Annotated in this window: 42 protein-coding genes and 2 tRNA genes (1 of these 44 cut by a window edge); 20 read left to right on the top strand and 24 right to left on the bottom strand. The window is 34.4% G+C overall.

Annotation, left to right across the window (positions count from 1 at the left end; translation table 11 throughout):
- Window positions 1–495 precede the first annotated feature (495 nt).
- From thrS to rplT, 4 genes are all read left to right on the top strand, one after another.
- Window positions 496–2,436 (top strand): threonine--tRNA ligase, encoded by a 1,941-nt coding sequence (gene thrS / locus HM983_RS14320; RefSeq protein WP_179346412.1) that lies wholly within the window; start codon window positions 496–498, stop codon window positions 2,434–2,436.
- Between the two features lie 33 nt (window positions 2,437–2,469).
- On the top strand, window positions 2,470–3,021 hold the full coding sequence (infC, locus tag HM983_RS14315) for a translation initiation factor IF-3 (RefSeq protein ID WP_179346428.1): 552 nt from the start codon (window positions 2,470–2,472) through the stop codon (window positions 3,019–3,021).
- An 88-nt stretch (window positions 3,022–3,109) separates the two neighbouring features.
- Window positions 3,110–3,307: a 50S ribosomal protein L35 gene (gene rpmI, locus HM983_RS14310; protein ID WP_179346411.1), complete on the top strand. Its 198-nt coding sequence runs from the start codon at window positions 3,110–3,112 to the stop codon at window positions 3,305–3,307.
- A 105-nt stretch (window positions 3,308–3,412) separates the two neighbouring features.
- On the top strand, window positions 3,413–3,757 hold the full coding sequence (gene rplT, locus HM983_RS14305; RefSeq protein WP_179346410.1) for a 50S ribosomal protein L20: 345 nt from the start codon (window positions 3,413–3,415) through the stop codon (window positions 3,755–3,757).
- An 87-nt stretch (window positions 3,758–3,844) separates the two neighbouring features.
- On the opposite strand, the gene HM983_RS14300 is transcribed toward rplT, so the two are convergent.
- From HM983_RS14300 to tgt, 11 genes are all read right to left on the bottom strand, one after another.
- Entirely contained in the window at window positions 3,845–4,267 is a 423-nt protein-coding gene (locus HM983_RS14300; RefSeq protein WP_179346409.1) for a secondary thiamine-phosphate synthase enzyme YjbQ, read from the bottom strand.
- A gap of 98 nt (window positions 4,268–4,365) precedes the next feature.
- A complete protein-coding gene (locus HM983_RS14295) occupies window positions 4,366–5,439 on the bottom strand; it encodes an adenylate/guanylate cyclase domain-containing protein (RefSeq protein WP_179346408.1) in 1,074 nt (357 codons plus the stop codon).
- A gap of 13 nt (window positions 5,440–5,452) precedes the next feature.
- Window positions 5,453–6,637: an asparagine synthetase B gene (locus tag HM983_RS14290; RefSeq protein WP_179346427.1), complete on the bottom strand. Its 1,185-nt coding sequence runs from the start codon at window positions 6,635–6,637 to the stop codon at window positions 5,453–5,455.
- A 146-nt stretch (window positions 6,638–6,783) separates the two neighbouring features.
- Window positions 6,784–7,509, bottom strand: a complete 726-nt coding sequence (locus HM983_RS14285; protein ID WP_179346407.1) for a sulfotransferase-like domain-containing protein — start codon at window positions 7,507–7,509, stop codon at window positions 6,784–6,786.
- Window positions 7,502–8,419 carry an aminotransferase class IV gene (locus tag HM983_RS14280; RefSeq protein ID WP_179346406.1) on the bottom strand — a complete coding sequence of 306 codons (918 nt, stop codon included), beginning with the start codon at window positions 8,417–8,419 and terminating at the stop codon, window positions 7,502–7,504. Before HM983_RS14280 ends, HM983_RS14285 begins: the two co-directional genes overlap by 8 nt.
- A gap of 56 nt (window positions 8,420–8,475) precedes the next feature.
- Window positions 8,476–9,516: an AI-2E family transporter gene (locus HM983_RS14275; RefSeq protein ID WP_179346405.1), complete on the bottom strand. Its 1,041-nt coding sequence runs from the start codon at window positions 9,514–9,516 to the stop codon at window positions 8,476–8,478.
- 74 nt (window positions 9,517–9,590) lie between these two features.
- A complete protein-coding gene (dnaB, locus tag HM983_RS14270; protein WP_179346404.1) occupies window positions 9,591–11,126 on the bottom strand; it encodes a replicative DNA helicase in 1,536 nt (511 codons plus the stop codon).
- Window positions 11,127–11,295: 169 nt separating this feature from the next.
- On the bottom strand, window positions 11,296–12,249 hold the full coding sequence (locus HM983_RS14265; protein ID WP_179346403.1) for an acetyl-CoA carboxylase carboxyltransferase subunit alpha: 954 nt from the start codon (window positions 12,247–12,249) through the stop codon (window positions 11,296–11,298).
- Window positions 12,250–12,389: 140 nt separating this feature from the next.
- Entirely contained in the window at window positions 12,390–13,298 is a 909-nt protein-coding gene (locus tag HM983_RS14260; protein ID WP_179346402.1) for a DMT family transporter, read from the bottom strand.
- On the bottom strand, window positions 13,285–14,361 hold the full coding sequence (locus tag HM983_RS14255) for an LptF/LptG family permease (RefSeq protein WP_179346401.1): 1,077 nt from the start codon (window positions 14,359–14,361) through the stop codon (window positions 13,285–13,287). Before HM983_RS14255 ends, HM983_RS14260 begins: the two co-directional genes overlap by 14 nt.
- Window positions 14,362–14,454: 93 nt before the next feature.
- Window positions 14,455–15,585 (bottom strand): tRNA guanosine(34) transglycosylase Tgt, encoded by a 1,131-nt coding sequence (tgt, locus tag HM983_RS14250; protein ID WP_179346400.1) that lies wholly within the window; start codon window positions 15,583–15,585, stop codon window positions 14,455–14,457.
- Window positions 15,586–15,750: 165 nt separating this feature from the next.
- On the opposite strand from tgt, the gene HM983_RS14245 reads away from it, so the two are divergent.
- The 3 genes from HM983_RS14245 to HM983_RS14235 all read left to right on the top strand — a co-directional run bounded on the left by HM983_RS14245 (window position 15,751) and on the right by HM983_RS14235 (window position 18,246).
- Window positions 15,751–16,596 (top strand): transketolase, encoded by an 846-nt coding sequence (locus tag HM983_RS14245; RefSeq protein WP_179346399.1) that lies wholly within the window; start codon window positions 15,751–15,753, stop codon window positions 16,594–16,596.
- A gap of 42 nt (window positions 16,597–16,638) precedes the next feature.
- Window positions 16,639–17,592 carry a transketolase family protein gene (locus tag HM983_RS14240; protein ID WP_179346398.1) on the top strand — a complete coding sequence of 318 codons (954 nt, stop codon included), beginning with the start codon at window positions 16,639–16,641 and terminating at the stop codon, window positions 17,590–17,592.
- Window positions 17,593–17,664: 72 nt separating this feature from the next.
- Window positions 17,665–18,246, top strand: coding sequence for a porin family protein (locus tag HM983_RS14235; RefSeq protein WP_449658183.1), 582 nt, complete (start codon window positions 17,665–17,667; stop codon window positions 18,244–18,246).
- A gap of 68 nt (window positions 18,247–18,314) precedes the next feature.
- On the opposite strand, the gene HM983_RS14230 is transcribed toward HM983_RS14235, so the two are convergent.
- Entirely contained in the window at window positions 18,315–19,280 is a 966-nt protein-coding gene (locus HM983_RS14230) for an FKBP-type peptidyl-prolyl cis-trans isomerase (RefSeq protein ID WP_179346396.1), read from the bottom strand.
- A gap of 135 nt (window positions 19,281–19,415) precedes the next feature.
- Between HM983_RS14230 and HM983_RS14225 the strand changes: the two genes are divergently transcribed.
- The 3 genes from HM983_RS14225 to HM983_RS14215 are packed head-to-tail and all read left to right on the top strand — an operon-like array spanning window position 19,416 to window position 20,867.
- Window positions 19,416–19,784: an RNA-binding S4 domain-containing protein gene (locus tag HM983_RS14225; protein WP_179346395.1), complete on the top strand. Its 369-nt coding sequence runs from the start codon at window positions 19,416–19,418 to the stop codon at window positions 19,782–19,784.
- The gene (locus tag HM983_RS14220; RefSeq protein WP_179346394.1) at window positions 19,777–20,364 is read left to right on the top strand and encodes a methyltransferase domain-containing protein; all 588 of its coding nucleotides are present in this window, start codon (window positions 19,777–19,779) and stop codon (window positions 20,362–20,364) included. Before HM983_RS14225 ends, HM983_RS14220 begins: the two co-directional genes overlap by 8 nt.
- A complete protein-coding gene (locus tag HM983_RS14215; RefSeq protein ID WP_179346393.1) occupies window positions 20,364–20,867 on the top strand; it encodes a phosphoribosyltransferase family protein in 504 nt (167 codons plus the stop codon). Before HM983_RS14220 ends, HM983_RS14215 begins: the two co-directional genes overlap by 1 nt.
- On the opposite strand, the gene HM983_RS14210 is transcribed toward HM983_RS14215, so the two are convergent.
- Entirely contained in the window at window positions 20,859–21,380 is a 522-nt protein-coding gene (locus HM983_RS14210; RefSeq protein WP_179346392.1) for a shikimate kinase, read from the bottom strand. The two genes, HM983_RS14215 and HM983_RS14210, sit on opposite strands and share 9 nt — an antisense overlap.
- 129 nt (window positions 21,381–21,509) lie before the next feature.
- Between HM983_RS14210 and HM983_RS14205 the strand changes: the two genes are divergently transcribed.
- The 6 genes from HM983_RS14205 to HM983_RS14180 all read left to right on the top strand — a co-directional run bounded on the left by HM983_RS14205 (window position 21,510) and on the right by HM983_RS14180 (window position 25,566).
- Window positions 21,510–21,582: transfer RNA gene (locus HM983_RS14205), tRNA-Lys, on the top strand.
- A gap of 56 nt (window positions 21,583–21,638) precedes the next feature.
- Window positions 21,639–21,722 (top strand) — tRNA-Leu (locus tag HM983_RS14200).
- Between the two features lie 131 nt (window positions 21,723–21,853).
- A complete protein-coding gene (locus HM983_RS14195; protein WP_179346391.1) occupies window positions 21,854–22,753 on the top strand; it encodes a MerR family transcriptional regulator in 900 nt (299 codons plus the stop codon).
- 6 nt (window positions 22,754–22,759) lie between these two features.
- The gene (locus HM983_RS14190) at window positions 22,760–24,214 is read left to right on the top strand and encodes a phytoene desaturase family protein (RefSeq protein WP_179346390.1); all 1,455 of its coding nucleotides are present in this window, start codon (window positions 22,760–22,762) and stop codon (window positions 24,212–24,214) included.
- Between the two features lie 47 nt (window positions 24,215–24,261).
- Window positions 24,262–25,101 (top strand): phytoene/squalene synthase family protein, encoded by an 840-nt coding sequence (locus tag HM983_RS14185; protein ID WP_179346389.1) that lies wholly within the window; start codon window positions 24,262–24,264, stop codon window positions 25,099–25,101.
- A gap of 18 nt (window positions 25,102–25,119) precedes the next feature.
- Complete coding sequence (locus HM983_RS14180; RefSeq protein ID WP_179346388.1) at window positions 25,120–25,566, top strand: sterol desaturase family protein; 447 nt, start codon at window positions 25,120–25,122, stop codon at window positions 25,564–25,566.
- Between the two features lie 2 nt (window positions 25,567–25,568).
- Here the strand turns inward: HM983_RS14180 and HM983_RS14175 are convergent, their stop codons facing one another.
- Complete coding sequence (locus tag HM983_RS14175) at window positions 25,569–26,111, bottom strand: TlpA family protein disulfide reductase (RefSeq protein WP_179346387.1); 543 nt, start codon at window positions 26,109–26,111, stop codon at window positions 25,569–25,571.
- 145 nt (window positions 26,112–26,256) lie between these two features.
- Window positions 26,257–28,524: an aconitate hydratase gene (locus HM983_RS14170; protein WP_179346386.1), complete on the bottom strand. Its 2,268-nt coding sequence runs from the start codon at window positions 28,522–28,524 to the stop codon at window positions 26,257–26,259.
- 332 nt (window positions 28,525–28,856) lie between these two features.
- On the opposite strand from HM983_RS14170, the gene HM983_RS14165 reads away from it, so the two are divergent.
- Window positions 28,857–30,548, top strand: coding sequence for an LIC_10190 family membrane protein (locus HM983_RS14165; protein WP_179346385.1), 1,692 nt, complete (start codon window positions 28,857–28,859; stop codon window positions 30,546–30,548).
- Here HM983_RS14165 and HM983_RS14160 read toward each other — a convergent pair.
- From HM983_RS14160 to HM983_RS14140, 5 genes are read right to left on the bottom strand one after another with little or no spacing between them, the layout of a single operon-like run.
- Window positions 30,545–30,745 carry a GldL-related protein gene (locus tag HM983_RS14160; RefSeq protein ID WP_179346384.1) on the bottom strand — a complete coding sequence of 67 codons (201 nt, stop codon included), beginning with the start codon at window positions 30,743–30,745 and terminating at the stop codon, window positions 30,545–30,547. The two genes, HM983_RS14165 and HM983_RS14160, sit on opposite strands and share 4 nt — an antisense overlap.
- A 5-nt stretch (window positions 30,746–30,750) precedes the next feature.
- Window positions 30,751–31,704, bottom strand: a complete 954-nt coding sequence (locus HM983_RS14155; protein ID WP_179346383.1) for an AAA family ATPase — start codon at window positions 31,702–31,704, stop codon at window positions 30,751–30,753.
- Between the two features lie 3 nt (window positions 31,705–31,707).
- Window positions 31,708–33,177 carry a peptidylprolyl isomerase gene (locus HM983_RS14150; RefSeq protein WP_179346382.1) on the bottom strand — a complete coding sequence of 490 codons (1,470 nt, stop codon included), beginning with the start codon at window positions 33,175–33,177 and terminating at the stop codon, window positions 31,708–31,710.
- The gene (locus tag HM983_RS14145; protein WP_246277524.1) at window positions 33,125–33,976 is read right to left on the bottom strand and encodes a peptidyl-prolyl cis-trans isomerase; all 852 of its coding nucleotides are present in this window, start codon (window positions 33,974–33,976) and stop codon (window positions 33,125–33,127) included. Before HM983_RS14145 ends, HM983_RS14150 begins: the two co-directional genes overlap by 53 nt.
- A complete protein-coding gene (locus tag HM983_RS14140) occupies window positions 33,977–35,920 on the bottom strand; it encodes a peptidylprolyl isomerase (RefSeq protein ID WP_179346381.1) in 1,944 nt (647 codons plus the stop codon).
- A 234-nt stretch (window positions 35,921–36,154) separates the two neighbouring features.
- Here HM983_RS14140 and HM983_RS14135 point away from each other — a divergent pair, with 234 nt between their 5' ends.
- The 3 genes from HM983_RS14135 (at window position 36,155) to HM983_RS14125 (ending at window position 37,653) form a co-directional block, all read left to right on the top strand.
- The gene (locus HM983_RS14135) at window positions 36,155–36,889 is read left to right on the top strand and encodes a T9SS type A sorting domain-containing protein (protein ID WP_179346380.1); all 735 of its coding nucleotides are present in this window, start codon (window positions 36,155–36,157) and stop codon (window positions 36,887–36,889) included.
- Window positions 36,890–36,971: 82 nt separating this feature from the next.
- Window positions 36,972–37,427: an SRPBCC family protein gene (locus tag HM983_RS14130; protein WP_179346379.1), complete on the top strand. Its 456-nt coding sequence runs from the start codon at window positions 36,972–36,974 to the stop codon at window positions 37,425–37,427.
- A complete protein-coding gene (locus HM983_RS14125; RefSeq protein WP_179346378.1) occupies window positions 37,420–37,653 on the top strand; it encodes a hypothetical protein in 234 nt (77 codons plus the stop codon). Before HM983_RS14130 ends, HM983_RS14125 begins: the two co-directional genes overlap by 8 nt.
- 32 nt (window positions 37,654–37,685) lie before the next feature.
- On the opposite strand, the gene HM983_RS14120 is transcribed toward HM983_RS14125, so the two are convergent.
- The 4 genes from HM983_RS14120 to HM983_RS14105 all read right to left on the bottom strand — a co-directional run.
- Window positions 37,686–38,825, bottom strand: a complete 1,140-nt coding sequence (locus tag HM983_RS14120) for a lycopene cyclase family protein (RefSeq protein WP_179346377.1) — start codon at window positions 38,823–38,825, stop codon at window positions 37,686–37,688.
- 214 nt (window positions 38,826–39,039) lie between these two features.
- Window positions 39,040–40,509, bottom strand: a complete 1,470-nt coding sequence (guaB, locus tag HM983_RS14115; protein ID WP_179346425.1) for an IMP dehydrogenase — start codon at window positions 40,507–40,509, stop codon at window positions 39,040–39,042.
- A gap of 314 nt (window positions 40,510–40,823) precedes the next feature.
- Window positions 40,824–41,072, bottom strand: a complete 249-nt coding sequence (locus HM983_RS14110; RefSeq protein WP_179346376.1) for a hypothetical protein — start codon at window positions 41,070–41,072, stop codon at window positions 40,824–40,826.
- A gap of 217 nt (window positions 41,073–41,289) precedes the next feature.
- On the bottom strand, window positions 41,290–42,724 hold the 3' portion of the coding sequence (locus HM983_RS14105) for a TonB-dependent receptor domain-containing protein (protein ID WP_179346375.1). Its footprint extends 992 nt past the window's final position; only the last 1,435 of its 2,427 coding nucleotides appear in the window; its start codon lies off the right edge, out of view; the stop codon is at window positions 41,290–41,292.

The following is a 42,724-nucleotide window of genomic DNA, read 5'->3' as shown; positions in this document are numbered from 1 at the left end:
TTCCCGCAACACCTATCTGAAAAAAATTTGAAATTCTTTTTTCGGTGACGCTTCGTATGGCAATGAACTCCTGAAACTTGACATGCTGCCTTTGTTTCGGGGTGCAAATATAGAACCCTTTTTCATTCCCGCAACACCTTTTTTGAAAATATTTTGAGATATTTAAAAACACTCTTTCAACATCCTGTCTAACAAAGACTTGCTACTGAAAAAAATATATTTTCTCCCGACAATAAAGCATAATGGCAAGCGTACTAAAGCCATGGCGGTATCACGCTTTCCTTTACGCGCCCTTGAAATAGCCTCTAAACTGAGCCAAGGCTAAGTCAAAGAATCCTCGAACTTGGCCTGAAAACAAAGACACATTGGATAGCGCCACGCTTCCGCCTTCAAAAAGGCTAAAGCAAAGCACTACTAAAATTTATAGGAAACTTCACTTTGTCCATTATATATATAGGTATATCTTTGTAGGCTAAAATTTATACCATATATATAATGATTAAAATTACTCTACCTGACGGTTCGGTTAGATCTTTTGAGAAAGGTGTGACACCTTATGAAGTGGCTGTAGATATTAGCGAGGGATTTGCTCGTAATGTCATTTCAGCAAAATTCAACGATAATGTTGTTGAAACCACCACTCCTTTAACCACTAATGGTAGTCTAACTTTATATACATTTAGAGACGAAGCTGGTAAAAAAGCATTTTGGCATTCGTCTGCACATGTTTTGGCTCAAGCTTTAGAGGAATTATATCCTGGCGTGAAGCTTTGGGTTGGTCCTGCGATTGAAAATGGGTTTTACTATGATGTTGATTTAGGCGAGGGTACAATTTCTGAGAAAGACTTTAAGGCAATTGAAAATAAGATGATAGAAATTGCTCGTGGTAAGCACGACTTTAAAATGCGAGAAGTTTCAAAAGCCGAAGCGTTATCTTATTATAAAGACAATAATAATTATAAGGTTGATCTTATCGAAGGTTTAGAAGATGGCACAATAAGTTTTTGCGATCATTCCACATTTACTGACTTATGTCGCGGTGGGCATATTCCGAATACCGGAATTATAAAAGCTGTTAAAATTTTGAGTGTTGCCGGAGCATATTATAAAGGAGATGAAAATGAGAAGCAATTAACTAGAGTTTATGGCATTTCGTTCCCAAAGCAGAAAGAACTCACCGAATATTTACACTTATTAGAGGAGGCTAAAAAACGTGATCACAGAAAATTGGGCAAAGAACTTGAACTGTTTACTTTCTCTCAGAAAGTAGGTCAAGGATTGCCATTGTGGCTGCCAAAAGGTGCCGCACTAAGGGAGCGTTTAGAAAACTTCCTAAAAGCTGCACAGAAAAAAGCCGGTTATGAAATGGTGGTTACACCTCATATCGGGCAAAAAGAACTTTACGTCACTTCTGGGCATTATGCTAAGTACGGCGAAGATAGTTTTCAACCTATTACTACACCAGCTGAAGGAGAAGAGTTTCTTTTAAAACCTATGAATTGTCCGCACCATTGCGAAATATATAATTCCAGACCATTTTCTTATAAAGAATTACCAAAACGATTTGCCGAATTCGGTACAGTGTATAGATATGAGCAAAGTGGTGAGTTGCATGGCTTAACGCGTGTAAGAGGATTCACTCAAGATGATGCACATATTTTTTGTACACCAGACCAATTAGATGCTGAATTTAAGGAAGTCATCGACTTAGTGCTATATGTTTTTGGTTCTTTAGGTTTTGAGAACTTCACTGCACAAGTATCTCTGCGTGATCCTGAAAATCCGGATAAATATATTGGTAGTAGCGAAAATTGGGATAAAGCAGAGACTGCTATTTTGAATGCAGCAAAAGACAAAGGTTTAAATTTTGTCGTAGAAACTGGAGAGGCCGCCTTTTACGGACCAAAATTAGACTTTATGGTAAAAGACGCTCTTGGTCGTCAATGGCAACTAGGCACCATACAGGTTGACTATAACCTACCAGAACGTTTTGAATTAACCTACAAAGGTAGTGACAACGAAATGCATAGACCTGTAATGATTCATCGTGCTCCTTTTGGAAGTATGGAACGTTTTGTAGCTATTTTATTGGAACATACAGGCGGTAATTTCCCACTTTGGCTGATGCCAGAGCAGGTAATTATTATCTCTATTAGTGAGAAATATGAAAAATACGCCGAAAAAGTTTTAAATTTGCTAGAAAATGCCGAAATTCGCGCCCTTACGGATAACAGAAACGAAACTGTTGGTAAGAAAATTCGTGAAGCTGAAATGCAAAAGTTCCCGTACATGATTATTGTAGGCGAACAAGAAGAGGAGGATAATACAATAACTGTTCGAGAGCACGGAGGTGAAGATCTTGGCACAATAAGTGCTAAAGATTTCATAGAAATTATAAATAGAAAAGTAAATAAAAGTTTAAAAACTTTTAAATAAATAACGTTTAATTAAAATATATAAGTCATAGCAATACGTAGAAACAGAAGGAGTTACAACAGACGTGCATCTCAAGAAGATAAGCACAGAATTAATTCTAAAATTAGATCTGAAGAAGTAAGACTTGTCGGAGATAATGTCGAAATAGGAATATACCCTATCAAAAAAGCTTTATCCATTGCCGATGAACAAGGTTTAGATCTTGTAGAGATTTCGCCAAATGCGAAACCTCCTGTTTGTAAGGTAATGGATTATAAGAAGTTTCTTTACGAACAAAAGAAGCGAGAAAAAGCGTTAAAGGCAAAAGCCACCAAAGTCACGGTTAAGGAAATTAGGTTTGGGCCTAACACAGATGACCACGACTATGAGTTTAAAAAGAAACATGCCGAAAAATTCTTGAAGGACGGGGCAAAGCTTAAAGCTTTTGTTTTCTTTAAAGGACGATCGATTGTTTTTAAGGAACAAGGACAGATATTATTATTGAGATTAGCTCAAGACCTTGAAGAGTATGGTAAAGTAGAACAAATGCCAAAGCTTGAAGGTAAACGAATGATAATGTTCATCGCTCCTAAGAAAAATAAATAGCTTTTAATAAAGTTAATTACTAAAAATTAAAATACTGAATCAAGTTCAGCATAAAATAAGCGAAACGTAAAATTAAAAAAAGGACAAAATGCCTAAAATGAAAACAAAATCGAGTGCTAAGAAACGTTTCAAACTAACTGGCACCGGTAAGATTAAGAGAAAGCACGCTTTTAAGAGTCATATTTTGACAAAAAAATCTAAAAAGCGTAAGCTTAAGTTAACCCACGATGCTTTGGTACATAAGCACGATGAGGACAATGTTAAAACAATGTTACGTTTAAAGTAAGATTATTTTAACCGGTTAAAACAATTTATAAACCCTGGAGTTAGGCAAAAATATTTAGCAAGTGTCAATTTAAAGACCGCCTACTACAAAAAACAATTAAAAGAAATGCCAAGATCAGTAAATTCAGTTGCAAAAAGAGCTAGAAGAAAAAAGGTTCTTAAGCAAGCAAAAGGCTACTTTGGAAGACGTAAAAACGTTTGGACAGTAGCAAAAAATGCTGTGGACAAAGCGATGCAATATTCGTATAGAGACCGCAGAAACAAAAAGAGAACATTCCGTGCTTTATGGATTATGCGTATTAACGCAGGTGCTAGACAACATGGAATGAGCTATTCAAAATTAATGGGAGGTTTAAAAGCTAATAATATCAACTTAAACCGTAAGGTTTTGGCGGATTTAGCAATGAATCATCCAGAAGCTTTTGAAGCTATAGTAAACAAAGTTAAGTAAGGCTTTTTAGCCATATTAATAATAACATTTCGCTTTAATAATAATCCGATTCTTTAGAATCGGATTTTTTGTTTTCTATTAATTCTTTTAGCTTCCAAAAGCTGTAATTACAAGGTGCCTTCCAGAAGCATTATTTCTATGTTCACAAAAGTAAATACCTTGCCAAATACCAATATTTAATTTACCGTTTGTAATAGGAATTTGAACAGAACTTCCCATTAAAGCAGCCTTAATATGTGCCGGCATATCATCTGATCCTTCAAATGTATGTTTGTAATAGGCCTGATTTTCTGGTACCATTTTATTGATGTGGCTTTCAAAATCCAACCTTACCGTAGGATCTGCATTTTCATTAATGGTTAAACTAGCCGAAGTATGCTTTATAAACACATGCAATTGTCCAACTGAAAGCTGACTAATTTCAGGAATGGCATTTAACACATCTGAAGTAATTAAGTGAAACCCTCTTGGATAAGTTTGAAGCCTAATTTCTTTTTGAAAGAATCTCATTATAACCCACTTTTTATTAATTCGATTTAAATAAGATTTATATTTTGTTCACAGTATGTTTTCATTCTTTTTAAAATTATTTACTTAATTTCAATATTCTATATTTTATTTATTGCAAACAATTTAAGAGATTCAGTTTTCCCTTCCAATAATTCATTTCCTAGTGATTCTGCTTTATACTTCGAAGATAAATTTAAATGGTTCAGCAATTCCTCTGAAACCAATAAAGATTCATTATAATCATTACAAAGTTCTTGTATGCGAGATGTTGTATTTATCACATCTCCGTGATATGCAAGTTCTTTTTTAATTGTACCCACTTCGGTTATTATAATTTTTCCACAATGTACACCCGCTTTGAATTCAGGTACAACACCGTATTTTTTTATATAGTATTTAGAATGTTTTTTTAGTTTCCTATCATATTCAAAAAAAATCCTTAAACAATTCAACCTTTTGAAACCTTGTGGAACACGCCATGTTAAAACGGCCTCATCACCAACATACTGATATATCTCTGCATTGTATTTGTCTACCGTTCGATTTAAATAATAAAAACAATCTTGAATAAACTTACTGTATTCTAAATGACCTAGTTTCTCGGCTATAGTTGTTGAAGATTTCAAATCTATAAACATTAAAATACGTTCTACCTCTCTAGGTTTCCTGTATCTACCTAAAAGCATATTTAGAATAACACCTCTTCCAAATTTATTATTAGAAATTCTTATGAATGAAAAAAATAAGGAGCATAAAATAAAATAAGCCGTTACCAACCAAAATATCTTGCTTGATATCCACCAACCTCTTTCATTAGGAAAATCTACTTGGATATAAGCTTCCGCTAAATGAGCAATGAACGTTAAAGAAAAGATTAAAAAGCCTAAATAAATAAAGGACTTAACTAAAAGTATTAGACCGAGATGTAATATCCTAGAAAGAAACTTATCGAAAATAAATTCTACAATGGAATAGACAATAGCTACCATTACGCCTAGTAGAACTCCAAAAATTAAATATTCAGAAGCAGTCACCATTTCTGCTAATTTTTCAGTTTCTACACGTTCTTGGTGTCTTGCAAAATATCTTATTAGAATGAAAAAGCAAAAAGCAAACGACCAAAAAATGATAGAATAAAAAAACAATCTAAAAAATTGCTTAAGTGCAAACATTACAATCAGTTATTTAAGTTTTTTGCTTCTTTTTTTTTGCCGCAGGAAATAATACGTTATTTAAAATTAACCTATAGCCTGGAGATGTTGGGTGTAAATCTAGTTCTGTTTTAGGGTCACCGACTTTATGGGTATAATCCTCAGGATCATGACCGCCATAAAATGTAAAAAAGCCTTTTCCCTTAATGCCATGTATATATTTGGCTTCGCCATTTGTTTTATTCTCACCCATTACTAAAACATTAGACTTTATTTGATCTCTGGTAAAAGATGTTGTTTGTCCCATAAACCCTTTCACCAAAGCAGTATGATTTTGTGTTAACATTGTAGGTATTGGATCCCATTTTGCCGAATACTCCATTAAAGAAAAATAATCAGTTTGAAACGGGATTTGACGTTTTCGAGTCATATCAATAGATGAAAACTCGTAAACGTTGGGGTTTCGTTCTAATATATAATCCTTGAATGCAAAGGTTTTGGAGAAATCTATTTTGTTCTGGTAACCAGCATCGCTACCGTCACCATCAAACATAGGTTCACAGATATCGACATTTTCTGCTGATAACGCAATATCAAAACTATCTGTTGCAGAACACATAGCGAACATAAAGCCACCACCTGCAACATAATTTCTAATCTTTAGTGCGACTGCCAATTTTGCATCTGAAACTTTACTATATCCTAATTTTTCTGCTAATGCCTCAGCCGATTTTTTTTCTTCAATATACCAAGCTGCCGTGCGGTACGAACTATAAAATTTTCCAAACTGTCCGGTAAAGTCCTCATGGTGAAGATGTAACCAATCGTATAACAACAATTCATCTTCTAGAACTTCTTCGTCGTAAATAGTTTCATATGGAATTTCGGCATAAGTCAAAACCATAGTTACTGCATCATCCCAAGGTTGCTTTCCATATGGTGTATAGACCGCTATTTTTGGAGCTTTTTCTAAAACCACAGCCTCTTGATTCACAGCAGGACTACTAATGTCAGCTAAGATTTGAGCAGCTTGTGAGTCGGAAATTACTTCAAAAGAAACACCTCTGATTTGGCATTCACGCTGTATTATTTCCGCATCTGGCAATAAGAAAGAGCCTCCTCTATAATTCAATAACCACTTTACTTTTAGCTCACGCTCCAAAGTCCAATAAGTCACACCGTATGCTTTTAAATGATTATCCTGAGTTTCTGCATCCATGGGAATTAGGATGTAGGATGCATGAACGTTCAGACCTAAAAAAAGCGAAATAATTAGAAAGTGCAGGTTTTTCAATGTCATGGGTTTAAAACGAAATATAATCATTTTTTAGTGTCCATTAATGGATTTACCATTCTTTTAAGAATCTAAATTGTATGTTGCAGCAGCTCTTTATAATGAGGCAAGCATTCATTTAAAAGTGGTTTAAGATGATTGGGAAATTGTTCTTGTTTGGTTTTATACTTTAAAAAACCTGAAGATTTATGCACATTGTCATACCAGTATTTGGCCCAAATACCATCTTCTTTTCTTTTTTGAGGGATCCAACTCAACATGTTGGTTTCAAAAGGAATATTAGCGAATTCACATAATTTTTTCAGCGTTTTTTCAGGATTTAAAAGCACTTTTTTAGAATCTAAAACTGAGAATGGAATTTCATTATCCTGAAAATAATTTAATAATTCCGTATGAAGGCTGTAACCCACATCATTAATAGTGGGATTTTCAATAACCTTATCAAAAGAGGGAAGCATGTCTTTTGGATCTCTAGTTAAGATCACATTTATGGTATTCTTCATAAAATCTCGATTTAAACTCAGTAGATGATGTGTCATATGCTTAAAAAATAATACAGGTTTTTCGTTATTTCTCAACATCATATTCACAACTTCTGCCCCATTATTTTCCATGGTGCTTAAGATGTCTTCTGCTCCAGGATGGTATTGGTGCGCTTCGGGATGGTTAGAGAGATAATAAGCGTATAGCGGTTCATCAAAAACTTTTGTATCGCTTCTTTGGGCAAAAGAATACATTAATGCTGTAGAGATATTACGAGGTCCAGACCAAAGACAAATACGTTTTATATTATCCATGATTTACCATTTTTTCGATGAGATCATTGTAAAGCCCACTCAATTTTTTGGTGTTTTTACCATAATTACCTGATCCAATTGTTCGGCCATCAATTTTGATAACAGGTGTTAAACCACCAAAAGTTCCTGTTACAAAGGCTTCATCTGCGCCATAAACATCAAAAAGCGAAAAATCTTTTTCAAAACACGGAATGTCATTCGCTTTACAAACCTCAATCACTTTGCCCCTAGTAATTCCATTCATACAATATTTACTTGTTGAAGTCCAAACTTCGTCATTTTTAATAATGAAAAAATTAGTAGCATTACAAGTAGCAACAAATCCGTTAATATCTAACATAAGAGCTTCGTCTGCACCAGCCTGGATGGCTTGGATTAGTGCTTGCACTTCGTGAAGTTTACTATGACAGTTTAACCGTGGATCTAAATAATCTGGAGACCCTCGTCTAATGGTACTTGTAAAGAGAGTAATTCCTTCTTCTTTTGATTCTTTTGATGCTTTTTTATATTCAGGAATTACAACCAGATTTGGTCCGGAAATCGTTAGTCTAGGATCTTGGGATGGTGTTTTCTTAATACCACGAGTCACCATTATTCTAACATGAACACCATCTGTCATGTTATTGGCATCTAGAGCATTCCAAACTTTTTTAGCGAGTTCTGCTTTAGTAAAAGGTAAATTCATTCCAACGGCTGCCGCCGACTGCCATAGGCGATTAAAATGATCATCTTGAAAAACCAAAACACCCTGGTGCAATCTTAAAGCTTCCCAAACACCATCACCTACTAGATAACCACTATCGAATACCGAAATTTTAGCATCGTTACGAGGAAATAATTCATCATTAATTGAAATTAAAATATCGTTATTTCTTGAGTCTTCTAACGCATTGTGGGTACCGTGAACCATACTTATAATTTTGAAGTAGAAAGATACTTAAAATTACAGTTTTTTTCTCGTCACTTTTACAAATCGCTTGGATTTGTTTGGTTTCCTGAGAGTAAACTGGCAATAACTTTTGTACTCGGAAATTGTTCCAAAATTATCTTTATGAAAACCGTTATTGGTATGGCCATAATTAAACCAGGGATTCCCCATAAAAAACCCCAAAACATGAGCATTACCAAAACAGCAATAACATTTATGGAAAACGATTTTCCCATAAAAATTGGCTCTAAAATAGCACCAAAAAGAACTTGTACGCCTGTAATTGAGAGAATAAAGAAAAACAAATTACTTGTTGGGTCTAGTTCTACAAAAGCAAAAATGGAGAGTAAAATTACCGAAATAAAAGAGCCTACCATTTGTACAAAATTAATAACAAACGCAAATAGTCCCCAAAAAATAGGAAAGCTCACATCAAAAAACACGCACATCAAACCAGTAAACAATCCTGTAAGTGCACTAACCAAAAACTTAACCTTAATGAATTTAATAAGGTCTTTTTCAATTTTCATAAAGGTTTTTATAGAGGTATGCCTTCTTTTTAAAAGTGTACTGTTTAAAAGTTTATGGACGTTTATAGATTCTGCCAACCACAGTACTACAAAGAAAACCGTCATTAGCAAAGTTGTAAAGAATGTCCTTAAAAATCCGAATGTTGTGCCTAAGTTTTCTTTTGCGAAAAGTTGTCCCAGCATGGTTTGGTCTTCCTCAAATTCAGCGCCAAAATTTTCAGACAGATAGTCCTTTAAGTTGGCTACTTTTACCTCTGCCTTTGCCATGAACTCAGTATTATTGGCCATAATTTGTTTACTTGATAATTTTACCAATTCAATTCCGGCCATGACCACTGCAGATACCAATAACAACACAATGATAATACTAATGAATTTAGGTACATTTCTGCGTGAAAGATTTCGCATAATCGGCAAAAACAATAATGCGATAAACATTGAAAATATCAACGGAATGAATATGAAGGATAAAATCTTAAGTAGATAAAATATCAGTGGCACAACAATTACCAACAATAGCATATTTGTTGTACGTCTTTGTTCTAGCATGAGGCGAATAAATTATTTAAAAATAGAGATGTAAAGGTAAGCCAAAAAACAGTTTTTATAGACTTAAATTGCTGTTAAAAAGGCACTCCATCATCCTCAGGCGGATCAAAGGCATCACTCGGAGAGGATGTGAATGAATCTGGTCTAAAGGTATCATCGTTTGCAGCAGCATTCATTTTAGAATGAAATTCACCAAATGGTGTATCAAAATCATCAAGATTATCAAATTTACCGAGGTGTCCAATGAACTTTAACCTAATATTTTCCAAACCACCATTTCTATGTTTTGCAACTATAAATTCACCTTGACCTTCCGTAGGTGAGCGTTCTTCATCATCCCACTCATCAATTTTATAATATTCCGGTCTGTATATAAATGATACGATATCGGCATCTTGCTCAATAGCTCCAGATTCACGTAAATCAGACAATAACGGTCTTTTACTACCACCACGAGTTTCAACAGCTCGCGATAACTGAGACAGAGCAATTACCGGTATCGATAATTCCTTTGCCAAAGCTTTTAGGTTACGTGAAATGGTAGATATTTCCTGTTCACGATTTCCACCTTTTTGACTTCCACCAGCTGTCATCAATTGCAAATAATCCACTATGATCATTTTAATGCCATATTGTGAGGCTAATCGTCGTGCTTTTGCTCTTAAATCAAAAATTGATAGCGATGGAGTATCATCAATAAACAAAGGAGCTTTTTCTAACGTTTTTACCTTTACATTAAGCTGCTCCCATTCGTGCTTTTCTAATTTACCAGTTCTTAATTTCTCTGAAGAAAGTCCGGTTTCACTGGAGATTAGACGTGTTATCAATTGAACTGACGACATTTCCAAAGAAAAGAATGCCACAGGAATATTACTATTAACAGCAATATTTCTTGCCATGGTCAAAGTTAAAGCAGTTTTACCCATACCAGGACGTGCTGCTACAATTACTAAATCACTTGGTTGCCAACCAGATGTTAATTTATCTAACTTATCAAAGCCAGAAGGTATACCACTCATACCCTCTTTATTTGAAATTTCCTCAATTTTCTTTTTAGCCTGAATTACAAGACTTTGCGCTGTTTCTGTAGATTTTTTTACGTTGCCCTGAGTGACTTCATATAGCTTGGCTTCCGCATTATCTAATAAATCGAAAACATCTTTGGTTTCATCATAGGCTTCCTCAATAATTTCACTTGAAATTTTTATTAAACTACGTTGAATGTATTTTTGAAGAATAATACGCGCATGGAACTCAATATGTGCTGAAGACGATACACGTTGAGTCAGTGAAATGAGATAAAAATCCCCTCCGACAACATCTAACTTTTCGTCTTTCTTCAGCTGGCTTGAAACGGTTAATAAGTCAATTGGTTCACTATTTTCAAATAATTTAAAAACTGCTTCAAAAATGTGTTTATGAGCATCTTTGTAGAAAGCCTCAGCGCTTAAAATATCAATAACCTCATCCACACCCTTTTTATCAATCATCATGGCACCAAGCACAACTTCCTCTAAATCAACAGCTTGTGGTGGTATTTTTCCTTTTTCCAAACTAATGATTGTGCTTTTATCGACTTTGTAGCCTTGTATTGGGTTCGGTTGTTTCATAAGATGCGAAAGTAGCTAAATACTATCGATAAACTGTTTTTAGAAGCGTTTACAATTCAACACTTCATTAACAATTTAACTGTTAATAACTTAAATATATTGTTGATAGCGTCAAAAAAAACCGAAACATGAATGCTTCAGTTTTTTCGGTCACCTATGTATGTTGAATTTAATCTTTATAAACACCCATATTATCATATTTTTCCATGCGCTGTTTAACAAGATCTTTTGGTGATAAGTTTTTAAGTTCATTATATGCCTTTTCAATAGCAGAACTGACAGCAGAAAAAGTTGCTTCTCTATTTGTGTGCGCACCTCCAAGAGGCTCTTTAATAATTAGATCTACAAGCTTCATACGTTTCATGTCTTTTGCGGTAAGCTTTAATGCTTCAGCTGCTTGCTCTTTATACTCCCAGCTTCTCCACAAAATTGATGAACATGATTCAGGCGAAATAACAGAATACCATGTGTTTTCAAGCATCATTACCCGGTCTCCTACTCCTATTCCCAAAGCTCCACCTGAGGCACCTTCACCGATAATTATGGTAATAATAGGCACTTTAAGACGTGCCATTTCCAAAATATTTCTCGCAATGGCCTCACCTTGACCTCTTTCTTCTGCTTCTAATCCTGGATAGGCACCAGGTGTATCGATTAATGTCACCACGGGAATTCCAAATTTTTCGGCAGATTTCATTAAGCGAAGTGCTTTTCGATAACCTTCTGGATTGGACATTCCAAAGTTACGGTACTGCCTGGTTTTGGTATTATACCCTTTTTGCTGACCAATGAACATATAAGATTGGTCTCCAATTTTTCCCAAACCACCAATCATAGCTTTGTCGTCCTTAACGTTTCTGTCTCCATGCAACTCTAACCACGAATCGCCACAGAGAGCTTTAATATGGTCTAAGGTATAAGGTCTGTTAGGATGTCTAGATAATTGCACGCGTTGCCACGCCGTTAGATTCTTGTAGATGTCCTTCTTAGTTTCAGCAAGCTTTTTTTCAATCTGTTTGCAGGTTTCAGTCACATCGACATCACTCTCTTTTCCTATAATCTGGCATTTGTCGAGTTGTTCTTCGAGTTCCTTTATTGGTAATTCAAACTCTAAATATTCCATACAATTTGAAGTTAATTTTAATTGTTAGTTAGGTTACAAACCTACGTATTCTAATTTAATATTTTAGTAATAATATATTAAAGTGTCGTCGGTTGAATTTAAATACAAAAATAGATATTATGTAAGAAAATCGAAAACCTTTAATTAGAATTGGTAGTTTTCTTAAGCTTTCTCAATCTATAATTTTTAAATATTGCGTCTAAAAGCACAATTGTAATCACCATAATCGCACCCATATAAAATTGAGAAGACATTTTCTCCTTTTCAGGGAAAAGAATTAACGCCATGCATATACCGTAAACCGGTTCTAAATTGTAACTTAAAATTACGGTAAACGGACTTATAAAACGCATAATTTCAACCGCTGCTATAAAAGCATAGGCCGTACAAACTGATGCCAAAATGAAAATGTATAACCAATCTGAATTTGAGAGTGTAAAAAATTGAGCATCGAAACTCCCACCAGATAACAAAATAAAAACAGTAAGAAACACAACTCCACTTATAAACTCATAGAATGAAATGACCGTAGCATCATAACGCTCAATAAATCTTCCATTAATTACGGCAAACAAAGTTGAGAACAAGGCAGAAAGCAATCCTAAAATAATTCCGTTTATATAGCCCAGTTCACTACTTGTAATAAGAAACACTCCCAGAATAACAATAACTCCAAAAATAATTTCATAAGCGAGAATCCGTCTTTTAAAAAAAATTGGTTCAATAAATGAAGCGAAAAAAGCACCAGACGAAAACATGGCAAGAGCAATAGATACATTTGCTTGGTTAATGGCCTCAAAAAAAGTAATCCAATGCAATGCTATTATGATACCTGCTGCAGAAAATTGCCAAAACGTTCGTCTTTTAATTTTGATATTCAGCCTTACAAATTTGATATAAATGAACATCAGGATGCCAGCAATTAGCATTCTGTACCAGACCAAAGCTAACGCACCAATAGTAATTAACTCACCAAGGATTGCAGTAAAACCAGCAATAAATACCAGTATATGTAAATGAAGATAATTCCTGAGTTTAGCGTTTGGCATTTTGTAGCAGGTAAATAGCTAAAATACCAAATATTACATTAGGAAACCAAACTGCGATAATTGCTGGAAAATTGGATTGTTCTGCCATAACACCGAATACCTTATCAAAAAACACGTAAATCATAGCAATGGCAATACCTAAAGCTAAATTGACTCCCATACCTCCGCGACGTTTTACAGAAGAAACAGCAACCGCAATGATGGTTAATATAAAAATTGAAACGGGTATACTCCATTTCTTAAGTTTTACGACTTCGTAACGACCAATATTGGATGATCCTCGACGTTTTTCGGCTTCAATAAAATCGAGCAACTCTCCATAAGGTTTTGTTTCGGCTACGTATTCTACTGGTGTTAAGTCTTCAAGCTCAAAAGGTAAATCCATATCCTTACTTCGCGCTTTTTCGATTGTTTCTACACCGTTATCAAAACTTCGTTTCACAAATGTGGTTAATCTGTAAATCGAATCTTCCTCAATATATCTTATGTTATCAGCAAAGATTTTATATTTCAGCTCATTGCCTTCAAAATGCTCGTAGGTAAAATTTGTACCTAGTTTATTGTTTGGTACAAATCTGCTTACATAGATGTAATCATTATCATTTATCTGTGTGTAAACATCATTTGTTTGCTGAATTTGCTTATGCTTTTTAAGATATTTATATTTAAACTCGTTAAATCCTTGACTAGCAATTGGAGCCAAATACATTCCTAAAAACAATGAGAAGATGGCTACGATGGTGCCACCAATAATATATGGCCTCAAAAATCTAGAAAAAGAAACACCTGAACTTAAAAAAGCAACAATCTCTGTGTTATTAGCTAATTTTGAAGTAAACCAAATTACTGAAAGAAATAAAAACAGCGGAAAAAGTAGATTTGCGAAATAAACAGTAAAATCAAGATAATAGCTAGCTACTTCACCAAATGGCGCTTTATTTTCTAAAATCTTGCCTACTTTTTCGGCTAAATCTACCGTAATTCCAATAGGAATAAAAAGCAAAAGCATCATTAAAAATGTTAACAAATAGCGCTTTAGTATGTACCAATCTAGGATTTTCAATTTTATCTCTTATTCGTTTTGTTGAAAATTGATTTCAGAATAAAACGATTTTTGAATTTACGATATTCTCAAATCATCATTATCCAATTCCAATTATAATCTTTTATCCATTTGCTTCACCATCTTTTCTTTCCAGCTTCTAAAATCTCCCGCAATGATGTGCTTTCTTGCTTCTCTCACCAACCACAGATAAAAACCAAGATTGTGTATGGTTGCAATCTGTTTCCCTAAAAGTTCGTTTACAGTGAACAAATGTCTCAAATAGGCTTTACTATACTCGGTATCTACAAATGTGATTCCCATTTCGTCTACAGGTGAGAAATCATCCGCCCATTTTAAATTTTTAATGTTTATAGTTCCATGAGCCGTAAACAACATACCGTTTCTGGCATTTCGTGTGGGCATGACACAATCAAACATATCTACACCTAACGCAATATTCTCTAATATATTGATTGGTGTACCCACTCCCATAAGGTATCTCGGCTTGTCTTCGGGCAAAATATCGCAAACCACCTCAGTCATTGCGTACATTTCGTCTGCTGGCTCACCAACTGATAGTCCGCCAATTGCATTACCTTTTGCTCCTGCGTTAGCAATATATTCGGCAGATTGTTGTCTTAAATCTTTATAAGTACTCCCTTGTACTATTGGAAAGAATGTTTGCTCATAATCATATTTAAAAGGTGTCTTTTTTAAATGAGTTAGGCAACGCTCCAACCAACGGTGCGTCATATGCATGGAACGTTTGGCATAATTATAATCACATGGGTAAGGTGTGCATTCGTCAAAGGCCATGATTATATCAGCGCCAATACTTCTTTGCACTTCCATAACATTTTCAGGTGTAAAGACGTGATAGCTCCCATCTATGTGAGATTTAAATTTTACTCCTTCTTCCTTTATTTTTCTATTTGCCGAAAGAGAATAGACTTGATAACCTCCAGAATCGGTTAAGATGTTTCTATCCCAATTCATAAATTTATGTAAACCACCAGCCTGCTCTAAGATAGGTGTCTGTGGCCTTAAATATAAATGATAGGTATTACCTAGAATAATATCTGGATTAATATCCTCTTTTAACTCTCTCTGATGCACTCCTTTTACGGAAGCAACTGTACCCACAGGCATAAATATTGGTGTCTCAATAATACCATGGTCCGTGGTTATAGTTCCTGCCCTAGCTTTGCTTTGCGTATCGTTTGCTACTTGTTTAAAATCCATTAAAAGTCTGTCTGTCGGCAAATATAATTAACTCATTGTCATTCGTTCTTAATTAAAATAAAAATTGTTAGCAAATCCTCGAAATCGTTAATAAGTGATGCATTGCTACCTTTGTATCCGCTATTTAAAAAGTTATTTTTGCCCCATAAACCTAAGTAATAAATCATGCCAAACATTAAAGAATTAAAAGATTTAACCACCCAAGTTCGTAGGGATATTTTACGAATGGTGCATAAGGTAAACTCGGGACATCCTGGAGGTTCTCTTGGTTGTGCCGAATTTTTCGTTGCATTGTATCAAGACATAATGGAAAGAAAGGATGACTTCCAAATGGACGGTCATGATGAAGATTTATTCTTCCTTTCTAACGGTCATATATCTCCTGTATTCTATAGCGTTTTAGCTCGATCGGGATATTTTCCTGTTGATGAATTAAATACGTTTCGTCTTATAGATTCTCGTTTACAGGGTCATCCAACAACACATGAAGGATTGCCTGGTATTCGTGTAGCTTCTGGCTCACTTGGACAAGGAATGTCTGTAGCAATAGGTGCTGCAGAAACAAAAAAACTGAATAAAGACAAGCATTTTATCTATAGCTTACATGGTGATGGCGAATTACAAGAAGGACAAAACTGGGAAGCCATTATGTATGCTGCAGGTAACAAGATTGACAATCTTATTTCTACCATAGATGTTAACGGTCAACAAATCGATGGCGCAACACATAACGTATTACCTCTGGGTGATCTCAGAGCTAAATTTGAAGCTTTTGGCTGGGCAGTGGTAGAGATTGAAAATGGCAATGATCTCGAAGCTATATTCAATGGTATGGCAGAAGCAAAATCCTTAGCAGGAAAGGGCAAGCCCGTTTGTGTGTTATTACAAACAATTATGGGTAACGGTGTGGACTTTATGATGCACACTCATGCTTGGCACGGTAAAGCACCAAATGATGAGCAACTTGAAGTTGGTTTATCTCAAAACCCTGAAACTTTAGGAGATTACTAAGAAAGTCTAATTAAACAGATACCCACTAACATGGGCACTACTATGAAAACATACACAAACACAGGAAATAAAGATACAAGATCAGGTTTTGGAGCCGGCTTAACAGAACTTGGCAAAACCAATGAAAATGTCGTGGCACTTTGTGCGGATTTAACTGGCTCATTAAAAATGGACGAATTTAAAGCCAATCATCCAGAACGATTTTTCCAAGTTGGAATTGCCGAAGCAAATATGATTGGTATGGCAGCAGGAATGACAATTGGCGGCAAAATTCCATTTACAGGAACTTTCGCTAATTTCTCAACTGGTCGTGTTTATGATCAAATTCGTCAAAGTGTTGCTTATTCTGGTAAAAATGTAAAAATTTGTGCTTCGCATGCTGGTGTTACCTTAGGAGAAGATGGTGCTACTCACCAAATTTTAGAGGATATCGGCTTAATGAAAATGTTACCTGGCATGACAGTAATTAATACTTGCGATTACAACCAAACCAAAGCAGCTACCTTAGCAATTGCAGAGCACGACGGTCCTGTTTATTTAAGATTTGGACGACCAAAAGTAGCTAATTTCACACCTGAAAACGGTGAATTCAAAATTGGAAAAGCGGTTAAACTTACAGAAGGAAACGATGTCACTATCGTTGCCACAGGTCATTTAGTCTGGGAAGCATTGGAGGCAGCAAAGGATTTAAACGAAGCTGGTATTTCTGCTGAAGTAATTAACATCCATACGATTAAGCCATTGGATGACAAGGCGATTCTAGATTCTGTTTCAAAAACAAAATGCATTGTTACAGCAGAAGAGCATAACTACCTTGGAGGTCTTGGAGAAAGCGTAGCTCGAGTTTTAGCAGAAAACAATCCAACACCTCAAGAGTTTGTTGCTACTCAAGATACTTTTGGGGAATCTGGCACACCAGCACAACTTATGGATAAATATGGTTTGAATAGTGAAGCCATCCAAAAAGCCGTAAAAAAAGTACTGAAAAGAAAATAACTTCATCTTGGCAACGTTTTTGATATTAGATACCTAATCTTAAAAACGAACATTATGATACATTTAAAAAAAATGATTTGTCTGAGTCTATTCTGTATAGGCTCAGCTTTTTTGTTACAGGCCCAAAACGGAAGTGCTTTTGGTATTAAAGGTGGTTTAAACTACAGTGCCAATGGTGACTATTTTGAATCCATTGGGGAAAATGCCAAAAATCCCGATAGAAACATTGGCTATCATGTTGGTGTTTTTGGCAAGCTTGGCAACAAACTCTATTTTAGACCAGAGTTAATTTACACTGCAACTAAGAGTGATTATGAAAATGATGAATTTAATGTAAAAAAGCTTGATGCACCACTCCTTGTTGGGCTAAAAGTTTTAGGACCAATTAGTGTTTTTGGAGGACCATCTTTACAATATATTCTTGATACTGAATTTGAAGGTATTGATGTTGACAATGTAGAAGAAGATTTTTCTGTAGGTTTAAACTTTGGAATTGGCCTTAATTTTAATAAAATCGGTATCGACTTGAGATATGAAAGAGGTTTTAATGATAACGAAGCAACTTTTATAAATAATAATTTCGGACCAGATACAGTTAGTAGAATTGACACGAGACCTGATCAACTTATTTTAAGTCTTTCTATCGCACTATAGAGTTTTTTAATTTCAGATATAGAAAAAGCCGCTCAAAGCGGCTTTTTTATTTTTATAAGGTTTTAATTTTAATTATCAGGTTGATTAGATTCTGTAGAATCTTCATCTAGATAATTAGGAATACCATCATTATCACTGTCATCGTTTGTTGGATCGCCGTCGTTATTTAGGTCCTCAAAAATAGTATTGACGCCATCTCCATCATCATCTCTATCTATAAAATCTGGAATGTCATCACCATCGGTATCATCATCTGTGACATCAAAATCATTTACTCCTGTACCAATACTGTCTCTATTTTCTAAATAAGATGGTACTCCATCTCCATCGTGATCAACTTCTTCATATTGTAATAACTCAAACTTAAATATTAAATTTGAATATGACGGAATTCCAGCTACAGATCCTGAAAAATAGCCCAAACCTGAAGGTATAAACATAACCCCTAAGCCATAATTGCTATAATTGATAATCCCACTACCATTATTCATAAAACTCTCTGCCGTATTAAAAGTTGGCATAACCAATTGCCACGCTCTAATAGCTCCACCTGTGATACCATCTGTCTGAAGACTTAAATCACTTGGTGTTACAATTGATTGAAAAACTTCTTCTGTATCAACCACACTACCTTCAAACCTAAATCTTACAGCATCTGTAAATCGTGGCGAATCACCACCACCTTGGTTAAGCCTCAATATATAGTAAGTATAATCTGCTTCTTGAAATTCTGTCGTTAAGGTTTCGACTGCGTCAATCAAAAGTGTATTTCCATCTGGAGCAACAGTTTCACCTTCAGCCAATTCTCCAATTACAATATCTGAATAACTGTGATCTGAACCAGTTGTAAAAAATTCAGAATTATAATAATGAGTGGACAAATAGGTTTCTAAAACCAAACTGTCTTCCATCTGCTGCTCAGCTCTATCTCTTTCTTCAATTTGCACTAAACCACCATCATCATCGTTACAACCGAGAAGAAATGCGCAGACAAATAAAAATGAAATGCCTCCTCTTAATATTCTACTATTCATAAATTTTTGTAATTTCTTGTAAGACCCAACCACAGAATCTTTACAAGGTTTATTATTGCTTTTTTATAACGTGCAAGATACAATAATATAATATTTTTGCACTATAACATTAACGTACTTTTTAGTAAAAAATATATGCGAGTTGACAAATTTTTATGGTGTGTTCGTTATTACAAAACCCGTAACATAGCTACTCAGGCCTGTAAAAAAGGTCGCGTGAAAGTGAATGGAAATGTAGTAAAACCATCAAGAGAGGTTTATGCAACCGATAAGATAGAATTACGTAAAGACCAAATTATGTATCAATTGACAGTTAACGATATTCCACCAAGTAGAGTTGGTGCAAAACTTGTCGATATTTACCGTACAGACACTACCCCAAAAGAGGCTTTTGAAACCAAAGAATTATTAAAATACAGCAAGGATTACTATCGTAAAAAAGGTACTGGCAGACCTACCAAAAAAGACCGAAGAGATATAGATGATTTTTACGAGGATGAATAAATTCGATAAAAACTATTGGCAGAATAGGTATATAGAAAAGGAAACAGCATGGAATGTAGGAAGCATATCCACACCACTAAAAACATACATTGACCAATTAAAAAATAAAGAACTTAAAATTTTAATACCTGGTGCTGGAAATGCCTACGAAGCTGAATATTTATGGAATCAAGGTTTTAAAAATGTGTATGTTTTGGATATTGCTGAAGCACCACTAAATAACCTGAGCAACAGAGTTCCAAATTTTCCGAAAAAACAATTAGTTAATGCAGATTTCTTTGCCTTTGAAGATAAATTTGATTTGATTTTGGAACAGACATTTTTCTGCGCATTGCAACCAAGTTTAAGAGAAAGATACGTAGATAAAATGCATCAGTTGCTAAACCTACAAGGAAAGCTCGCTGGACTTCTGTTTCAGTTTGAACTGACAGAATCTGGGCCGCCTTTTGGTGGCTCAAAAAAAGAATATGTAAATCTGTTTAAAGAACAGTTTGAAATTAAAGTTTTGGAAACGGCATATAATTCAATAAAAGTAAGAATCAATAAAGAACTGTTTTTTATCTTTGAAAAAAAGATGTGATGGCATTAACCAAAAATACCATATTAAGTCATAAAGAGATTGAGCACCGAATAAGAAGGATTGCATATCAAATCTACGAAAGCAATGTTAATGAGAAGGAGTTGATCATAGCTGGTATTGAAAGCAACGGTTACTTATTGGCTAAAAAAATAAAGCAACAATTGGATAAAATATCTCCAATTGCCTCCACACTTTGCAAAGTGACCATCGATAAAAAGGAACCAACCAAACCCATAAAAACGTCTTTACTAAAAGAGGATTATTCTAATAAGCCGTTAGTGTTAGTAGATGATGTTTTAAATTCTGGGAGCACTTTAATCTATGGGATCAAACATTTTCTCGACGTCCCGCTAAAACAATTTAAAACGGCCGTTCTCGTCAATAGAAATCACAAAAAGTATCCCGTTAAAGCAGATTTTAAGGGTATCTCATTATCGACATCATTATTTGAGCATGTCAATGTGAGTCTTTCTAAAAAACCTTACGAGGTTTTTTTAGACTAGTGTTGTTACAATTTCTTCTACAATAGTTTTTACAGACTTACCTTCCCCATTGATCTTAAATTCGGCCTGACTATAATATTGGGTACGTTCAAACAAATGTTTTCCAATAAACTCTAAAAGCATTTCTTTGTCCTTGATAAGGCTTATTAAAGGTCGTTTTTCTTTTTCAGTAAACAATCTTTCTGCCAAGGTCGTTATTGGTAGCTTTAGGTAAAATGTCTTTACATTTTTATTTTTTAAAAGTGCTTCCATATTATTTGCATAACAAGGAGTGCCACCACCCAAAGCGAGCACTAGATTGTTTTCTTTTACGATTATGCGCTCCAAATACTTAGATTCCATTTTTCTGAAATAAATTTCACCTTTTTTTTCAAAAATCGAAGGTACTATCATCTTTTCCTTACTCGAAATGTAATCATCCAGATCTAAAAAACTGTAATTGAGAACTGTAGCCAATTGCTTACCAATTGTAGATTTTCCGCAACCCATATATCCCATTAAAACAATAACCATAAGCCTTATAAATTGATAATTAAAACAATACAATTCCGCACAACAAAAAAACGAAAATTTAAATAAAAAAAGTATTGTTTTATTAATTAAACATTTTATATTTGCACCCTCGTTAGAGAAACACATTTTGACCAGTTAGCTCAGTTGGTAGAGCATCTCCCTTTTAAGGAGAGGGTCCTGGGTTCGAGCCCCAGACTGGTCACTAAAAGTTAAGCAACCTAAGCTTAACTTTTTTTTTATCTTTACTTATTGATATTTGCGCACGTGGCGGAATTGGTAGACGCGCCAGCTTGAGGGGTTGGTGGACATTAGTCCGTGGAAGTTCGAGTCTTCTCGTGCGCACTTTATTTTTCAATTGGTGAATCTTCGAGATCACAAAATCCCACTTTTCAAATAATTTTATTTAATTTTTGTTAATTATAACCAACTTCTTACTTAATACCTTATTTTTGTTTAGACTTTTTTAGCAAAACATGAACAATATAAAGAATAGATTTAGTATTAAAGATCTCGAAAATTTAACTGGTGTTAAAGCACATACTATAAGAATTTGGGAAAAACGCTATAATCTTCTTGAACCTAAACGTACAGAAACAAACATTAGATATTACGATTTACCGAGTTTTCAAAAATTGCTCAACGTAAGTTATCTTAACAATAATGGTTATAAAATTTCTAAAATAGCAACCATTGAAGAATCTAAAATACCTGCGTTAGTTAGGGAAATTGCAGTTGATGATAATATTGAAAACCACGCAATCAATTCTCTTAAGTTGGCCATGCTGAATTTTGACCAAATATTGTTCTATAATACTTACGAAAGCTTACTAAAGGATAAGAATTTTAGTGAAATATTTTACGAAATATTTATTCCCCTATTAAACGAGATAGGTCTTTTATGGCAAACGGATACGATAACACCAGCACATGAGCATTTTATAACTACCTTAATTAGGCAAAAAATATTGGTAAACACAGAGCTTATTCAAGCAAAAAAAATTAATAAATCGAATAAAACTTTTGTGCTCTATCTCCCGGAAAACGAAATTCACGAGCTAGGTCTCATGTTTATAAATCATCAATTGATTTACAGAGGATATCAATCTATATTTTTAGGTCAAAGTGTTCCATTGAAAAGTCTGGCAGACCTACATAACTATTATGATAATATCATCTTTGTATCTTATTTTACTATAAATCCCGATAAAAATTCCATAAAAAACTACATTAAAGAATTTGAAAACACATTACTAAAAGACGATACATCAGAGTTTTGGATTTTAGGCAAGATGTTATCCTCTTTAAATACTGACAAATTACCAGAGCAAATAAAAACCTATAATTCTATACAATCTTTAATAGATAAAGTCTAATTACTAATGAGCAAAATCATTTCTATAATTGGTTCGGGTTTTTCTGCGCTATCTGCATCCTGCTATTTGGCCAAAGCAGGCCATAAAGTGACTATTTTTGAAAAAAACAGCAGCGTCGGAGGGAGAGCAAGACAAATAACAAAAGATGGTTTTACTTTTGACATTGGTCCAAGCTGGTACTGGATGCCAGATATATTTGAAAAGTTTTTTAATGATTTTGGTAAATCCACATCGGATTATTATCAATTAGACAAACTAAGTCCGGCATACAAAATTTTCTTTTCAGACGACACCATTACAATTGGTGATCATATGGACCAAATTTGCGAGGAGTTCGAAAGAATAGAGCCAGGAAGTTCTCAACCTTTACGCCAATTTATAGCAAGAGCACAAGAGCATTACGATATAGCTATAAATAAAGTAGTTTTAAAACCAGGTATTTCCCCTTTTGAATTAGTGACAAAAGAAACGATTACAAGAGTTGACCAGTTCTTTAAAACGATAAGTTCAGAGGTTCGAAAAAAATTCAGTAACCCTAAACTTATTTCAACCTTAGAGTTTCCAGTACTTTTTCTGGGAGCAAAACCCAACCAAACTCCTTCATTTTATAGTTTTATGAATTATGCAGATTTTGGTCTTGGCACTTGGCATCCTAAAGGCGGAATGTACGAAGTGATTAAAGCTATGAAAAATCTTGCAGAATCACTTGGTGTTTCTATTAATACAGAAAGTAATGTTGAGAAAATAAATGTTTATGATGGCAAGGCACATTCTATTTTAGTCAATGGAGAAGAGGTTATGTCTGACATCATTCTCAGCGGCGCCGATTATCACCATTCTGAAACGCTATTAAATAAAGAACACAGACAATACAGTGAAAGCTATTGGGAGAAACGCACGTTTGCGCCATCTTCATTATTATTTTATGTAGGCTTCAATAAAAAACTTAAGAATGTTGAGCATCATAATTTGTTTTTTGACACTGATTTTGAAGCACATGCTGAGGAAATTTACGATGATCCAAAATGGCCTGAAAATCCATTATTTTATGTTAACTTTCCATCTGTTACCGATAAGAGCATGGCTCCGGAGGGAAGTGAAACAGGTTTTTTCTTAATTCCCATCGCACCAGGATTAGAGGATACTAGTGGATTAAGAGATAAATATTTTGATATAATCATCGATAGATTTGAAAAACGAACTAAGCAACATGTGAAAGACCATGTACTTTTTAAAGAATCCTATTGTGTAAATGATTTTATTGAAGATTACAATTCTTATAAAGGTAATGCATATGGTATGGCAAATACATTAATGCAAACTGCTTTTTTAAGACCAAAACTAAAGAGTAAAAAAGTAAATGGACTTTACTTTACTGGGCAACTTACCGTGCCTGGACCGGGAGTACCACCGTCATTAATTTCAGGGAAATTGGTGGCCGAATTGATCGATAAACATTAAATTGAAAATAGATTATAAGAATCTAAAAACAAACACAATATTAATTTATGAAATCTATTTTTGACAACGTTTCCAAAGAGTGCAGCAAAGCAGTAACCAATGCTTATAGCACTTCTTTTTCTATGGCGACCAAAATGTTGTCGGACAGTATAAGGCAAGACATTTATAACATTTATGGTTTTGTTAGGTTTGCTGATGAAATTGTAGATACTTTCCACGATTATGATAAGGAAAAGCTCTTTAAACATTTTGAAAATGATTTAGAATTGGCTTTAACGGACAAAATAAGTCTGAACCCTATTTTAAATTCATTTCAAGAAACATTTCATAAATACAGTATAGACAAACATTTGGTTAATGCCTTTATGAAAAGTATGCGGTTGGATCTGCATAAAACAGATTATTTAACCGAGCAGGAATATCGCGACTATATTTACGGTTCTGCCGATGTTGTAGGGCTTATGTGTTTAAAAGTTTTCGTTAAGGGTGAGGAAGAAAAATATAACGATTTAAAAGCTTCTGCTATGCGATTGGGTTCTGCATTTCAAAAGGTTAATTTTCTGCGTGACCTCAAAGCCGATTTTGAAGATTTAAGCCGTACGTATTTTCCAAATACAGATTTAAATCAATTGGATGAAGCTTCTAAAGAAGCTATAATTAATGATATTGAAGCAGATTTTGCAGAGGGCTTAAAAGGAATAAAAAGGTTGCCAATTGATGCGAAATTTGGTGTATTTATGGCTTATCGCTATTATAGTAAATTGTTAGAAAAACTAAAGAAAACACCAGCTCTCGAAATAAAATCAACCAGAATTAGAGTACCAAATTACAAAAAGGTAGAACTCTTAACGAGAAGCTACGTAAAATATCAATTAAATTTATTATAACATTATAAAAGAACTATTATGCAAACTATTTTTTGGATACTAATTTTTTTAGGTACATTTTTTATCATGGAGTTTAATGCATGGTTTACGCATAAATACATCATGCATGGTTTTCTATGGAATTTACACAAAGATCATCATCAAAAAGACCACGATAGTTGGTTTGAGAGAAACGATGCGTTTTTTATTTTCTATGCAGTAGTAAGTATGGTATGCTTTTATCTTTGGAATTACGAAGATGTTTGGTACACTTTACCTATAGGCCTAGGCATTTTGTTTTACGGCATTGCATATTTTGTAGTTCATGACATTTTTATTCATCAACGTTTCAAATGGCTACGTAATATAGATAATAAATATGCGAGAGGCGTAAGGCGTGCTCATAAAATACACCATAAACATTTAGGAAAGAACAAAGGAGAAAATTTTGGGATGCTTATTGTTCCGTTTAAATATTTTAAATAAAACTATTTAGCCAGTAGTTCGTCTAATTGCGCCCTAATTTTAGAGCTATTCCAATCAATAGCACCAGACTCATCAATTACAATTTCGCCGTTTTTATTAATGACAAATGTTCTGGGAATTGAACTGGTTCTAAATTCTTTTTGAGAACCCGAAATGATGCGATGCGTTTCAAAAGTGTAATCGTTTTTGGTTTTAAAGTTCTGTACTCTTTCAAAATTATCACTCGTTATAAATAAAAAACTCACTTTGTCTTTATAATCATCGTACAATAATTGAAGACTTGGCATTTCTGCAATACAGGGAGGACACCATGTTGCCCATAAATTAATAAATACAACTTCACCCGAGGTATCTTCAAAATTAATAGTATTGCCATCTTCGGAAATCAACTTCCAGTCTGTATAGTCAATAGTTTTTCTTTCCTCTTCGGCAATTAGTGAAGATTGATTGATATAACTCCATCCTCTATGAAGGAAAATTTGAAATGCAACTCGCGTTTTAGGAATTATCAACAAAATAATAATTACTAAAATTATTATGTTCATTAAAATGCTTCGTTTTGATCTCGCCATAGTTTCAAAGTAATGAAGTGCAACAATAAGACTGTAATATTCGCATTTCCTTTCAAAAAAAGATTAAAAAAACCCTCAGCGGTAAACTAAGGGTTTCATTTTTTTAGTAATCTAATGCTTATGCGTTTTGCTTTTTTATTAAGTTTAAAGCAGATCCCTCATTGTACCACTTAATTTGAGCAGCATTATAGGTATGATTCAATGCAATAAGATCTTTACTGCCATCTGCATGAACGACTTCAACATGCAGTTGTTTATCTGGTGCAAATTCATTTAAATCTGTAAAGTTAAAAGTATCATCTTCTTGAATTAAGTCGTAATCTGCCTCATTAGCAAATGTTAAACCTAACATCCCTTGTTTTTTAAGGTTCGTTTCATGAATCCTAGCAAATGATTTTACGATTACAGCAGCAACACCCAAATGTCTAGGTTGCATAGCCGCATGTTCTCTCGAAGAACCTTCTCCATAATTGTGGTCACCAACTACAACGGACTTTATTCCAGCTTTCTTATAAGCTCTAGCCGTATCTGGTACACCTGCAAATTCACCAGTTAATTGATTTTTTACAAAATTTGTCTTCTTGTTATACGCATTAACAGCACCAATCAAAGTATTGTTCGCAATGTTGTCTAAATGTCCTCTAAAACGTAACCATGGTCCTGCCATAGAAATGTGATCTGTAGTACATTTTCCAAAGGCTTTTATTAATAGTTTAGCACCTGTTATAGAATCTCCTAATGGAGTAAAAGGGTCTAACAATTGTAAACGTTCAGATTCAGAGTCGACTTTAATTTCAACTCCACTACCATCTTCCACTGGAGCTAAATAACCATTTTCCTTTACCTCAAACCCTTTTGGTGGCAATTCCCATCCTGTTGGTTCGTCTAACATTACTTCTTCTCCATTTTCATTGATCAATTTGTCGGTCAATGGATTAAAATCCAATCTTCCGGCAATAGCTATTGCTGCCGTAATCTCTGGTGAGGCAACAAATGCATGCGTATTTGGATTACCGTCTGCACGTTTAGCAAAGTTTCTGTTAAACGAATGCACGATACTATTTTTAGGTGCATTTTTTGGATCGTTATATCTTGCCCATTGGCCAATACATGGACCACAAGCGTTGGTAAATATCTTCGCGTCCAATTTTTCAAACACTTGAAGGATACCATCACGATGTGCTGTATATCTCACCTGCTCAGAACCTGGATTTATTCCAAACTCTGCTTTGGTCTTCAGACCTTTATCTAAAGCTTGTTGAGCAATCGAAGCTGCTCTTGATAAATCTTCGTAAGATGAATTGGTACAAGATCCTATCAATCCCCATTCTACCTGCATTGGCCAATCATTCTTTTTGGCTTTTTCCGTCATGTCTTTACCAACTTCGGTTGATAAATCTGGAGTGAAAGGCCCATTTAACAATGGTCCCAACTCCGATAAGTTAATTTCAATAACTTGATCAAAATATTGCTCAGGGTTGGCATAGACTTCATCGTCTGCCGTAAGGTATTCTCTAATTTTATTAGCCTCGTCTGCAACATCAGATCTATCGGTTGCGCGCAGATAACGCTCCATTGAATCATCATAACCAAATGTTGAAGTCGTTGCTCCAATCTCTGCCCCCATATTACAAATAGTACCTTTTCCTGTACAAGACATTGACAATGCACCTGGACCAAAATACTCCACAATGGCTCCTGTTCCCCCTTTTACTGTAAGAATTTCTGCTACCTTTAAGATAACATCCTTAGGTGCAGTCCATCCAGAAAGTTTTCCTGTTAATTTTACACCAATTAATTTTGGAAATTTAAGCTCCCAAGCCATACCTGCCATAACATCTACCGCATCTGCTCCACCTACCCCAATGGCTACCATTCCTAATCCTCCAGCATTAACTGTGTGCGAATCGGTACCAATCATCATTCCTCCTGGAAATGCATAATTTTCTAATACTACTTGATGTATGATTCCTGCACCAGGTTTCCAAAACCCAATACCATATTTATTTGATACAGATTCCAAAAAATCAAATACCTCACTACTTGTGCTATTAGCATTTTTTAAATCGGTTGCTGCACCTTCCTTAGCTTGGATTAAGTGATCACAATGTACGGTAGTTGGCACGGCCACTTTTGGCTTACCTGCTTGCATAAATTGCAAAAGTGCCATCTGAGCTGTAGCATCTTGACATGCAACACGATCTGGAGCAAAATCCACATAATCTTTACCTCTTATAAAGGCTTTGTCCGTGGTTCCATCCCAAAGATGAGAATATAATATTTTTTCAGAAAGTGTTAATGGTTTACCAACAATATCTCTTGCAGCATTTACACGCTCTGTGATATTACTATATACCTCTTTAATCATGTCGATATCAAACGCCATATATTTTGTATGTTTTTTGGTGTTAATTAATGGTTGTAAAAGTGTTGCGAAGCTACGAAATTATTAAGGATTTTAAAAATATCAATTAATACTTTGGCGTTTTGCTCTTTTTAGTAAATTTTATTTACCGAAAAGACATTTTTATTGATAATATGCGAATAAAGCATGTCTTATTTTTTCAATAATATAATATGATTTTTTTTAGAAAGTCTCAAATAATATAAATACCAGAAAAAAAATACACTCATATAAATTAGGAATGATTAATTTACAACCTTAAGATGAAGTGTTTTTTTACTCTTATTTGAAACGTGATTTATTAAACTACCTCTATGTTGCTGATTCTTTTAAGCTTGATTTATGTTTTTTTTACGAGTCTAAATTTTGGGCTTTTATTCTCAAAACTTTTTGGCGTCAAAGCACAGAGCAATATTATCATAATTTTATTGGGTCTGTTTTCTTATACGATACTATGCTGTGTGGTTGCATTCTTTTATAGACTTAATTTAGAGTTTTATGTTATAATATTGATTACTAATATTCTATTGGCTTTTAAGTTTAAGACTGATTTAAGAATTATAATTTTCAGTCTAGATAAGACATATAAAGATCTAAAGGTAAAGTACAAATGGCTTTTTGCCACGTTGGTCTTGTTACTTTTGGCCCAGAGTAGCACAAGGCCCTATTTAATAGATAATGAATCTTATTATATCCAGACTATAAAATGGATCAACGAATATGGCTATGTCAAAGGATTGGCCAACCTACACGTGTTTTTTGGCCAAAATTCTGCGTTCCATACGCTCCAAGCAGGATTAAATTTTTCATTTTTTGGCGATAATTTCAATGATCTAAATGGGTTTATATTTATGGTCCTTGGATTTTTGTCTATTGTAAAATTGAATCAATCAAAACAAAATACAGATAATCTAAGTTATTATTTTGGCTTGATTTTATTGTTCTCCGTTTTCTTATTTCAGTTTGTAAACGCACCTTCACCAGATCTCATAATCTTTCTTTTAACGCCTTATATTTTTTTGTTGTTTATTAAACACTATCATTCCATAAGTCACAATGATTTTTTTATTCTATTGAGCTTAGTACTTTTTCTTTGTTTAATAAAAGTGACTGTTTTAGTATTAGTTCTATTGGTAATGATACTATTTATTAAACATTTCAAAATTTTAAAATTCCATTTTTTAAGATATACTATATTGTGTGTAATGGTTTTGGGTATTTATCTTTATAAAAACTACGTCATTTCCGGTTATTTATTTTTTCCAAATGGAGCATTATATATCACATCTGTAGATTGGAAACTACCGGAAGAAATCTTAAGTTTTTATCAAAGTGGCACACGATTAGCCGGCTTTTATAATACTGACATTTCGCACCTATCACTAATTGATAAAATTCAATATTGGCTTACACTACCCAAACTTCACGGTTTTTTTAATAAACTTTTTGTTCTTTTATTATTACTGTTTCCGTTCTTTATTTATAAAAGAAAAGAAAAGAATGCGTTGTGGATTATTTATGTTTTGGGCATTTTTCAATTGATGATTGTTTGGTTCAACTCTCCTCAATATAGATTCTATTTTGTGTTTGTCATATTCTTTTCTACTTTCATTTTTTCATCTATTGTTACTTCAAGAAAAATTGGATTTGGTTTTGTTATTACATCGATGTTAGCATCAGGTTATTTTTTATTTTTTCAATCCAAGGCAGAATCATACACTAACAACCGATTTGCAATGGAATTGAGTAACTTTAAATTTCAAAATTTGTTGTACCCTGAAGGTAACTCCAAAACGAATACGGTATTTCATACAGCGAACTGCAATGGATTTGAATATAACTCTCCTGATAATGACACGTTTTTTTATAGCACCGGAAACGGACCGCTGCCTTGTGTCAATCAACAACAAATAGATTACTTTGAAACATATTTTGGTTATTGTCCAGAACTAAGAGGCGAAAGCCTAAAAGAAGGCTTTAAATCCGTAAAAAGTGATGGGAATTAATCCTTAGAAGTGTAAATTTTAAATAGAACGATTACAGCAATTATTATGGCAATAATTTCAAATATACTTCCAATTAAGAGCAGGTCTTCACCATAAGGCCAATGTTGAATTTTAAAAAGTGCACCAGCGATTGTTATTCCGTATCCAAGTATGAATAATATTAGTGCCGGAATTAATCTTTTTAGCTTTGCTTTCATAATTATTAATACAAACTCTCAATTATCTTTTCGTCTGTAACACCTTCCGCTTCCGCTTTGTAGTTTTTAATAATTCGGTGTCTAAGAATTCCTTTTGCTACAGCTTGTATATTTTCGATATCTGGCGAGAATTTTCCAGTAGTTGCAGCATGTGTTTTTGCTGCTAAAATCAAATTTTGAGAAGCTCTTGGTCCTGCTCCCCAATCTACAAATTCTTTTACCAAATTTGCTGCAGTAGATGCATTGGGCCGTGTTTTACCTACAAGTGAAACTGCGTATTCAATTACATTATCAGCTACTGGAATTCGACGTATCACATTTTGAAAATCAATAATCTCTTGTGCCGTGAATAATGAGTTTACAGTTTGTTGTATGTCTGTTGTAGTGGTTTTAACTACTTCAACCTCTTCCTTAAATGATGGATATTCTAAATTTATGGCAAACATAAAACGATCCAATTGAGCTTCAGGCAACGGGTAAGTCCCTTCTTGTTCTATTGGGTTTTGGGTTGCCAAAACAAAATAAGGTAAATTGAGTTTGTATTGATGTCCTGCAACCGTTACTGAACGCTCTTGCATTGCTTCTAACAAAGCTGCTTGCGTTTTTGGTGGTGTTCTGTTGATTTCGTCTGCGAGAATAATGTTAGAGAAAATTGGACCTTTTATAAATTTAAATTGACGGTTTTCATCCAAAATTTCACTACCCAAAATATCACTTGGCATTAAATCTGGTGTAAACTGAATACGTTTAAAATCCAGACCCAAAGCCTGTGCGATGGTATTAACCATTAAGGTTTTTGCTAGTCCCGGAACACCAATTAACAATGAATGTCCTCCCGAAAAAATAGAGATTAAAATTTGATTGACAACATCGTCCTGACCAATGATTACTTTTGCTATTTCTTTTTTAAGCGTAGCATATTTCTTGACAAAATTCTCAATCGCAGCAACGTCGGACATAAATTATTGTGTTTTTAACCAATTACTTTGAAACTCACAATTTCTGTACTCACCATTAATTTTGATATACGTTTCTGCAATGGTTTCTTTTTGCCATTTTGCAATGGCTTCGATTTGTTTATCCTGAAGTGCCAATTCTTTAATTTTTAAATAATCACGGGCAAAATCTGCTTCATGATCATCTATCCTGTCGGTAACGGTTAAAATCTTGAATTTAATTCTGTTCACACGATCTTCATCTTGAAGCACAGGGCTAACTTCTCCATCCTTTAAATCTTGAATTTGGGCATAAAGCTCTGGTTCCATTTTGGTCAGTTCAAAATTGAAATCTTGTGTTTTAGGGTTGGTCAATTGTCCACCTTCATATTTGGTTTCTTTTTCATCACTGAATTCAAATGCGGCCTCAGCAAAAGTTAGAGTTCCATCAACAATTTCTTCGCGGACTTTGTCAATTTCTTCTTTTGCTTCAGCAATAGATTCCTGAGTGATTTCAGGTCTTAAAAGTATGTGTCTCACAAAATATTCCTGTCCCCTAATTTTTTCGAGATAGATGATATGGTAACCAAAATCTGTTTGAAATGGTTCTGAAATCTGCCCTTCTTGTAAGTTAAATGCTACGTCCCTAAATTCTTTTACCATTCTTGGTCGTTTTCTGTTCATGGTTGGCAATAAGCCACCGTTGTTTTTAGAACCTAGATCTTCAGAATAAAACAAAGCTTTTGTGGTAAAACTTGCTCCGTTTTCTTCAACATCTTTTTTGAAACCTTTTAATTTCTCGATAACCGCCTTCTTAGCATCTTCAGTCACCTCAGGTATAACAACAATTTGTGCCACTTTAAGTTCGGTACCAAATCTTGGACGTTCCTCTTTAGGAATATCATTAAAAAACTGACGTACCTCTTCTGGTGTTACTTCAATTTCATCAGTCACTTTTTTCTGCATTTCTTGTGCCAAGTAACCATTTTTATTGATTTCATACATTTCGTCACGAAGTGCCTGTTCAGAATCTTTTTTATAAAACTCCAGTAAACCTTGCATATCACCTTTGGTTTGTGCTAGTATACCTTCAATTTGTTGGTCTACGAGAGACTGAATGTATAATTCATTCACAATTACACTATCTTGGATCGCTTGGTGGGCGTACAACTTACCTTCTAGCAAACTCCCAAAAAGTTCACATCTTGTAATTCCTTCTAAGTCTGCACCTTGTGCTTCCAATTGCGCAATTTCACGATCTAAATCTGATTCTAAAACAATAAAATCACCAACAACAGCGGCAACACCGTCTGCTTTAATCCGGGTTTTAGATGTTATGCTGTCCTTTTTTTCTGTGGTCTTTATTTCTGGCTTGGAATCATCAATAATTTCTTGGGCATTGCCCAAATTGAAGCTGGCCAAACCAACTAACAATACAACAATTCTAATTGTAGGTTTGAAACTGATTGTTTTCAATAGCATCTTTTGTAATATCATTTTCGAGTTGCTTAATGAGCTCTAATTTTCTCTTGTTAATAACAATTTGTTTAATAGAAGATTTAACGTATTCAAGCGGTGCATAATCGTTCTGCATACGCACATCTTTAACTTGCACCAAATATAGGTTTAATGAATCTTTGAGCCGTAAGAAATTAGATTTTTTTAACAGTTGATCTTTGTTTTCAGCATTCAGCACGGGGATTTTATCTAAAACCTGACTCGTTTTTATCCATACTGAATCGTTGAGTGAATAAGATCTAAATTGAACCGAAATAGAATCCAGATAGCGTTGATCTTTTTGCTCGAATCTTTTAAACCGTTTTTCAATAGTATCTAATCGAATGGTGTTCTGCGGCAAACTAATGTATCTGAATTGCAATAAATTATCATTTAACTTAAATGATTCTTTATTAGCTTCGTAAAATATTTGTGCTTCACTTTCTGCAACCAATGTGTCAATGTTTTTGTTCACCAATCCATCCATATATGCTCTAGAATATAGATCTGTTTTATATTGTGATACCAAGCGTGAAAATTCCTTTTGTTGTTCTTCAGATAGATTAACTTTTGCTCCTTCCATTAACAACAACTGTTTTGCCCATCGATTAATATATGCATTTACTAGTAGCGCACTATCTTGTTCGGTAGCATTCTCAGGTACAATACTTTCAATATCTTCTTCATATAAATATATGTCGTTAACCCTTGCTATGGGTCTACGGTCATCGGCTGGCCTAAACAGATCACAACTTGTTACTGCCAACAATAAAAAAATGATGTAGAGGGAATATTTCAACTATTGATTTTTAATTTGTTTTTTTATCCTTTTAAGTTCCTTTTTGTTCACTTTTACATCAAAACGATCATATAGTTGAGCAAGCCAAGCGGCCTCAAGTTCTTGCTGATAATCATTAATCACGTTTCCTTTGGCTTCTTCCAAGGATTTAATTTTTTCGGGAACAATTTCTTTAACGTTAATAACGTGAAAGGCTTCATTATATTCATATAATTTTGGTCCTTTATGAACAACAAAATTGCTAGGAAATTTGGGATCGTCTGCACTATAAATTCCTGCAGTAAATAATATATTTTGTTTTGTTCCTGAATTTAATGTTTTATTTATTTCCTCTCTCGATACACCCTTATTCATCATACTGAGAACATCGTTGGCAATCAGTTTATCAGCTGAAGACGCAATTAAAACATCCACTCTTTCTTTCCATTTGTAATTTCCTTTGTTTGCTTGGTAATAATTCTGTAAACCTACACTATCTTTTGCTGCCTTGTTCCAAACTTCCTTTTCCATTAAGTCAAAAAGTAATAAACCATCTCTATATTCTTGAATAATACCAGCAAATTCTTCGCTTTCAAGTTCTAGGTTATTCTCCCTATAATTTAATAAAGATTTCTCAAAAAAGGAATTGTATTCTTTTTCCAACACGTCAGAAAGCGGCGTGTTTTTTCCTAAGTAAAGGCGTTGAGCGGCCAAAAGATGGTTACCAAATTCTTTATACGTTAAAGGTTGAGTATTAATGGCAAAGACAAATTTACTCTCATCAAAATCCTTTGGTAGTTCCCATGATCCTTTAAAGAAATTGTTATTGAGAATAGAATCAAAATATGCCTTTGCATTTGGATCATAAGAGATTTCATAGCGAGTTTTCAATTCCTCTATCATTGCTTTATTTATAAGCTTAGATCGAGAATCACGTTGCACTCTAGATTCAAATTGAGGTTTTAATTCATCAAATGAAGCAATCGGCTCAAGCTCGATTCTTTTAACAATATGCCAACCGAAATTGGACTTAAATGGTTTGCTTATGTCTCCATCCGCATCTAAACCAAAGGCTACATCTTCAAAAATAGTCGAGCTTAATTGTCCGCTCTTAAAGGGTGACAATTTTCCGCCGTTTCTGGCTGAACTCTTATCATCAGAAAATTGTTTGGCTAAGGCTTCAAAACTTTCACCTTGCTCTATTTTTTTATAAATTTCATTAATGCGTTGCTCAGGATTTAATGTTGAATCTTTTTGTTGTAACGCAACCATAATATGTGCTGCGGTAATGGTTCCTCTTGAAGATCGTTTATCTTTTACATTAACAACGTGGTATCCAAATTGTGTTCTAAATGGCATAGAAATTTCGCCAACTGGTGTATTATAAGCCGCATTCTCAAAATCATAAACCATTTTAAAGGCCGAAAAATAACCCAAGTCCTCAAGAAATATGGTAGTTCCGTTATGCTCTTGAGCCTTGACCGCGTCAAATCCTTCGTTTAACACTCTTTCCCTAAGCTCCAAAACTTGATTGTATGCATTAAGGGTATCGGTCGCAGATTCATCCAAGCGTACCAGAATATGAGAAGCATTTATGTCTTGTTTACTCCGCTCGTAAGCTTCCTCTACAAGTGCATCTGTCACTTTATTTTCTGACAGGTAATTCTTTGTTAGCTGTTTCTTATAATTAGAAAACTCACGTTGGTATTTCTCCTCCTCATTCAACTTTAATCGTTTTGCTTCTTGTAGTTTGAGTTGATATTCAATAAACAATTTAAGGTAGCCATCGATATCTTTCTGACTTTCATCTTTAACCAAATCTAGATTTTTGTTGTAAACCCTTAAAAATTCAGACGTTTTTACGGGCTCATCATTTACGGTAAGTAACACGTCAACCTTATCCTGAGAGAATGATATGTTTAATGCCAATAACAGAAACAAGGCAATTCTAAACTTTTGATTCATGATTAAATTTTCTTTTTTTGAAGCTTAGCAAAAATAATATAAATAGCGTATTTGGCAAGTTGGAAAAAAAACATCGGACCCTTTTACAGTTATCTATTTAAAACCTATGCTAACTTCATTATTTTTTAACACAAATACTAACAACTTATCAACACGAAATCGTTGTAGTAAAGTTTAATCTTAAAAAAATACTTTTTACTTTTTAAATTTGAGTAAACACTAAATATTAATATTATGATAAAAAATTACATTATTACATCTATTTTCTGCGTTGGTTTTTTGAGTCTTGCCGCTCAAGAAGTTATAACTTTTGGTAATTATGATGGTACTACCATGAATATAACCGCTACCTCTACTGTAAACGAAGAAATAACCATTGTATTTGAGGATGTAGACATTATTAATAATTTTTATACTGAAAATAGGACAATCATCTACATGTACGGTGGCTTAACCACATCTGCTGGCACCTTTCAAGGTTCACCAGGTTTTAATGATCTTAGCTCCCAACCTGTTTTATCATTGACCGATGGCGACGCTGCTACTGGTCCAAACACCTATAGCATAACTATTAACTTAGCTGCACATTACTCTAATGTACCTGATGGGACCGAGGTTCTAGGTTTCAATCTGCTCTTTCAGAATGAGTTTGGAGGAGGAGGAAACAACCAAACTATTGACTTAACTATCGACTTAGTAGATGCTGTTAAGGACTCATCATTATCTGTTAACTCTTCTGAACTTGATACCATTAAAACAATAGTTAAGGATAAAAGGTTACAACTCTTCGGTGCGGTCACCCCATTAGAAATATCCATTTATAATATTTGGGGCCAAACCGTAATGCATAAAGATTTTAACGATTTTGAATCGATCGATTTAGACCTATCGTCACAATCTACTGGCATATATATTGTTAAGTTAAAAAACAAAAACCAATCCAAAACTGTAAAAGTCATTTTAGATTAGCAAAATGAAGGCAGTATAATAAAGCGTTTAACTTTTTTTAGACGCTTTATTTTCGTTAAATTTCGAGCCAATATTTGAATCGATGAAATACATTTCAGAAATCATAATCGAAAAACCATTGCCAGAGGTTATAAAAAAATTAAATTCTGTTGACAACATGAAACATTGGCAAGAAGGGCTTGTTGGAACCGAGCACATTTCTGGAACACCTGGGAAATTCGGTGCTAAAATGAAATTGATGTATGATTTTAAAAACCGAAAAATGGACCTTATCGAAACGATTACAAAAATCGATTTGCCTCACGAATTGCATGCCACTTATACAACTAAAGGCATGCGCAACATACAACAAAACTATTTTGAAAGCACATCAAACGGGCATACTAAATGGACTTCGAAAAATGAATTTGAGCCAACCACTTTTGTCATGAATGCTATGCTATTTTTAATGCCAAGGGCATTTAAAAAGCAGACTAAAACCTACATGACGAATTTTAAAAATTTTGTTGAAAATGGTACATCAGTTTCTAATGCGTAAACTAAAACTTATTTGGGATTTTAGAGGACCTGCGAGTTTAAAAACCGCAGAGCATCATCTTTTGCATTTAAAAGAATACATTAAAATTGAAAAATTGAATATTGAAATTACCGGTATTGAAACCTTGAACGATATGCATAGTTTAGCATATCTTGTGGTTGATGAAGATGATATGAAACCGATTAGGGATGCATTGAAACCTCATCGTGGGCAATTACATCAATAAAAGCTTATCTTTTTATTTGACTGAGCAAAGAATCAAAATAATCTTTTGAAAAACGCTTGGACAAATCGTTTTGGCGGCACGGATAGAATGATTTTTAGATCTTCCAAAATAGTAGATTCTTCATCTAAAAATCTAAATATCGTTTTAATATCAGCTTTTTTAAACATGGATGAAAACAGTTCCGCTCCTTCTTTATTATAATTTGCCAAAACATCCAAAAAGATTAAATCGTAAAACCAGAATTTTGATTTCTTAAGGAATTTGGACAAGTCGTTTTCATTCTTCAAATATTCGACCAATCGCTTCGTCTTTTCCGAAGTCATTTTAAAAGTGTAGCCAGTACTGGCTTTGGTCCAACCACCTGCTGTACCAATGTTAAGCACATGTTTAGAGTTCAATGTTGAAAATTTAAAGGATGTCATTGGAATGATACCTTTTTCCTTTTCAATAATTGTGTAGTTTAAAATGTTTTTTTCTTTTAAATAATTTTGAATTGCATTCTCGTATTCGGCTTCTTTCAAGATATCTTTTGAGAACAACGTATATTCAAACAAAGCAGTTTTTTTATCTATTGGTAATACATACATAAACCTTGTGTTGCCTTTTTGAGGCACGGTAAAATCCATAAAAGTTACTGTAGCATCGTCAAACATTTCGGTTTCAGTTTCAACAAACCAGCCTACAAAATGCTGTTGCAGAACAGGATACTCTTTCTGCTCTAGATAGGCTTCTGGATTTGGCAGGCTATTGAATAATTTGGAACCTACATATTGAGATTTTTCTGTAATGACCTGTACACCGTGTTTTAATTCAGTGAAAGTATCTACCGTGTCATTTATGAAGGTGAAGTTTGATTTTTGGTCGATTTTTTCAAAGATAAATTTGTAAAAATCTTCACTCCTCACCATCTTATAATTGTATGGTTCAATATTAATTTCATTAGAATAACCAGAGCCTCCAAAAAATATGTTAGACCAAGATTTAGTTAAAATGGAATCCCACTCACCTGCGCCATCTTCCCAAAAGCACCATGTCCTATCATTACCTGTTTTTTGATTTTCATCAATAATCAAGATGGACTTATCCTTGAAAAACAGATCTTTCTCCATACGATAAGCGAGCATTAAGCCTGATGCTCCTGCACCTAGAATGATGTAATCGTATTTAACCATTAGATTGTTTTCTAAACTTTTGCGAAGATACGGTTCAAGGGTTTCACCATATCTTCATAAAGTATTCTGCTATTTCAAAATTCTTGGCGCTGTTTGTCTATAATGCCACAAATTAAAAAATCAACTACCTGCTATATTATATTTTTTAGGTTGTTCTTTTTCTAGGTCAACTAGGGTCTTTAAAATAAGATTCCTGCTTTCGCAGGAATTTATTTTATCGTGAATAATTAGGCGCCTCCTTAGTAATGGTCACATCATGCGGATGGCTTTCATGAATTCCAGAACTGGTAATCTTTACAAATTTTCCGGTATCTTTTAAGGTTTCAATATCTTTTGCACCACAATAACCCATTCCGGCTCTTAGTCCGCCTACAAACTGGTGAATGCTTTCTACCAAATCGCCTTTATATGGTACGCGACCAACAATACCTTCTGGCACCAATTTTTTAATATCATCTTCCACATCCTGGAAATAGCGGTCTTTACTACCCTGCTTCATCGCTTCAACAGAACCCATGCCTCTATAAGATTTAAACTTTCGGCCTTCGTAGATAATGGTTTCGCCCGGACTTTCTTTTGTACCAGCTAAAAGCGACCCTAACATCACCGTATCTGCACCAGCTGCAATTGCTTTAGGTATATCACCTGTATAACGGATTCCGCCATCTGCAATCACAGGAACTCCAGAACCTTTTATGGCTGCTGAGACTTCTAATACAGCGGAAAACTGTGGGAAACCAACACCTGCAACTACACGCGTGGTACAAATCGATCCTGGACCAATACCGACTTTCACGGCATCCGCACCGGCTTCAACTAAATATTTAGCGGCTTCACCTGTGGCGATGTTTCCTACTATAACCTCGAGATCTGGAAATTTCTTTTTAATATCTTTTAAGACCATAACCACACCTTTAGTGTGACCATGAGCCGTATCAACTACCACAGCATCCACTCCTGCATTAACCAATGCTTCTGCACGGTCAACAGCATCTACTGTAACACCAATGGCAGCAGCAACCCTTAATCTTCCAAAGGAATCTTTATTGGCATTCGGTTTTTGAGTGACTTTGGTGATATCTCTAAAGGTGATTAGTCCAGCGAGTTTATCACCTTCTACGATGAGTAGTTTTTCAATTTTATTTTCTTGTAAAATCGCTTCAGCATCTTTGAGTGACGTTCCTATTGGTGCTGTAACTAAATTTTCAGAAGTCATCACCTCAACGATAGGTCTATCGTTAGCATGCTCAAATCTTAAGTCTCTGTTGGTAACGATACCTTTCAATGTTCCATCAGACTCTACAATTGGAATTCCACCAATACTATGCTCTCTCATTGCATTTTTTGCATCTGCAACAACAGCATCCATAGGCAAAGTCACTGGATCTATAATCATTCCACTTTCCGCACGTTTAACACGTCTTACTTTTTCGGCTTGCTGGGCAATGGTCATATTTTTGTGCAACACGCCAATACCACCTTCCTGAGCCATAGCAATCGCCATTCTGCTTTCGGTAACCGTATCCATTGCTGCAGAAACAACAGGAATATTTATAGTAATATTTTTTGTGAATTTTGTCTGAATATTGACTTCGCGTGGAAGAACTTCAGAAAATGCTGGGACTAAGAGTACGTCGTCGTAAGTTAGACCTTCGCCAACAATTTTATTTTCGTGTGCTGTCATGGCAATTAAGATATAATTGCGTGCAAATCTACGCATTTTATTTCATTATTTATATGAATAAATGGTTAAGTGTAGATTCTTTGAGGCCTTATTTAATCTTAAGAACTGCGTGAATAAACGTAAAATTTAAAATTGATTTTATAACCGAGATTTTGTTGAAGATTTTCAGGTGTGACTGTCATTTATGCGAAGGCAGCAATCTACTTTTTCACAATATGATTAAACGGATTCCTGCCTTCGCAGGTATGACAATTAGCATCAAAAAAAGACCAACTATTAAAAGTTGATCTTTAACTTTTTCAAAATGCTAATTTCTAAGCCTGTGCGTTTTGTGGTGCCCAATGCGAACAAAGCATACCTGGCGCAGCTTTAGAAGGATTAGCACAATCTGATTCATTATATCTTGCGCAAGTCACGCAATTTGGGTCGTTTTTTAAAGCTGCTTTCATATCGAAACTATCGCACGTATAGCTATTTGAAACTTTTACACCGTGAACTTTGCAAACATCATTCGGTCCTAAATTCTCACAATTCACGCAGCTATTTCCTATTCTTATTGACATAATTTTTCGTTTTGATTCAACTTAAAGATACGAAATAAGTTTGTTAAATAAATTATAAATATCTGAAAATCAATTATTTATATTTAGACTGTTTTAAAACAAGTGGTTAATCTACTAGTTTTTAGCAACTTGTTCAAATAAGTTTATTATAGAATCATCAAAAAGGCCTCAACTGCGCTCGATGATACAGTACTATTGGAAATATAGTAGTCGCTTTTTAAAATTTAACTTCTAAAGTCGTGTAAAAATTACGAGGTGCAGATGGAATGATTCCTGGACCTGGATAGCCCGTTGCGCGTCGTGTAAAATAGGCATTATCCAAAATATTGTTTACACCAGCTTCGAGCTTAAATCTTTTATATTTGTAAGATAATGATACATCCAAAACATCATACTCTGGGATTTCGCCAATAACTCCACTGATATTTGATTCTTGTGAGTTCGTGGCATCCGTAAACTGACGTCCCAAATAGGTATATTGTAAATTGGCCATTAGGTCTTTATAACCAAATCGCAATCCAGTTTTAAAATTAACATCTGGTACAAACTCCACTTCATTACCTTCCACATTATTCTGCTGAGAACTTGTATATTCTGATTGGATAAATGATGTGTTTATGAAATAGTTGAAGCTATAATGGTTGTTCATCTTGAATATTTTTTTCAAGTTAAAATCAAACAACGATTCCACGCCATACATCACCGCATCTCCAACATTTCCGCGTTCGCTAATAACACGACCGTCATCTAAGCCTTTTTGAATAAAACCGATACGATTATTGTAAAACAAAGCGAATGCACCCAAGTCATACGATACAAAACTTTTATAATTTCCTCGAACTCCCAAATCCAATGTATAACCATCCTCATCTGTAATATTAGGATTAATGGCGAAAGCAGGATTGGAAATATTAATGTCCGTAAATGTTACAGACCTATAATTCTGTGAAACGTTCCCGTAAATTTCGAGTGCTGTTGTGGGCTTGTAACTTAAACCTAAACCTAGTAAAACAAAATTTCGTTCAAAACTTCGATCATCTTGCACAGTTTCTTCAAAAATTACATTGCCTGCTGCGTCAGTATTAATACGCTGATAAAAACCATCACTTTCGGTTTTAATATATTCAAAACGGAACCCTGGCGTGATGGACAATTTATCATTAAAGTACAAAATGTTCTCGCCAAAAACGGCAACATTTAAATTGGGGAAATCAAATTCCGACTGGTCTGGATAATTTGGAAACTCTTCATTTCTGATTGTGAAATCTGGTCCAATCCCATCCGAACCTGGTCCCTGTTGCTGACTGTTGTCTGCGTCATAAAACTTAGTGCCTATTAAAAATGTTGCATCCTTCTTAAAAAGCTTATATTCACTCAATAATCTTGCTTCAAAGCCATAGTTGTTAAAATCACCTTTAATCAAATCGCGTTCTTGACCTGGATCAACTTGGTCTACACGATTGGTTCTGAAACCTAAAGCATTTCTGGTGGCATTCAATCCAAAAAAGTTGAACGTAAAGTTGGTTTTTTCTGAAAATTTATGCGCCAGTTTAAAGTTATAAAGCAACCAATCTACTTCAAACCAATTTCGTGCTCTGTTACTTTGATACGGATCTTCATTAAACTGATTATCGGTTAATCCACCAGCTTGT

The organism is Winogradskyella ursingii (genome assembly GCF_013403975.1).
In the GTDB taxonomy this organism is placed as follows: Bacteria; Bacteroidota; Bacteroidia; order Flavobacteriales; family Flavobacteriaceae; genus Winogradskyella; species Winogradskyella ursingii.
The sequence above is the reverse complement of the archived record's forward strand: the minus strand, read 5'-3'. Positions and strand labels throughout refer to the sequence as shown.

Bases quoted from the DNA above. Each gene is read 5' to 3' on its own strand.
- HM983_RS14265 (WP_179346403.1), bottom strand. From the start codon at position 12,249: ATGGAATATTTAGAGTTTGAATTACCAATAAAGGAACTCGAAGAACAA.
- HM983_RS14220 (WP_179346394.1), top strand. From the start codon at position 19,777: ATGAATAAATTCGATAAAAACTATTGGCAGAATAGGTATATAGAAAAG.
- HM983_RS14185 (WP_179346389.1), top strand. From the start codon at position 24,262: ATGAAATCTATTTTTGACAACGTTTCCAAAGAGTGCAGCAAAGCAGTA.
- HM983_RS14130 (WP_179346379.1), top strand. From the start codon at position 36,972: ATGAAATACATTTCAGAAATCATAATCGAAAAACCATTGCCAGAGGTT.
- HM983_RS14150 (WP_179346382.1), bottom strand. From the start codon at position 33,177: ATGATATTACAAAAGATGCTATTGAAAACAATCAGTTTCAAACCTACA.
- HM983_RS14285 (WP_179346407.1), bottom strand. From the start codon at position 7,509: ATGGATAATATAAAACGTATTTGTCTTTGGTCTGGACCTCGTAATATC.
- HM983_RS14155 (WP_179346383.1), bottom strand. From the start codon at position 31,704: ATGTCCGACGTTGCTGCGATTGAGAATTTTGTCAAGAAATATGCTACG.
- HM983_RS14295 (WP_179346408.1), bottom strand. From the start codon at position 5,439: ATGTTTGCACTTAAGCAATTTTTTAGATTGTTTTTTTATTCTATCATT.
- HM983_RS14175 (WP_179346387.1), bottom strand. From the start codon at position 26,111: ATGAACATAATAATTTTAGTAATTATTATTTTGTTGATAATTCCTAAA.
- HM983_RS14120 (WP_179346377.1), bottom strand. From the start codon at position 38,825: ATGGTTAAATACGATTACATCATTCTAGGTGCAGGAGCATCAGGCTTA.
- HM983_RS14190 (WP_179346390.1), top strand. From the start codon at position 22,760: ATGAGCAAAATCATTTCTATAATTGGTTCGGGTTTTTCTGCGCTATCT.
- thrS (WP_179346412.1), top strand. From the start codon at position 496: ATGATTAAAATTACTCTACCTGACGGTTCGGTTAGATCTTTTGAGAAA.
- HM983_RS14235 (WP_449658183.1), top strand. From the start codon at position 17,665: ATGATTTGTCTGAGTCTATTCTGTATAGGCTCAGCTTTTTTGTTACAG.
- HM983_RS14275 (WP_179346405.1), bottom strand. From the start codon at position 9,516: ATGCTAGAACAAAGACGTACAACAAATATGCTATTGTTGGTAATTGTT.
- HM983_RS14140 (WP_179346381.1), bottom strand. From the start codon at position 35,920: ATGAATCAAAAGTTTAGAATTGCCTTGTTTCTGTTATTGGCATTAAAC.
- HM983_RS14125 (WP_179346378.1), top strand. From the start codon at position 37,420: ATGCGTAAACTAAAACTTATTTGGGATTTTAGAGGACCTGCGAGTTTA.
- HM983_RS14300 (WP_179346409.1), bottom strand. From the start codon at position 4,267: ATGAGATTCTTTCAAAAAGAAATTAGGCTTCAAACTTATCCAAGAGGG.
- HM983_RS14195 (WP_179346391.1), top strand. From the start codon at position 21,854: ATGAACAATATAAAGAATAGATTTAGTATTAAAGATCTCGAAAATTTA.
- HM983_RS14110 (WP_179346376.1), bottom strand. From the start codon at position 41,072: ATGTCAATAAGAATAGGAAATAGCTGCGTGAATTGTGAGAATTTAGGA.
- HM983_RS14165 (WP_179346385.1), top strand. From the start codon at position 28,857: ATGTTGCTGATTCTTTTAAGCTTGATTTATGTTTTTTTTACGAGTCTA.
- HM983_RS14260 (WP_179346402.1), bottom strand. From the start codon at position 13,298: ATGCCAAACGCTAAACTCAGGAATTATCTTCATTTACATATACTGGTA.
- HM983_RS14135 (WP_179346380.1), top strand. From the start codon at position 36,155: ATGATAAAAAATTACATTATTACATCTATTTTCTGCGTTGGTTTTTTG.
- HM983_RS14280 (WP_179346406.1), bottom strand. From the start codon at position 8,419: ATGGTTCACGGTACCCACAATGCGTTAGAAGACTCAAGAAATAACGAT.
- dnaB (WP_179346404.1), bottom strand. From the start codon at position 11,126: ATGAAACAACCGAACCCAATACAAGGCTACAAAGTCGATAAAAGCACA.
- rpmI (WP_179346411.1), top strand. From the start codon at position 3,110: ATGCCTAAAATGAAAACAAAATCGAGTGCTAAGAAACGTTTCAAACTA.
- guaB (WP_179346425.1), bottom strand. From the start codon at position 40,509: ATGACAGCACACGAAAATAAAATTGTTGGCGAAGGTCTAACTTACGAC.
- HM983_RS14170 (WP_179346386.1), bottom strand. From the start codon at position 28,524: ATGGCGTTTGATATCGACATGATTAAAGAGGTATATAGTAATATCACA.
- HM983_RS14290 (WP_179346427.1), bottom strand. From the start codon at position 6,637: ATGGATGCAGAAACTCAGGATAATCATTTAAAAGCATACGGTGTGACT.
- tgt (WP_179346400.1), bottom strand. From the start codon at position 15,585: ATGGATTTTAAACAAGTAGCAAACGATACGCAAAGCAAAGCTAGGGCA.
- HM983_RS14245 (WP_179346399.1), top strand. From the start codon at position 15,751: ATGCCAAACATTAAAGAATTAAAAGATTTAACCACCCAAGTTCGTAGG.
- HM983_RS14225 (WP_179346395.1), top strand. From the start codon at position 19,416: ATGCGAGTTGACAAATTTTTATGGTGTGTTCGTTATTACAAAACCCGT.
- HM983_RS14230 (WP_179346396.1), bottom strand. From the start codon at position 19,280: ATGAATAGTAGAATATTAAGAGGAGGCATTTCATTTTTATTTGTCTGC.
- HM983_RS14160 (WP_179346384.1), bottom strand. From the start codon at position 30,745: ATGAAAGCAAAGCTAAAAAGATTAATTCCGGCACTAATATTATTCATA.
- HM983_RS14210 (WP_179346392.1), bottom strand. From the start codon at position 21,380: ATGGTTATTGTTTTAATGGGATATATGGGTTGCGGAAAATCTACAATT.
- rplT (WP_179346410.1), top strand. From the start codon at position 3,413: ATGCCAAGATCAGTAAATTCAGTTGCAAAAAGAGCTAGAAGAAAAAAG.
- HM983_RS14180 (WP_179346388.1), top strand. From the start codon at position 25,120: ATGCAAACTATTTTTTGGATACTAATTTTTTTAGGTACATTTTTTATC.
- HM983_RS14215 (WP_179346393.1), top strand. From the start codon at position 20,364: ATGGCATTAACCAAAAATACCATATTAAGTCATAAAGAGATTGAGCAC.
- HM983_RS14240 (WP_179346398.1), top strand. From the start codon at position 16,639: ATGAAAACATACACAAACACAGGAAATAAAGATACAAGATCAGGTTTT.